Below are 55,593 nucleotides of genomic sequence, written 5' to 3'. Positions count from 1 at the left end.
CTCAGCTGGTAGAGCGCCACGTTTACACCGTGGATGTCATCGGTTCGATCCCGGTAGGACCCACCACCGAAACCCCGCCCTTTCAAGCACTATCGCTTGGGACGGCGGGGTTTTTTGTTCACTGGGACCGTTATCCGCTTCCGCCTAGTAGTGACTATTTCGCGTTCTGCCGTGATCCACAACACAGAAACTTCAGAGCCTATATCTCCGTTAGCGTGCTGCGGCGGACCTGTCCGGCGGCCACCCCAGTCGTAGCGAGGAAGGCTGTGTTCCACCCTCTGGATGCGGACCGCCTCCCGGGTCCACGCCCGGGCGAAAGCCTTCGCCCTCGACGAGCGGCCGTCAGGGAACGCGAGCTCAGCCCAGAGTGGGACGAGTCCTCGGCGGTGTGCACGACGGCGGGATCCATTTCCTCGATCTGCAGCGGTGGGGTCCGATTGCGGGCGCCGGGTGGGAGGCCCCAACTGTCGCCGTGGAACTTGTGCACCATGCGGCCGAGATTACTCCTGACAACTGAGAAAAGAAGTGTTTCACCCTTCGGTAGTCCGCTGACCGCCTGGGTGGTTACCGGCTTTTACTCCATGTTTCAGCTGAGGCGAGATGTTCCATGAAGGTAGCACGGGGTGGCGGCACATGGGCGGAAGCTCCGGCATATTCGGCGAATCGGACCCGATCGACGTTTCTTCCCGTTTCGATCGCCCTTCTAATTGGCAGGTAGTGGTCGTAGTAGTGGTGGGCGTCATTGGTGTTCTGGACGATGATCGCGCGGTTTGGGACCGGGGTGGTGTAGGTGCGTATTGCGGAGAGTCTGTTTCCGAAGGCTAGCGTCCAGTCGGTGGTGCGGCTATTGAATACTTCCAGGTTGGTGTCGGCAGCATAGGGGGCAAGGATGTCGATGAACACTCGCTGCGCGCCAGTCTTACCATCCACATGGTAGGAAGATATCTCGGTTTGTCCGTTGAGCGACACCGCAATGCTGTCAGGCAGACGAGCGGCAAGTTGAAGCGCCGCAAAACCGCCTCCTGATGCACCGACAACTAGGATGTGCTTTGACCCAAGTTGGGCTGCGGCCGAACGTACGACCTCAGCCATGATTGCGTTCAGATCAATTTCTGGCCAACCTGCATACCACGCGAGCTGGAAGTAGGAAGCGTCTTTCATTTTAAGGGTGGGGTCCGAAAAATAGAGCGAGCTGTACCCGTTTCCGGCGACGGTATTCAGCCATTCAAACCGAGGCAATTTGTATTTGGCCCTGTCTGTGGCGCCATGTAGTGCGACAACCAAGACATCCGACTTTTCATTCACAACCAGGAAGTCCAGAGGAATGTTCTTTCCCAATGGGGCCTGGAACGTTTGAGCCTGTCCGGGAACGGGCACCGTGAACTGGTCTAGTTCGACCTGAATGGGCGCGAGGTTCATGGCACCCGGGGCGAGGTCTTCGATTCTCATCTACAGCAAACCCTATTTTCGTCGGAAAGTACTGCTCAATGCTATCTGTTCGTATTTGCCCTCATGACGCTGGGTTGCCTTGGGTGAACGCGGTCAAAACCGGCGGGCGGAGGAGCGCGCCGGCGACGATCGCCGCCAACATGGTGCGAGGGGGTGCAAACAAGCGAGGTTCCTGCTGGGTGACTTCAATTTCTGACGCTCCTCACTGCGCGGGTCGGTTTCAGCTGGAAGCTCGGTACGCTTCAGCTCAAGCTCGTAGGCGCCGAAAGTGTTGCCGATAGACTTGTCGAGCATTTCCTGGATTTGTTCGGCGTATAGCTCGTTGTCATCCGCTACGAGCCCCACTAAGGCGTCATGCTGGGCGCGCAGCTTCGCATTGTCGCGGTGCAGCCGTGCCGTGCGGTCTGGAGCCCACTGCCAGGTCTCCCGTTCCCGCGGGTAATAAAGGCTGAATCCCTCCCACTCGCAGGCCCAGTGATAGCAGCCGAACTCGGCGCGGATCCTCACAAGTCTGCGAGCGCCGAAGGTTAGGTGAGCCGCTTGCCAACGCAAGGGTTCCTCGCACCCACATTGATACAACCCACTCGGTGAGGATTGAAGAGATAAATGACAGTGGGTGTGGTGAGAGGTAGCTGAATGCCCTGGTCAATGCCATCGCTGCGAGGAATAGGAATGCCAGCCCGCGCGGGTGATAAGAGTTTTGGTCAAGTCAAGGTTTCCCCAGGTTGATTTGGTGCTGCGGGGCCAGGATCCTCGCGACGGTCTTCAGGAGATTCCCCCACCGCAATGCCGGGTAAGCGCCGTTGAAAAGGTTGGGTAAGGTGGTGCTGATGGATTACTTTCAACACATGCAAGAGCGGATGGACGGCGCAGAGCCGCACGTCCCAGCAGGACTAGGCGAGAAGGGCAAGACCCGAGATTTCGCAGCGGTTGTCGGCGTGAGAACCCCCGCCATCCATTTCCGGGGAACGCTCGCCGCCCTAGCCGACACCTCATTGCCGGGTGAGTTCGTGCTGAAACCTGCCTACGCTTCAACGTCGATCGGCATCTACCTGTTGAAGAAGGTCGATGACAAGTTTGAGAACCTGTTGAGTAAAGAGATCTTGGGGTTCGCTGACATAGCAGAAAAGTACCGGACAATCTCTACCCGGTACTATGACGACGCCGAGCGCGGGGAATACATCGTTGAGCAGCTGCTCCGCGACCACGAAGGCAACACCCCGCCCCAGGACATTCGCGTCTACGCATTCCAGGGGGAGATTGGGATGATTCTGAAAGAGGATCACCTGACCGGCAGCGCGGCCGAGGCAATGTATTTCGACGGCTCGTTCCAGCCGATGCTGGATGGTGCGTACAGTGTGGCCGAGAAAGCTCAGCACTTGGAGAAGATCGTTCCAGCCGTGGTCCCGGAGAATTGGGAAGCCATTCTCGCGGTTGCGAAGCGTGTCTCGGTTGCTGCCCCCACCGCGTTCTGCCGGGTCGATCTGTACGACACTCCGGAAGGCGTCTACCTTGGCGAAATCACCTTCTTCCCCGGTACTTTTTATTACCGGGATCGCAAGCTCATGTCCCAGTCAGAGGCGGATCGATTAGGCCGACTATGGTCTGACGCTTCGAATCGGCTCCTAGGCTCCCTATGAGATGAAGCCCATGAGCCGGCCAACAGCACGAATCGACCACGTAACCCTTACCGATGCGGAAGTCACGGACATGGGTATGTGCTGCCACCCTTGCGGCGGTGCCGTCAGAGGGTCTGTGGGCGCATGACCTTCGGTTTGGTGCGGCGCCCTGGCCGGTGCAGTCAGGGGCCTGAAGAGCGTTCAGCATACGCTGAGCCATGTGACCGCGGCGAAGAAGCTGGACGTTTACGTAGAATTGTTCGATCAGGATTTGGGCGATGTCGCGGAGCGTCTCGACGTGCTTCTTAGTAGTACCAAAAAGTCGTTCCGCTCCAAATCGGGAACGGCATTACCGGTCTAAACCGGGTTGCACGAAGAGAAGGGACCTGTAGTCGCAATGCTCAGACGTGAAACTTCACGCCGCACCACCGGCGCAGCGATGCTGTGTCTGGCGATTGGCTTGGTCGGGTGCGGAACGGTCGACGTCGGGAGCGTGGCCGCCCAGGAGCGTTTCCTCACTGAGCTCCGAGAGCAGGCACCTGACTCGGTCTACTCCGGGGACGAACAGTTGATTGCCACCGGTGAGCAGGTGTGCGCCGATCTGGAGGCCGGTGCGGACCTCGAGGAGCTGGGCGCCCGCAACCCTGCCGAGAACCTGACTGACGAGACCGTTGAACGCATCCGGATCACCCAGGCACTCGCCGCCGAGCATCTCTGCCCCGGCGCGGCCTGAGCCGACGAACCGTGACAGGTTCTACGCTGCCGGAAACCCGACGCTGCCGGAAACCCGACGCTGCCGGAAACCCGACACTGCCGAAACCCGACACTGCCGAAACCCGACACTGCCGAAACCCGACACTGCTGGAACCCGACCCTGCTGGAACCCGACGCTACTGGACCTTGTCGAGTTCGTCACCGAGGGGGCCTGCCAGCGCCCTGCTGAACGCGGTGGTCATGTGGTGCTCATCCCGGTAGACCAGCAGATCCCCGATGATCGACGGACAAATGTCGGTGCAGAGGTAGCTGCTCAGATCAACGAACGACGCGTTGCCATCCTGCACTGTCCCACCCTGCACCGTCCCGTCCCGCACTGCCCGCTCCTCTGCGGCAAGGACCTCGCCGTCGAGTGCTTCCGCCCTGGGCAGGTCACAAGCCGCTGCCTCCTCAATGTTTCGGGACAGGCAGTCCAGCGGGGACGTACTGTGACTCGGTGTATCCGCGAGGACCAGCGCATGCGATGACCCAGGCAGAGCGGCCAGAGTGGCACCTAGGCCAGCCTCCCACTGCTCCACGAGTCCGGTCGAGGTATCGACGGGGGACACCTCCCCGTAGTTGCTGAGCACCACCACCGCCGGATCGAGTGCATCGATGTAATCAACGGCGCTTTGGCGCCATTGTTCGCATTGGGAATACGGGCGCTGCTCGTGGAGGATCTCGATGTCCACGGAGGGGCAACTGGATTTCGTCAGATTGTGCAGGCGGTAGGAGCCGTCGGTAGCGTAGGCCTCCAGCGCCGGGAACCACTGTGCGGCATGGGAGTCACCAAAAAGCACAATGTCCACGGTGCCGTCAGGGTCTCCGTAGACACAGTCGGTGTTCACCTCGGTGGCAGGGAAATCGGCGTGACAGCCGTCGTCGTACGTCCCGGGAATGCTGTCCGGCGCGTCGCGCAGTGTCGGGTTCAGGTTGGCCGGAACAAAGGTGGAGCCGTTAGGAGCGACCTGCAGTGGTTGCGACGCCGCTTCACGGGTGGAGGCGATCGGGGCGGTGCTTTGCACAGCGCCCGCGCCCGCCGCGACCGCCACGAACCCCAGCGACGCCAGTGCGGCTGTTGCGATGACCCGGCGGGCGCGCAGCGGGCTGCCCGCTGCCGGATGGCGGAAACGATTCTCCACGTACCTGTAAAGCAGGACTGCCAACGGCACGCTGAGGGCCCCCAGAGCCAGGGTGAGGACCAGCGGCAGCGGATTCTCGTAGCCCACCGCCGCCTGCGGGATGACCAGCAGCGGCCAGTGCACCAGATAGATCGAGTACGACCAGGCGCCGACCTTCTGCATCGGGGCCCGGCTCAGCAGCATCCCGGCCCCACGCGACGGAAGGCTGCTGCCACACACGATGACCGCGGCGGTGGACAGCACTGGAAGCAGCGCGGCCCACCCCGGGAAGACGGTGCTCTCGTTGAGGGCTCCCAGGCTGACCGCGACTCCGGCCATCCCCAGCCAGGTACCGAGCGCCGCGGCCCGGCCGTTCAGGCGCACCAGCCCGGAGTGCAGGGCGAAGGCTGCCAGGGCGCCGATCCCCAGTTCCCAGGCGCGGGTTGGGAGCAGGAAGAACGCTGCAGGCTGGGAGGTCCCGGTCAGGACGATGCACAGGGCAAAGGAGAGGACGACGATCGACAGGACCACCCAGAATAGCCTCCGGGTGGATCTGCGGACCAGCAGGAACCCCAGCAGCAGGAGCAGCGGCCAGAACAGGTAAAACTGCTCCTCGACGCCGAGCGACCAGTAGTGCTGGAACGGTGAGGGAGCGGTTTCTGCAAGGTAATCGGCGCCCTGCGCAGCGAACAGGACGTTGGGGACATACAAGGCGGTGGCGATGGCGTCCTGCAACGCCCCGGGACGGGTGGCTGGGGGAAGGAACACCAGCGACGCCACGGTGGTGAGAGCAAGCACAACAAACGAGGCGGGGATGATGCGCCGGATGCGCTTGGCGTAGAACTCGCCAAACGGGATCCGGCCGCGGGCCTCCAGCATGGAGATCAGTTGGCCGGTGATCAGGAAACCGGAGATGACGAAGAAGATATCGACGCCGACGTAGCCCCCGGGCACCGCTGACAGGCCGGCGTGGTAGAGGACTACCGCCCCCACCGCTACCGCCCGCAAGCCCTGGATATCAGGCCGGAACGGAGCCGGCTGCCGGACGGTTGGTCGCGAAATGACAAGCCCCTTCCCTGATGGATGCCTTCAGTTAATCTATATCAATCGTGCAAAGAACGTCCTGCGGAGGTTGACGTCGGTGCCGAGACGTGGCTCACTGCCGCTTCACGATCGGTCGCCGTGTGGTCAGTGGGCGTCCAGCGGTAATAAGGTGAAAGTACTGTTTCGTGGCGTGGAGCTTTTCCGGCTGTCCGCGCATCGGCCCCCACAGCCGGGGGCAAACCCAGTATTGGAGACTTTATGAGTGCACAGATTGGTGTCACAGGCCTAGCGGTCATGGGCGCAAACTTGGCCCGCAACCTCGCCCGCAACGGTTACACCGTCGCGCTCCACAACCGGTCGATCGAGAAGACCGACGCCCTGCTGGCGAAGCACGCCGACGACGGCGACTTTGTCCGCACCGAGACCCTTGAGGAACTGGTCGAGTCCCTGGAGAAGCCCCGCCGGGTCCTGATCATGGTTAAGGCGGGCGGACCGGTGGATTCGGTCATCGGTCAGCTGGAACCGCTGCTTGAGCCCGGCGACATTGTGATCGACGGCGGCAACTCCCACTACGAGGACACCCGCCGACGGGAAGCCGCCCTGGCGACCAAGGGCCTGCACTTTGTAGGCGTTGGCGTCTCCGGCGGCGAAGAGGGAGCCCTGCTGGGACCGTCCATCATGCCCGGCGGCTCCCGCGAGTCCTACGATTCCCTGGGCCCGATGCTGGAGAAAATCTCAGCCAAGTACAACGGTGAGCCCTGCTGCCGCTGGATCGGCACCGACGGTGCCGGGCACTTCGTGAAAATGGTCCACAACGGCATCGAATACGCCGACATGCAGGTGATCGGCGAGGCCTACGACCTGCTGCGCTCCGGCGCCGGCATCGAGCCGGCCGAACAGGCCAAGATCTTCACCGACTGGAATACCGGCACTCTTTCCTCGTTCCTGATTGAGATCACTGCCGAAGTGCTCGGCCACACCGACGCCAAAACAGGGAAACCCTTCGTGGACGTCGTCGTTGACTCGGCGGGACAGAAGGGCACCGGCCGCTGGACAGTGGTGTCGGCGCTCGAACTGGGCAGCCCGACGTCGGGCATCGCTGAGTCCGTGTTCGCCCGGGGCCTGTCCTCGCAGCGGGACCAGCGGGCCGAGGCACAGGACATCCTGGCCGGCCACGAGGGCTCCGTGGAGCTGCCCGAGTCGTTCGTCGAGGACGTTCGCCTGGCCCTGTACGCATCGAAACTGGTCAGCTACGCCCAGGGCATCGACATGCTCACTGCCGCGGCCAAGGAGTACGGCTGGGAGCTGAAGCTTGATGAGATTGCGTCGCTGTGGCGAGCCGGCTGCATCATCCGGGCCGAACTGCTGGACGACATCATGAAGGCCTACGCCACCGCTGACGGTCAGCCGGTAAACCTGCTGCTGGCCCCGGCGTTCGCCGAGTCGATTGCCGGGGCGCTTCCCGCTTGGCGTCGCGTGGTGTCGACAGCCGTCCAGCTGGGTATCCCGGTGCCGGTGTTCTCGGCCTCGCTGGCCTACTACGACGGGCTGCGCCGTCGTCGGCTACCCGCCGCACTGACTCAGGGCCTCCGGGACCTGTTCGGGGCGCACACCTACAACCGGGTCGACATGGACGGCACGTTCCACACCCTGTGGGGCGAGGACAAGTCCGAGATCGAAGCGGTGGACACCCACTAGCATCCTTAACTGCTGATGGCCCGGGCATTGTGCCCGGGCCATCAGTAGTTAAAGGCCAACTGCGGTTGACCGCGACGACGCTAGATGTAGAGCGCCGGATCGATGTACTCGGCCGGATCCACCGCGGGAAGGGTCTCCCGCGCGGAGTCCCGATGCCTGAAGGTCGCGGGGATGCCCGTGGCGATCGAATCGGGCGGAGTGTCCTTCACGACGACGGCATTGGCCCCGATCGCGCTGCCGGCACCGATGGTGATCGGCCCGAGCACCTTCGCCCCGGCGCCGATTGTCACCCGGTCGCCGATCGTCGGATGCCGCTTGACCTTCTCGAGGGACCGTCCGCCCAGCGTGACGCCCTGGTAGAGCATCACGTCGTCACCGATTTCGGCGGTACCACCAATGACCACACCCATTCCGTGGTCAATGAAGAACCGCCGGCCGATGGTCGCGCCGGGGTGGATCTCGATTCCGGTGGCGGCCCGGGCCAGCTGTGCGAGCAGCCGGGCCGGGAACCGGAGTCCGGGGCGGGCCCACATCCGGTGGGTCAGCCGGTGCACCCAGATGGCGTGGAGACCGGAGTAGACCAGTCCATTCTCGATGGAGCCACGGGCGGCCGGATCATGCTCGCGTGCCGTCTGCAGATCCTCGTGCAGTCGCGTTAAAAAACTCACAGACTACTTTCTGTTGGGTGGGGGTTAGCCCCGAATGTCGTCGAAAAGAACGGTGGAGATGTACCGCTCACCGAAGTCGCAGACTATCGCCACAATGAGCTTACCCGCGTTCTCCGGCCGCTTGGCGAGCTGCAGTGCGGCCCAGACGATCGCTCCGGAGGAGATGCCGCCCAGGATGCCTTCCTGGGTTCCGAGGGCACGCGCCACCCGCACCGAGTCCTCGACGGAGGCGTCGATCACCTCGTCGTAGGCTTCCCGGTCAAGGATTTCGGGGATGAAGTTGGCGCCCAGACCCTGAATCTTGTGCGGGCCGGGCGCGCCGCCGTTGAGGATCGGCGAATCCGCGGGTTCCACGGCGACGATCTGCACTCCGGGTTTGCGTTCTTTCAGGACCTGCCCGACGCCGGTGATGGTTCCGCCGGTCCCCACGCCTGCCACAAAGATGTCGACGGCCCCGTCGGTGTCCTCCCAGACCTCCTCGGCAGTTGTTGCGCGGTGGATGGCAGGATTGGCTTCGTTGGCGAACTGCTGCGCCCAGATGGCGTTCTCAGTCGTCGCCACGATGTCCTTGGCCTTGTCGACGGCGCCACGCATGCCCTCGGACCCCGGGGTCAACACAATCTCAGCGCCGTAGGCACGGAGCATCACGCGACGCTCGGTGGACATCGTCTCGGGCATGGTCAGGAGCACCCGGTAGCCGCGCGCCGCGCCGACCATGGCGAGCGAGATACCGGTGTTCCCGGATGTACCCTCCACGATGGTGCCGCCGGGCTTGAGCGCCCCGGCCTTCTCCGCTGCGTCGATGATGGCGACGCCGATCCGGTCCTTGACGCTGTTCGCGGGGTTGTAGAACTCAAGCTTCACGGCAACCTGGGCGTCGAGGCCCTCGGTGAGACGGTTGAGCCGGACCAGGGGGGTCCGCCCCACCAGCTGGGTGACGTCGTCGTAAATCTTGGCCATGGGTACCTGCCTAGGGTCGGGGTTTGGGGGAGTGCTCGCCGGATACTGCGCTGCGCGCTTGGATTCAGCCTAGCGGCGCGGCGTCCCGCCGCGCGTAAAAGTTAGTCGATCAGCCATTGAGCGTAATACTTGCGCGCCTTGGCCAGCTTCGGGTTGATGATCACGCGGCAGTACCCCTGTTCAGGGTGCTTGGCATAGAAGTTGTTGTGCCACTCCTCGGCCGGGTGGAACCGCGGCAACCGGATGACTTCGGTGACGATCGGGTCGGACCAGCTTTCCTGGTTCCGCTCGATAGCGCGCTCAAACAGTTCCTTCTGCTCGGTGTTCTGATAGAACATCGAGGACCGGTACTGCGTGCCGACGTCGTACCCCTGACGGTTCAGGGTGGTGGGGTCATGGGATACGAAGAACATGTCGAGGATTGTCTCGGCGGGGATGACCGTTTCGTCGAAGGTCACCGCCACTACCTCGGCATGACCGGTGGTGCCGGAGCAGACCGCGTCATAGTCGGGGTCGGGTGTGTGGCCACCGGTGTAGCCGGAGATCACGTCGGTGACGCCGCGGGTTTTTTGGTAAAGGGCGTCGAGGCACCAGAAGCAGCCTCCGCCGAGCACGAATGTCATCATGCCTATATCAATGCGTTGCCGGGCCAGAAGATTCCCGACGCTCTCCGCCAAGGACGTCGGAAGGGTAAGGACAATTGGGCTGTTCCCACTGGAGCAGGTACAACTAGAGCCATGGAAGCTGATCCGTTGATGACTGGCCAACGCTCCGACCACGGTGCCGGGAGCACCCCACCGCCCAGCGTGGGCGACGTGCTGCTAGCGGTTGAGGAGCTCTGGCCTGAAACCCTCGCGGAGAGCTGGGACGCGGTTGGCCTGGTGGTGGGGAAGCCCAGCAACCCGGCTTCGAAGATCCTGTTTGCTGTCGATCCGACCCACGAGGTCATCAGCGAGGCGCTTCAGTGGGGTGCCGATCTCATCATCACGCATCATCCGCTGATGATGAAGCCGGTCAATTCGGTGGCGGCGACCCACTTCAAGGGCAACGCGGTGCACCGGCTGATCGAGGGTGGATGCGCCCTCACCACGGTGCACACCAATGGCGACAGCGCCGTCGGCGGAGTATCCGATGTGCTGGCTGACGCGTTCGGTCTGGTGGATGTCCAGCCCCTCACGTCCTCGGCCGGTGGGTTGCCGGAGGAAGGGTTGGGGCGGGTAGGGAACCTGAGTGCCACCACCACCCTGGGAGACTTCGCGGGAGTGGTGTTCTCGATCCTTCCGGCAGTGGCCGGTGGTGTCCGGGTTGCGGGGGACCGTGACGGGCTGGTGCGCAGGGTGGCCGTCTGCGGCGGTGCCGGAGACAGCCTGTTAGATCAGGTACGGGCCAGCGGGGCGGACGTCTACGTCACCGCTGACCTGCGTCACCACCCCGTCTCGGAGGCGCGCGAGGCAGCCTCAAACGACCGGCCGTACCTGATCGATGTGTCGCACTTTGGCAGTGAGTGGCTGTGGCTGACCCCCGCTGCGGCGGCGCTGGCCCATGTGCTGGCGGACCACGGGTTCGACGCCGATATCCGGGTAAGCAGCGTCAATACCGACCCGTGGGACTTCGTGCTCACCCCGGGGATGCATTAGGGCCAGCGCAGCCGACGGCGTCCTGAGCTGCGGTGACCGTGGGAGGCGCCGTGCAATAGGGTAGATGGACGGGTAATCGGCAACCGCGGAGGTTTTACTGTGGCAAAAGCAGCACCGGCAGAACAGCTTAGGCTGTTGGAACTTCAGGCACTGGATTCGCGGTTGAACCAGCTGCAGCGGCAGGCCGCCACCGCACGGGCCAATCCGGCCCTTGCCGAGCTGGCAAGGCAGCTGGAAGGGACCGACAGCGAGCTGGTAGCCACCGCGACGGTCCTCAGCGACCAGGAACGGGACCTCACCCGCGCCGAGGATGACGTGCAATCGGTGGTGAACCGCCTGGAGCGCGACCAGAAGCGCCTCGACAGCGGGACCGGGAGCCCCAAGGACCTCACCGCCCTCCAGAGTGAGATCGCGTCGCTGACCAAACGGCGCTCTGACCTGGAGGACGTGGAACTGGACATCATGGAAAAGGTTGACGCCGCACGTGCCGCCAAGCAGGCAGCGCAGCAGCGCAAGGAAGAAGCGCTGGAGCGCCTCACCGCCATCGAAGCCACCCGCGACGTCGAACTGGCCACCATTGAGGCGGAAGCAGGTTCCGTCAGTACCCAGCGCAGTGAACTGGCGGCAACGTTCGACGCCGGGCTCCTGGCGTTGTACGAGAAGACCCTCGCCCGCCGCGGTGTCGGCGCGGCACGGTTGTTCCACGGCACATCAGAGGGCTCGGGAATGCAGTTGAGCCCCGGAGACCTGGCCGAGCTCAGGAAAGCCGCCGAGGACGACATCGTGTTCTGCCCCGACTCCGGTGCCATTCTGGTCCGCTTCGCCGAGTGGGGCAACTAGGCCAGTGCCCGCTGAACAGACCCTCTTTGACCATTCCAGCGACACCACCGAACCGGCCGCCGCTCCCTGCTTCCTGATCGTGGAGGCCGACGGCGGCTCCCGGGGAAATCCCGGACACGCCGGTTACGGTGCCCTTGTCCGGGACCCCGAGACAGGCGCCATCCTGGTCGAGAAGGCCGCCTATCTCGGGAAGGTGTCCAACAACGTCGCCGAGTATTCGGGGCTGGTGGCTGGTCTGGAACTGGCGAACGAGCTGGATCCCACGTGCCGAATCCTGGTCAAGATGGACTCCAAATTGGTGGTCGAGCAGATGGAGGGCCGCTGGAAGATCAAGCACGCCGACATGCGCGCACTGGCCACCAAGGCCCGCGCGGTGCTCGACCCCGCCCGGGTCAAGTACCAGTGGATCCCCCGCGAAATCAATAAGGATGCGGACCGGCTGTCCAACGAGGCCATGGATGCCGGGATGGCTGGCATCCCCTGGGTGCCGCGCGCTGCCTCACCCTCGGCTGCCTCACCCTCGGCTGCCGCTTCAGCACCGGGACCGGACACGTCCGACGCCGGACCGGAGCCAGTCAGGCAGCCCAGGGGCCGGCTGCACCACGTGGAGCTCTGGGTGAGGGACCTGCAGGAGGCAACCGACTCGATGGGCTGGCTGCTTCGGCAACTCGGGTTCACCGTCATGGAAACCTGGGCGGAGGGCATCAGTTTTCTCGGCGCCGACGGACTGTATCTGGTGATCGAATCGGGAACCGCCGTCGCCGACGAACCCCACCAGCGGTTGCACCCTGGGCTGAACCACCTGGCTTTCCGGGCGGGGACCCCTGCAGAGGTTGACCTGCTGGCCCGCAGGGCCACCAGCCACGGCTGGACCCCCATGTTTGCTGCCGCCTACCCGCATGCCGGTGGCAAGGACAGCTACGCGGCGTACCTGGAGAACCAGGCCGGCTTCGAAGTGGAACTGGTCGCCGATTGGGACGGCCCCGCGTAAGCCCAGCAAGGCTCAGCCGGGCAGGATAATGCTCAGCTGTGCCGGTTTACGAGGTGTTGCGGGGATCAGCTCGGCGCTCCAGCGCTCCCGGGTAGCCTTCAGCAGCTCCGCCGGCGTGTCCGGCTGCCGCGACCGCCGGGTCAGCAGATGCCGGGCCAATAGCCCACGGGTATGCTTCGCGGCGTGCGAGACCACTGTGCGCTTGCCATCCCGCTCGAGCAGGACGTTCACCGCGACGGTCCGCTCAGGGTGGCCGGCCCACGCGGTGGCGTAGGTGCTGGATCGGCAGTCGACCACCAGGGCGTCCCCGGACCGGTCCCCCAAGGGGCCCGCCAGCCGTGACTTCCAGAACGAGGAGAGCGTCCCCGTGGCGGGGAGCGTGACCGAGATGGATAACCGATAGGCCGGAATGGCATCAGCGAAACCCAGTGCACCCCAGAGGGCCGAAACCACTACCACCGATTCCTGGGCTTTGCGACGTTGCACCGGGGTCAGGGTGGGGTAGCCCAGCGCGTCATACAGCACACCGGAATAGATCCGGTAGGCGGGGGCCGCCGGCTGGTCGCGGAGTGTGACGTTCCGCAGCACCTCGGCTCCGAGGGACTGGCCCATTCCCAGAATGCTGTGGGCGGCGGGATCGGTGCTGGCGGCGGCGAGGGCATCCAGTACGGTCTCGCGGGCCTGCGTCAGTTCGGGGAACCGGAGCGTCCCCAGATTCACTGCCGGGCCCTTCACAGCGGGTGACTTACCTTCGGACGGTGGCAGCAGTATCAGCACCGCACCACTTTACCCATGATCATCGGGGGCCACAGAACCGAGCCACAGAACCATGCCACTGAACCGATCCACAGGTCGAAGCTGTTCTGCGTGCGCCGCGGAACTCCGCCAGCCCGTAGAATCAACTGAGGATGGGTTGACCAGGCGGTCGCGTTGGACCGGTCGCAGTGCCTTGTGCACTGGCTCCGGTTCACCGAGGAACGTCCGGGCTCCGCAGAGCAGGGTGGTGGGTAACGCCCACTCGGGGTAACCCGCAGGAAAGTGCCACAGAAAATAGACCGCTGTACCAGGCAGCAATGCCTGATGCAGTAAGGGTGAAAAGGTGGTGTAAGAGACCACCAGCGTGCCGGGTGACCGGTGCGGCTCGGTAAACCCCACCCGGAGCAAGGCCAGACAGGGCGCGCTTGAAGGCTGCTCGCCTGAGTGTCCGGGTAGGCCGCTGGAGGGCGTCGGCAACGGCGTTCGTAGATGGATGGCCGCCACTTCTTCGCTGGTGACGGCAGGAAGCACAGAACCCGGCGTATCGGTCAACCCATCCCTTTACCCCGGTGCCCGGTTCACTAACTCACGCACCGTCAGGTCCGGAGCCGAAATGCCCGGACCTGCCGCTCCGAAGGGAATCGGCCACAAGCCCGCAATGCAAACGTCCGGTACCGAATATTCCAGACCGGGGGAGTGAGGATTCTCCCCATCCTTTCCCTCTCCGAAATTGGCAGCGCCCGAATCGTCGTGGCGGACGATTGAATGAATGACGCTGCCTATTGCGTAAAGATTGATGTGCCGGACTGTAATAGGTGCACCAAGTGTCTTCGCCGTAAACTCGCCCCTGCGATGCTGAATCCGGCCGGTATCGTCCTGGTTGAGGAATGTCTGTTCAGCAAATCCACCGTGAAACTCGTTGCGCTACCGCCCTCTATTCCGGGGACAAGTTTGTCCACGACGCCGGGTCAACAAAGCGGCCCACCTGGGTCAATGGTCACTGACCTGATTGACGCGCACGGCCCGCTGGCCTTCCACGGCGCGTATTCCCCCGATGCAGTGGAGCACCTCGGGTATCCGGCTCCTGCGCAGAATGACCGAAAAGGGAATGGCAGCGCGAACATTCCGCGTTTCGAAGGCGCGATGCGAAATGAATTCGAAACATATTCCCAGACCTGGCCTGCGTGATAAACGAGGTTGAGACCAGGGGATTATCAGGGCGCGATAGCCGTGGGTCAATAGCCCCGAATGAAGTTTTTCCCGAATAGTGAAAGTGGCATCCGAGCGGTGTTTGCTCGGATACGCTATCCCAATGACAGACACCGTAGCGCCCCAGAAGTCGCTGCTGGTCCGTAATCCCAACTTCCGTGCACTGTGGCTTTCCGGCACCGTGGGCGTCCTGGGAACCGCTGTCACCTCCATCGCGCTGCCCGTCATCGCAGTGGTCGAACTGCAGGCCAGCGACTTCGCCGTCGCCGCCCTCGCTGGAATGACTTTCCTCCCCTGGTTGATCCTCGGCCTGCCGGTGGGTGTCTGGGTGGATCGGTGGCCCAGGAAGCCGGTCATCGTCTGGTCCCTCGTTGGCCGGATAGCAACCCTGGCAACCATCCCCGTTACCTTCTGGCTGGGGATCATGTCAGTGGCGCAGCTGTTCGTTGTCGCGTTCCTTGTCGGTCTCTCAGCTGTCTTTTTCACCCTGTCAGACCAGGCACTCATCCCGCAGGCTGTGTCCAAGGATGAGCTGGTCGAGGGCAACGGCCTGATGACCGCATCGTCGGCGTCGGCGGATGCGGCTGGCCGTGGCATCGCCGGCTGGTTGACGGTGGCGGTGGGTGCCTCCAACTCGCTGCTGGTGCAGATCATCACTTCCTTCGCATCCCTCTTCGCCATCTCCTCCCTCAGGCTCAAGGAAGCCGAGCCATATCAGGGGGAGCGGCGCATTTTCCGCGAGATGAAGGACGGTCTGCGCTACACCTTCAGCACCGGGCCGCTGCGCGCCATCCTCTTCAACGCTGCGCTCTGGAACCTTGGCGGCAGCATGGTGGCATCGCTTCTGGTGCTTTTGGTGCTGCGGACCCTGAACGAGTCGGAAATCTGGCTAGGGGTACTCCTGGCCGCAGCATCAGTCGGCGGAGCGCTGGGCGGCATTACCGTCAAACGGGCCACCGAACGGTTCGGATCAGGTCCGGTCTGGCGGTACGCCATGGTCCCCGGCGTCCTGGGGTACGCGTCGCTCCTGATCATGACCCCCGGCTACGGAATGCTCTGGGGTGTCGTGGGAATGTTCGTGATGGGCGTGTGCATCGCCTGGAACATCGTCGTTGGGTCAGCGTTCCGGCAACGGGTGTGTCCCCCCGCCATGATGGGCAGGCTCGGCGCCGCGTCCCGGATGGTCAGCTGGGGCATGCTCGGCGTGGCCAGTATCCTTGGAGGAATCCTCGCGGAACTGGTCGGCATCTGGAACGCCGTACTGATCGGCGTCCTACTGGCGGTGGCAGCGCCCCTGGTGGCCATCTTCGGACCGCTCCGCCACGTAGAGCGTCTTGAGGACCTGGAACCTGGGCAGGAACCCCGGGCCTGAAACCCTTGGCGGCCCTCTCTAGTGGCCGAACGGGTCCGGATCCACGCCCGGCATCCACGTCAGGCCGGGTACTCCCCAGTCGTTCTTCTTGATGGCCTTGCGGGCGGACCGGGAATACGGCTCGATGAGCCGGTCCACGAAGAGCCTGCCCTCCAAATGGTCATACTCATGCTGCATGCAGCGTGCAAACCATCCGGTGGCCACGAACTCCAGCCGCTCCCCGAAGCCGTCAAAACCGGTCACCTTGACCCAGTCGGCTCGCTTCAGCGGGAAGGACTCGCCCGGCACTGAAAGGCAACCCTCGGACTCCTCCTCCGGGTCGGGGTCCGCCCCCGAAATTTTGGTCGTCACCAGGGAGGGGTTCACCAGCACCCCGCGTGGCGCGACGTCGTCGTCGTTCTCCATGCCGTACACGAAGATCCGCTGGCCCACACCGATCTGGGGGGCCGCGAGCCCCACGCCGTTCGCCTCGTCCATGGTTTCGAACATATCGGCGATCAGGGCGCGCAGCTCGTCGTCAAACTCGGTGACGACGGCGGCCCGGCGGTGCAGCACTGGCTCACCGGTGATGGTGACGGGGCGAACAGTCATGGTGGTGTTTCCTGTGGATTGGGGTGGAAGTTCGGCTAGCGGCAGGTGTGTCAGCCGGCGATGTGGCGGCCGACGACGTCGCGCATGATCTCGCTGGTGCCGCCGAAGATGGTGAGCAACCGGGTGGCCAGGAACGCCTGGGCAACCGGGTATTCCAGGATGTAGCCATAGCCGCCGTGCAGCTGGAGGCAGCGGTCGGTGATCGAGGTGGCGCGTTCGCTGGCCCACAGCTTGACCCGTGCGGCGGCAGCGGCATCAAGGGTGCCCGCGTTGAAAGCGAGCATCGCCTGGTCGACGTAGGTTTCGGTGACCTCCACCTCGGTGAGGATGTCAGCGAGCTGGAAACGGGTGTTCTGGAAGTCGATGATCCGTTCCCCGAACGCGTTGCGCTCCTTGGTGTACGTGACGGTGGCCTCATAGATGGCGCGGGAGACAGCCGACGCGGCAACGGCGATCGCGAGCCGACCCTGCGGCAGTTGTTCGTGGGCATAGCGGAGTCCGTGACCGAGCTCGCCCACCAGGTTGTCGCCGCTCACCCGGACACTGTCGAAGAACAGTTCGGCAGTGTCAGAGGCTTTGAGGCCCATCTTGTCGAGCTGCTTGCCGGTGTTGTACCCATCACCCTTTTCGACCATGAAGAGTGAGAAGGAGTCGGCGCCGCCCCTGCCCGTGCTGCCGTCGGTGCGGGCCATCACCAGTGAGGCGTCACCGCTGATGCCGTTGCCGATGAAGGTCTTCTGCCCGGAGATCAGCCAGTCATCGCCGTCGCGCACGGCCTTGGTCCTGATCCCGCGGAGGTCGCTGCCCGCTCCCGGTTCGGTCCAGGCCACGCTGGTCACCCGTTCGCCGCTCACCATTCCGGGAAGCCAGCGCGACTTAAGATCATCGCTGCCGTAGGCGAGCAGGTGGGGGAGCACCATGTCGTCGTGGAGGTGGAAAGCCAGACCGACGGCCAGGTGGTTGGTCTTCGCGAACTCCTCGTCCATGACGGCGCGGAACCGGTAGTCGGGCATACCCGCACCGCCGAACTCCTCGGGCACAGCCAGGCCCAGCAGGCCCTGCTCACCGGCTGCGGTCCACAGGGTGCGGGGCATGAGGTGGTCCTGATCCCACTGGGCGTAGTGCGGCGATACCTCCCGGGAGGTGAACTCGGCCGCGACTTCACGGAACAGCAGATGGTCTTCTTCGAACACTGTGCGTTCCATGCGGTTCAACCTCCACGGTGATTCAACGCCGGCTGTCCCCGGCCTGGGTCTTACAGGTAAGGCCGCCCCCGAAGTTATTCAGGGGCGGCCTTCCGAGGTCATCTTTCGACCTACTTGGGGTGAGTAACGGGGCTTGAACCCGCGACCTCCTGGACCACAACCAGGCGCTCTGCCAACTGAGCTATACCCACCATGTGCCTTACGAAATGTCAGTCCTGCAGTTCATTCCTGCGGCAGAGTCACCTACAAAAGGCAGCGCAGACAAGTCTACACAATTTTTGCCGGGCCTTCGCCACCGGGGCTTCGCGGCGGCGTCGCGACCGCTGGGTCAGTCGGCCAGGGACCCGGCGATCGCCTTGCTGGTCGCTGAATCCGGGCCGGGGCTGGGCACGAAAACGGACTCCCGGTAGTAACGCAACTCACGGATGGAATCGCGAATATCCCCGAGCGCCCGGTGCCCGCCGCTCTTGGCGGGGGACTGGAAGTACGCGCGGGTGAACCATCGCCGGGCGAGTTCCTTGATGGTCGATACGTCGATGACCCGGTAGTGCAGGTGCTCAATCACGGCCGGCATGTCGCGGGCGAGGAACGAGCGGTCAGTCCCGACCGAGTTGCCGCCCAACTGGGCCTTCCGGGGGTCGGGGACCCATTTCATGATGTAGCTGAGCACCTCTGCTTCGGCTTCCTTCATGCTGATGCCCTGGGGGAGTTCGGTCAGCAGGCCCGACGTGGTGTGCATGTCGCGCACAAAGTCGCCCATCTGCGCCAGGGCCGCGTCATCGGGCTTGATAACGACGTCGACACCGTCACCCAGGATATTCAGCTCGGAATCCGTCACGAGGACAGCTACTTCGATCAGTGCGTCAGCCTCGAGGTCAAGCCCCGTCATCTCGCAGTCGATCCAGACAATGTGTTCATTAGATATCGGCACCTCCCAAATGTACCGCGCCTCCCGGCTGGGCCGACGTCGTACCCCGCGGAGACCCCGCGTCCCGGTGCGCGGCGTTACCGGCCCCGGCACAGGGGGCGATGCTAATATCTAGCCAGTCTGCCCGGTCAGAAGTGCAGAAGTTTCGTGTTCCACCGAGGATTGGATAACAGCAGATGACCGCCCAGGTGCCAGCGGACGCCTCGCAGCCCCGGACGGACGCAGCTTTGGCTGGCCGACCAAACGTGGCAGTCATCCAGGGATTCACTGGGTCCCTGCTGATGATGATCGGGTCCTATGGGGTGGGCTGGCTGTCGCTGGCATCAGTGGAGTTGCGCAGGATTCCCATCATCATGTGGATGCGGTTCGAACCGGCCGGAGCTGTGGTGTCGGTCCTGATCCTGGCGCTCGGTGGGATGCTCTTGGTGAGGTCCTGGCTGCGGCTCGGTCAGCGGCTGTACGGGTGGGGCCCGGAATCCCGGCCAGTGATTCTTCGCGCCGTCATCGCCTGGGGCGCCCCGATGTGCCTGGCCTTGCCGTTGTTCAGCCGGGACGTGTTTGCCTATATCGCCCAGGGGCAGGTGGTCCTCTCCGGGCTGAACCCCTACGTCGACGGTTACTCGCAGATCTCCAACTACCTGCAAATCGGGGCAGACGACTTGTGGGCGCAGAGTCCCACCCCGTACGGACCGGTGTTCCTCTGGATTGAGGCCCTGGTGGTGGGCATCACCAACGGGCAACCCGACTTCTCGGTGCTCCTGTTCCGGCTCATCGCGATTGTCGGTGTGGTGATGTGCGTCTACTACGTGCCCAAGCTCGCGGAACTGCACGGTGTTAACCCCAACCGGGCGCTCTGGCTTACCGCCGCGAACCCGCTCTTCCTGATCAATTTCATTGCCAGCATCCACAACGATGCGCTGATGATCGGTCTCGCACTCTCCGGCCTGTACCTCGCCGCAACTCAAAAGCCCTGGCGGGCGGTGCTCCTGGTCACGCTGTCGGTTGCGATCAAACCCATCACCTTGATCTTCCTTCCGTTCATCGGTCTGATGTGGGCCGGCAAGGGAGCAAACTGGCGGCGGAAGTTCCTCTACTGGGCGCTCACAGCGGGGATCTCCTTCGGCATCCTGTGGGTGATGGGACTGATCAACGGCTTCGCTTTCGGGTGGGTCGGTGCGCTGAGCACCCCCGGCAGCGTCTGGATCTGGTACGCGCCGATCGGTTTCCTGGGCATGATCGTCATGATCCTCGGGGACGCCGTGGGACTCGACGGCCAGGCCTTCGCCGAGGTGGTGTATTTAATCGGCCGGCTGGTGGCGCTGGCGATTATCGGCTGGCTGATGTTCACCGGGGAGCACAGCAGGCTGGTCCGCCGACTGGCTCTGGCCTTCGCCGCGATCGTCTTCCTCGCCCCCATGATTCAGTCCTGGTACGTGGTCTGGCTGATCCCGTTGTTCGCAGTCACCGGCATTCGCAACGACTGGCAGGTCAAAACCCTCTACTTCCTCGTGTCGTTCTTTATGATCTATGCCATTTCGGATCAGCTGGATATTTTTCCCTACTTCGAGCTGAGTCTGACGGTGGCACGGCAGGTGGCAGCGGTCGTCGCGCTGGGCTTTGCCCTGTACCTGGTTTTTGTTGATCCGAAAACCAAAATCCTGTTCCGGAAACGGTACGAGGAGCCGGTGGCGGGCGGGCTACGCTAGCGGTCGCTGGCCGGTCCAACATGCTTTCTGGGCCCGAACCGGCGATACTTGGACGATGACCGACTCCACAGAACACATCTTCAGCGGCGAATTCGAGATCTCTGTCTGGAGTCCGGAACCCTACTCAGCGCCAGGCTCCTCGAGTGAACTGACCAAGGTGAGCGCCACGAAAGTCTTCAGCGGCGGCCTTGTTGGAACCAGCTCAGCAGAGCTGCTGATGGCGGGCAACGACTACGGTGCCGGCTATGTCGCCTCCGAGGTATTCACCGGTTCGGTGGATGGCAGGGAAGGCACCATGATCGTGCAGCACTGGGGGATCGCTGAGGGTACCGCCGCCGCCAGTTCGGGCCACATCATTCCGGGATCGGGGACCGAGGGCCTGAAGGGAATCTCCGGGAAGGCCGTTTACTCCCAGGACGCCGCTGGCCAGCACCACCTTGAGCTCAAGGTCACCTTCGGAGACTAGAGTCCGCACGACTCCTGGCTGTCATCCACCGGCATGATTCTGGTGCCCCCGGCGCGACTCGAACGCGCAACCTACGGATTAGAAGGCCGTTGCTCTATCCATTGAGCTACGGGGGCCGACGGCGGAGATCTCCACGCCACCGCAAGTTTATCGTCAAGTTGGACGAACGCCAGTCGGCGACTCTCCCTCCACGCCGGGTTCCTCCCCTCAGGTTGTCCACATAGGGCTGTCGCGGCTCCCTCTGAAACCCCGGTACCGGTGAAATAGTGTCTGCTGGCATACCCGCCAGCGCACACCTTTGCTGAAGGGGAATTCGATGAGCGACAACATCACCGTCCGCGGCTATGTGGCCACCGACGTTAAATCGGGAGTCGCCGTGAGCGGCCTCGCCTACGCGAGTTTTCGAATGTGCTCGACCGAGCGCCGCTTCGACCGCCAAACCAATTCGTGGACGGATGGCCAAACCAACTGGTACACCGTGTCAATGTTCCGCCAGCTTGCCACCAATGCCGGGGTGAGCATCAAGAAAGGGGACAAGGTGATGGTCACCGGGCGGCTGCGGGTCCGGCCCTGGATCCGTGAGGACGGACGAACCGGCACCTCCGTGGACATCGATGCGGACACTGCAGGACATGACCTGATGTGGGGCACGGCGCACTTTCGCCGGACCAGCGCGGACCGCGCGGGCACCGAGGCTTCAACCGCTGGTGACCCACCGGATGTCCACGACTCGGATGTCGACTACCCGGATGTTGATCGGGACACCGGCGAGATCTTCGGCGACCCGGGTGATGCGGCGGCTCCTGAGGGGAATGACTCCTCCGGTGCTGAGCCCCCCGGCGATTCCGACCATACCGGGGGTGAACAATCAGCCCGACAGCTCACCGACGCACCGTTTTAGTCCCGCGGCGGCTGCTGCACACAAATGGGAGATAGGTGGGTGCAGCGACTAGCCTTGAGGTATGGCGGAATTTATCTACACAATGACCAAGGCACGCAAGGCTGTCGGCGACAAAGTAATCCTCGACGACGTCAGCATGTCCTTCTACCCCGGCGCGAAGATCGGCGTCGTGGGTCCCAACGGCTCGGGCAAGTCGACCATCCTGAAAATCATGGCTGGCCTGGATACCCCTTCCAACGGCGAAGCAAAGCTCAGCGCCGGCTACTCGGTAGGGATCCTGCTGCAGGAACCACCACTGAATGAGGAAAAAACCGTCCTGGGCAATGTGCAGGAAGGCGTCGGGGAAATCTACGGCAAGATCCAGCGGTTCAACGAGATCTCCGAAGAAATGGCCAACCCCGACGCAGATTTCGACACGCTGCTCGAGGAAATGGGCAAGCTCCAGGAAGCCATTGACTCCGCAGACGCGTGGGACCTCGATTCGCAGCTGGAACAGGCAATGGACGCCCTGCGCTGCCCACCGCCCGAAACCGATGTCACTATCCTGTCCGGTGGTGAACGGCGCCGCGTTGCGCTCTGCAAGCTTCTCCTGCAGAAGCCCGACCTGTTGCTCCTTGATGAGCCCACCAACCACCTCGATGCCGAAAGCGTGCTCTGGCTGGAGCAGCACCTGAAGAGTTACTCTGGCGCTGTCCTGGCAGTGACCCACGACCGGTACTTCCTGGACCACGTCGCCCAATGGATCGCCGAAGTGGACCGCGGCCACCTCTACCCCTACGAAGGCAACTACTCCACCTACCTGGAGAAGAAGCGCGCCCGTCTTGAGGTGCAGGGCAAGAAGGACGCGAAGCAGTCCAAGCGCCTCACCGAGGAACTCGAATGGGTTCGATCCAACGCCAAGGGCCGCCAGACCAAGTCCAAGGCTCGGCTCGCCCGGTACGAGGAGATGGCTTCCGAAGCCGAGCGCACCAAGAAGCTCGATTTTGAAGACATCCAGATCCCGCCCGGCCCACGACTGGGCAACCAGGTCATCGAAGCCACCGACCTGCGGAAGGGCTACGACGACCGGATCCTGATCGACGGGCTGTCCTTCTCACTGCCGCGCAACGGCATCGTCGGCGTTATTGGCCCCAACGGTGTCGGCAAGACCACTCTGTTCAAAACCATCGTGGGGCTCGAGCCGATCGACGGCGGCAAACTGACCATCGGTGATTCGGTCAAGATCTCCTACGTTGACCAGTCGCGTGGCGGCATCGATCCCGACAAGACCCTGTGGGAGGTCGTCTCCAACGGACACGACTTCATCCAGGTCGGCCAGGTGGAGATGCCCTCGCGTGCCTACGTGTCAGCGTTCGGGTTCAAGGGTCCTGACCAGCAGAAGCGTGCCGGAGTGCTCTCCGGTGGTGAGCGCAACCGGCTGAACCTGGCGCTGACCCTCAAACAGGGCGGAAACCTGCTGCTGCTCGACGAACCGACCAACGACCTCGACGTCGAAACTCTCTCGAGCCTGGAGAACGCTCTTCTCGAGTTCCCCGGCTGCGCCGTGGTGGTCTCGCACGACCGCTGGTTCCTCGACCGGGTGGTGACCCACATCCTCGCCTATGAAGGCACCGAGGAAAATCCGGACAAGTGGTACTGGTTCGAGGGTAACTTCGAATCCTATGAGGAGAACAAGGTGGAGCGCCTCGGCGCTGATGCCGCGAAGCCTCACCGCGTCACCCACCGCCGCCTGACCCGCGACTAAAACCAACACGGCCGTACGTCAGGACAGCCAGGCAAACGAAAAGGGCGCGTCCCGCGGTGACCACAGACTGGTCACCGCGGGACGGGCCCTTTGGCCTACCCGGACGATCAGTCGGGTACCCGGACCATTCCCTCCTGGGCGACGGTCGCCACCAATTCCCCGGCACGGTTGAAGATCTGTCCCGTGGACAGGCCACGGGCTCCCGACGCGCTGGGGGAGCGCTGCACGTAGAGCAGCCACTCGTCCACCCGGACCGGACGGTGCCACCACATGGCATGATCCAGGCTCGCGACACTCATCCCCGGGGTGATCCAGCTCAACCCGTGCTGACGCAGGATCGATTCCAGCAGTGTGTAGTCGCTGGCATAGGCGAGAGCCGCCCGGTGCAGTCCCTGGTCGGAGGGCATGGGGGCGAACGTCTTCATCCACACGGCGTTGTGAGCCACCCGATCGCCGTCGTGCTGCACGTAGAGCGCGCCGTCCACATGCCGGATGTCGAAGGGGCGGTCGAAGGACCAGGCCTTGGCCAGCGGATGGTCCATCTCACCCAACAGGTCGGCCGTGCTCGGCAGCGTCTCGGGATCCGGCATGCCCTCGGGCATCCGCTCCTGGTGGCTGAGCCCGTCGTCGGGCTCCTGGAACGAGGCGATCATCGACAGGATCGGCACACCATTCTGGTAGGCATGGGTTCGGCGCGCCGAGAAGGAGCGCCCGTCGCGCAGCCGCTGCACGCCGAACGTGATCGGTTGCAGCGCATCTCCGGCCCGGAGGAAGTAGCCGTGCATTGAGTGGACCTCACGGGTCGGCTCGACCGTCCGGATCGCAGCGATCAAAGCCTGCCCGAGTACCTGGCCCCCGAAGATCCGCCGACCTGCCTGCTGCACAGAGGTTCCGACAAAAATTTCCTCGTCGGTTTGCGCTCCGTCAGCGCTGCTCAGATCAAGCAGATCGACCAGGGTTTGGGTGGGATCGACCGTGGACTCGACTGCCATGGATCTGGTTCTCCTTGTGATGCGGGGGAAGGGAAGGCTGCCGCGCCGCGTGAACGGCGCGGAAAGTACCTCTGACCTTAGACGCACCGGAGTCCACCCCTCAACACGGCTGGCGATTATGGCTGTGGTTAGCCGGAGCAGCAACCGTTTGAGAGGATTGCAGCATGCCCCGGATTCAACGCTTCCCCATTCAGCTCCGCTTCGGCGACGAAGATTCCTACGGACACGTCAACAATGTCCGGTTCCTCCAGTATCTTGAGGATGCCAGGGTGCAGTTCATCCACCACCCGCTGTCGGACTCGGCTCCCGACGGTGCTGCGGAGCAGGACACGCTGCTAAATCTGATCGGTCCCGACCACTTCACCCTGGTGGCACGGCACGAGATCGAGTACTCGGCACCCCTGAATTACCGCCCAGCCCCCCTGGAGATCAGCATCTGGGTGACAGGCGTCGGCGGTTCCAGCTTCGACCTCGGCTACCAGATTGCCGAGCCGGACGGATCGGCGAGCTACGCCCTCGCGGCCTCCACCATGATCCTGGTCAACCGGGCCACCGGCCGGCCAGCGAAACTCAACGACGTGCAGCGCGCCGCGCTCGAGCACTGGCTCGGCGAACCAGTGTCTTTCCGACGCCGGTCGAACGGCTAACCGGTGGAACCACACTCACCGTCATCGGAGCTGGTCTTCGCCGATCAGTGGAATGTCGCCGATCTGCGCACTTTCGTTGCCCGCGCGCGGGCCGCCGAGGATGGCGCCGTCAGGTTGCAGGCTGCCGGCAGCGTCCTCGCCGCCTACATCTGTATCCTTCGCCCACGGATCCTGGGCGAAGCCACTCCGACGGTCCTGGGACTGCGGACCATGCCGCTGAACACCCCCGCCCAGGTGGACGTAACGGTGGCACTGGCATCGGTGTCGGACCGGCTTGCCCGCATGGCTGAGGATGACGTGGTGCTGCAGGTGCCGCCGACCACCGTCACCGAAAGCTGGACGGGAGTCCTTCCGCCGCGCGCCGGATGGGAGTCCCACGGGGACCTGGACGCCGGCGTGGTTGAAACCGCAGCCCGAACCGGAATCCGGGAAGTTGCGGAAACTGTGCCCAACAACCCGGGTGCCCTGATCGTGAACAGCGCGAGGGGAGCAATCTGGGGCCGCAGCATCGAGGGCCTGCCGGTGGAGGTGCCCGCGGGAGCAGCCTTCGGCGCCTTCGCCCTGGGGTTCCTCGCGAAGGGTGAACGCCCAGCCATTTTCACCAACGGACGATGGACCAGGATCAGCACCTCGCGGGGACACGTGCTATCGCGGATCCCGACCGTCCTCTGACCGGCCGGTTCACAAGGTTCGGGTCCTAGCGCTTGTCGGCAGAGTTGACCATCGAATGGGCGGCCCGCTCCAGGTAATCCCACAGGGTCGCCTCGTGCAGGGGCGCCAGGTCAAGTGAGTCGACCGCCGCGCGCATGTGCGTGAGCCAGTGGTCGCGTGCCCGCGGCGACACGGTGAACGGCATGTGCCGCATCCGCAGCCGGGGATGGCCGCGCTGGTCACCGTAGGTCTTGGGTCCGCCCCAATACTGCTCCAGGAACATCAGCAGCCGCTCCTTCGCTGGCCCCAGGTCTTCCTCCGGGTACATCGGACGCAGCAGCTCATCCCCGGCGATGCCGTCGTAGAAGACGTCTACCAGCTGCACGAAGGTCGGGTGACCTCCCACCGCCTCATAAAAGTTGTCGGTGTAGGCGGGCTGGTCGAAACGTGGCCCCACCGGGGTCAGTTTGGCCAGCGGCTCACCGAACCGGGACGGGATGGGGATGCCTTCGGGGCTTCCAGGGGTGGTCATTATTTCTCTCCTGTCGGTTCGTCGGCCGCTACCGGGGGCACATAATTGCCCTGTGAACGGTTGCCCACTTTCATGATGTCCCCGTTACGGATGTACCAGATGGACCCGTTCTCGTCGATCAGCCGGGTGATCCGCAGGCCGACCGACTGCACCACTCCCACGGTGTCCCCGACCTCGATGATGTCGCCAATTCCGTACTGGTCCTCGAGGGTGATGAAAAACCCGAGGAACGCGTCCCTGATGATCTCGCGGGCGCCGAAGCCGATCGCAATACCCACAATGCCCACGCTGGCGAGAATCGGACCGATATCCACGCCGAGCGCCTGCAGCGCCATCATGATGGCGATGATGGCAATGGTCAGTCCCGACACGCTGCGCAGCAACGCGCCGATGGTTTCAGTGCGTTGGACCCGCCGCTTGTGGTCGAGCGTGCGCAGGACCGGCTGCGCCCACTTGAAGTGGGGCTTCTTGAACAGGTCGGAACCGCTGCGCACCCGGCGCACCATGCGATTAATGACAAACCGGACCACCAGCCACAACACCAGCCCTGCCACGATGATGATGGCGGCGTTCAGTAGCTGGTCTCCTAGACCGATCTCGGTGGGGGACTGCATGGGGGAGTGACCGATTCCTTCACTGGCTCAGGTGGGCTCTCCGCGCGGCGGAAAGGGTGTCTGCTCCTAGGCTAGCGCCGTAGGCTGGGCTGATGCGCATCCTGATCCTCGGTGGAACCGTATTTCTCTCCCGGCGAATCGCCGAGATCGCGCTCGATCTCGGCCACGAGGTCACCTGTCTGGCCCGCGGCACATCGTCCATGCCGCCGCAGGGTGCCGCGTTCGTCCGGGCTGACCGTGACGGGCCCACGCCCTACGCCGCAGTGGATCAGGACTGGGACGTGGTGGTTGAGGTGTCGTGGCAGCCCCGCCAGGTCGAGGAGGCGCTGCGGTCACTGGGCGGCAGGGCAGGTCTCTGGATCTATGTCTCCAGCTGTTCCGTTTACGCCGACAATTCGGTGCCCGGCGCCGACGAGGGCGCCGCGCTCCTTCCTTCGTACAACGGTGACATCCCCGCACCTGGCGAGTCATACGGCGAGGCGAAGGTGGCCTGCGAAGAGCTATGTCACAGGTATCGCGGTGCCGGTGTCCTGATTGCCCGTCCCGGGCTGATCTCCGGCCCGGGAGACCTCAGTGACCGGTTCGGCTACTGGCCGGCCCGGCTCGCCCGCGGCGGAACGGTGATCGTCCCGGCGATGCGTGAGCGTTCGACCCAGACCATCGACGTGGACGACCTCGCCGGATGGCTCCTCACCGCGGCCGCCCGGAACCTGACCGGTGTATTCAACACGGTTGGCCCGTCCACCGGGTTCGGTGACCTCATGGACCGGACAGCGTCCCAGGTCGGCTTCGAGGGCGTGATCCGATGGGTGGATCCAGACTGGCTGACGGAGCACGGCGTCGCCTACTGGGCTGGCCCGGATTCCCTGCCCCACTGGTTGCCGGAAGGCTATGCAGGGTTCGCCTCCCGATCGGCTGCGGCTGCCCTGGCCGAGGGGCTGTCCCAGCGACCCGTCGACGAGACGATCCAGCGGGTGCTGGAGGATGAACGACGGCGGGGGCTTGGCCGGGAGCGGAAGTCGGGGCTGATCCCAGACACTGAGGATAAGCTGCTCGCGCAGCTACCGGATAATTGACTCCCGGACCAGCAACGCCCTAGGCGTGCTCCTGGGCGTCCTCGGCAACCATCACCACTGGCTCGTGGTTGACCGGAAAATTGACCGACCGCGCGATGAAACAGGACGCAGCGGCCTCACGGTGGATGGACTGTGCCGTGTATTTCATCAACTGGTCGGTGATTGTCACCCGGGGTTTGAGGGTGACACTGAGGAACTCCCCGCTGCCGTCAGCGTTCAGTCGCATGGTTCCGACAGCGGTATCCTCGTACGCCGTCACCACCACGCCGTGTTTCACCGCCATGTGAAGGTACGCGAGCAGATGGCACTGGGAGAGCGCGGCGAGCAGCAGTTGCTCCGGGTTCCAGCGGTCCTCGTCCCCATGAAACGTGGGGTCCGCCGTGCCCAGAAGTAACGGCGGACCCTTGGCCGAGACCTCATTTTCCCGACCGTAACCGCGGTAGGAGCGAGTGCCTTCGCCGCGGTTACCCGTCCAGGTGGTGTTGACCCGATAGTGGTGCTCGGAGAGGTTCATGGCTCAAAGCTACACCCGAATCCACCGGTTTTTACCGGTCGACGGCCTGCGCTTTCAAGGCCCGGACAATCCCGTCCTGGCTCTCCACCACCAGCCGTCGAAGCGAGGTGCTGTCGGCGTCGAGCGTGGACAGAAAAGCCATCGATTTAGCCAGGGTGTCCTGGGTGTTCAGCCTCGACGGGTACAGGCCCACAATGATCTGCTGGGCGATCTCATGGGTGCGGCTGGCCCAGACCTCCGGGGCTGCAGCGAAGAACTTGTCCACGTAGGGTGCCAGGAGCGCAGGGTCGTGGACCCTCATGAAACCGGTGATTGCCGAGCGCTGCGCAGCGTTGGGCAGATCGGACTGTTCAACGATACTGCGCCAGGCATCCGCCTTGGCCTCAGCTGTCGGGATGGCCGCCTTCGCCTGTGCCGCCGCGAGCTGGCCGGTCGCCGTCGCGTCGCGCTCAAGCTCCGCGTCGATGTCGGACTGCCCGAACCGGCCGCCCGCCACCAGCGAGGTGACAAGTTCCCATCGGAGATCAGCATCGATTTCCAACCCCTCCGGGACCAGCGAACCGGAGAAGATGGCCTCCACGGTGTCCAGGTGGGCGTCGGTCTGCGCATGGCCCGCAAATGCCTTGATGAACTGCAACTGCGAATCCGATCCGGCGTCAGCTCCGCGTGCCAGCTCCCAGAGGCTCTCCGCTGCCGTGACGGTCATCGCGGAGCGGTCTGCGGGATTGACGTAGAACGCGAGTGTGGTCGCCAGCTGGCGCAACAGCACCAACACCACCGACGAGTCGGACTCGGAGGCGATGTTCTGAAGGATCAACTCGACATAGTTCCGTGCGGGGGTCTCCCCATCCCGCGCCGCGTCCCAGGCCGACGCCCAGACCAGGGTGCGGGGGAGCGAGTCGTTGAAATCCTTCAGATGACGGGTCGCGGTCAGCAGTGACACCTCGTCCAGGCGGATCTTCGCGTAGGCAAGATCGTCGTCGTTCAGCAGCACCAGGTCCGGACGGGACCGGCCCACCAGCTCCGCCACGTCGGTGCGTTCGCCGTCGACGTCGAGCTCCACCCGGTCGGTGCGCTGCAGCTTCCCTGCGCCATCCAGGGTGTAGAACCCGATCGCCAGGCGGTGCGGCCGGATAGTGGGGTAGTCGGCCACGGCGGACTGAAGCACAGCGAAGCTGGTGATTACGCCGCCGTCGTCGGTCTCGATGTCGGGGCGGAGAGTGTTCACTCCCGCAGTCTCCAGCCACAGCGACGACCATTCCTTCAGATCACGGCCGCTGGCTGCCTCCAGTTCGGACAGCAGGTCCACCAGTTCCGTGTTCTTCCAGGAATGCTTCCCGAAGTACTCCCTCACCCCCTCCATGAACTTGTCCTGGCCCACCCAGGCCACCAGCTGCTTGAGCACCGAGGCACCCTTCGCGTAGGTGATGCCGTCGAAGTTGACCTGAACGTCTTCCAGGTCATTGATCTCGGCGACGATCGGGTGGGTGGACGGGAGCTGATCCTGGCGGTAAGCCCAGGCCTTTTCCAGCGACGCGAAGGTGGTCCAGGACTGCTTGAACTCGGTCGCCTCGGAGGCGGCAAGCGTGGACATGAACTCGGCGAAGGACTCGTTCAACCAGAGGTCGTTCCACCACCGCATGGTCACCAGGTCGCCAAACCACATGTGCGCCAGCTCGTGCAGGATGGTGATCGCCCGGCGCTCGACGGTGGCGTCGGTAACCCGGGACCTGAAGACGTAGCTTTCAACAAGCGTGACCGCTCCGGCGTTTTCCATCGCCCCGGCGTTGAACTCGGGGACAAAGAGCTGGTCGTATTTGGGGAAGGGGTAGGGCGTGCCGAACTGCTCCTCGAAAAAGGTGAAACCCTGCCGCGTCAGGTCGAAGACGTTCTCCGCGTCGAGGTGCTGCATCAGTGATTTCCGTGCGAAAACACCCAGCGGGATGACGCGGCCGTCCGAGCTGGTGAGCTCACTGCGGACGGACTGGTACGGGCCCGCGATCAGGGCCGTGACATAGGAGGACAGGACGCCGGTTGGATCGAAGGACCAGGTGGACGTCGCTCCGCCGTCATCGACCGAACCGGCAGCCACGGGCTCGGGGGTGGGCGAATTGGAGATGACATCCCAGTGCGACGGGGCCGTGACGGTGAAACGGAACGTTGCCTTCAGATCGGGCTGCTCGAAGACAGGGAATACCCGCCGTGAATCGGGTACCTCGAACTGGGTATAGAGGTAAACCTCGTTGTCCACCGGGTCGACGAAGCGGTGCAGACCCTCTCCGGTATTCATGTAGAGCATCTCGGCGACGACGACCAGCTCGTTCGTCGCAGCGAGGGTGGGTAGCTGGATGCGAACGCCGTCGGAAACCTCTGCGGGATCGAGGTCGACGCCGTTCAGCGTCACCTGCGAGACGGCGTTGGTTACCGCGTCGATGAAGGTCGAGGCTCCCTGGGTACCCGTGAACCGCACAACGGTCCGGGATTCGAAAACGGTGTCCCCGCGGGTGAGGTCCAGATTGATGTCATAGGAGGTGACGCTGAGCAGTTCGGCGCGGGCTCGTGCCTCGTCGCGGGTCAGATTCATGCCTGGCAAGGTGGAGCCTTTCGGGAAACATGGGGAATGCCCTGTGGGTGGCGGGCGCGTTCTGTGATGCAGCTTACGCAGCACTGTCATTGTTTCACCAGCCACGACCATCGCGCACACCCACCGAACAAGTACCCTTGAGGGCAACCACACACCACACTCGAAACGGAATTTTCATGCGCGTTCATATCGCCACTGACCACGCTGGCATGGAGCTCAGCGCCCACCTGATCGACCACCTGCGCCGCTCCGGCTACGAGGTCATCGACCACGGGCCGCAAATGTACGACGCCGAGGACGACTACCCCGGATTCTGCATTAACGCCGCACAGGCAGTGGTCATGGACCAGCAGGCGGGGCGCGATGCGTTGGGGATAGTGCTGGGCGGATCCGGCAACGGGGAACAGATGGCGGCCAACAAGGTGCGCGGCGTGCGTGCCGCACTGGCCTGGAACCTGGATACCGCGAAGCTGGCCCGGCAACACAACGACGCCAACGTGGTGGCCGTGGGGGGACGGCAGCACTCGGTTGAGGAGGCAACCAGCATCATCGAGGCCTTCCTCGCCGAGCCGTTCAGCGAGGCGGAACGTCATGTTCGCCGGATCGGGCAGATCGCTGCCTACGAGACCACCGGCAGCGTCGGGGGGTAGCGGGTATGCCCGAAGGCCATTCGATTCACCGGCTGGCGTCACAGCTTTCGTCGGTGTTCGGCGGTCAGCGGCTGGCCGCCTCAAGCCCGCAGGGCCGGTTCGCTGCCGGCGCGGCCGGGCTGAACGGCCGCGTGCTGATGGGCGCGGCTGCTCACGGCAAGCAACTGTTCGTCGAGTTCGCCGACGCCCCGCACGACAGTCACACGCCGCCGATTTTCCTGCGGGTGCATCTGGGCCTGTACGGGGCATGGAGCTTCGGTGGGGACCGGACTTTCATGGGCGCCTCAAGCATCGGCGCGCCGCGCAGGGTGGGGGAGCGGGAAGTCGATGGGACCCCCGATGCCGCCTACACCGGGCCCCCGGACCCCGTGGGAGCGGTCCGGCTGCGCCTTGCCAGCGACTCCGGCTGGGCGGATCTGCGTGGTCCCACAGCGTGCGAGGTCATCACCGGCCCGGAACGCGACGCCGTCATCGACCGGCTGGGGCCCGATCCGTTGCACGATGATACGACCGGAGACGACGCCGCGCGCTTCACCGCCGGGGTGCGCAAGAGCACAAGCCCGGTGGGATTGCTGTTGATGAACCAGGCGGTGATCGCCGGGGTGGGAAACATTTATCGCGCCGAAGCCCTGTTCAGGCGGAAGCTCAACCCCAGGCTCCCCGGGAAGTCAGTCAGTGCTGCGGAGGCGTCAGCGCTGTGGCAGGACATTGGGCAGATCATGCGTGACGGGGTGCGGGACGGAAGGATCATCACCACCCTGCCTGTCGACCGTGGTTCGAAAGCAACACGGGTGAAGCGTGAGGACGCTCACTATGTCTACGGACGGGCCGGGCTGCCCTGCCGGCGCTGCGGCACCGCCGTGGCGCTGGCGGACCTGGCCGCGCGCAAGCTCTACTGGTGCCCGGACTGTCAGGCCCAGTAGGTGTAGCCAGCACATCAGCTAACGAGTTAACCCAGTTAACGAGAAAAGCACCGCCGTGAGGCTGGTGCTTTTCGTTTGTCTCTGGAGGGGATGACGGGAATCGAACCCGCATCATCAGTTTGGAAGACTGAGGCTTTACCACTAAGCTACATCCCCAAGAATCCGAGCTAATCCTTCACTGCTTCAGCGGCTCAGACCGTCGGAACGCCTATAACTACACCACAGGCAAGGCCATTTAGCCAAATGTGCAACTGGGGCAAAAGTTACGTAGACTAATGGCTGCACTTACGGGGTGTAGCTCAGCTTGGTAGAGCGCCTGCTTTGGGAGCAGGAAGTCGCAGGTTCAACTCCTGTCACCCCGACTCTGCATTATCGCCGCGGATGCCGTTCCGGTAATTCCACGGACGCCGTGTGGTCAAACATCTTCAATCATTCAGGAGTACTACGCCGTGAAGAGCGCTGTCGAAAACCTCACTCCCACGCGAGTGAAGCTCAATGTTGAAGTTCCTTTCGAGGAGCTGAAGCCGAACATTGATGCGGCTTACAAGACCATCTCCGCGCAGGTCCAGGTTCCGGGCTTCCGTAAGGGTCGTGTTCCCAACCAGCTGATTGACCAGCGTGTGGGCCGCGGCTACGTCATCGAGACTGCCATCAACGACGGTCTGAATGACTTCTACCAGAGCGCTGTTCAGGAAACCGGAATCCGGCCCCTGACCCGCCCTGAGGTTGAGATCACCGAAGTGCCGGACCCCGCCGCCAAGGATGGACAGCTCCTGTTCACCGTCGAGCTGGATGTCCGCCCGGAGATCACCCTTCCCGAGTACTCGGGTCTTGAAGTAACTGTTGAAGCAGCTGAGGCTTCCGACGCCGACGTCGACAAGGCTCTGGACGAGCTGCGCGGCCGGTTCGGCACCCTCACCGCGGTGGACCGCCCAGCAGCCGACGGCGACTTCCTTACCCTGAACCTGGTGGCAACCGTCGACGGCGAGCAGGTCGACGCCGCCCAGGACGTTTCCTACCAGATCGGTTCCGGAACCATGCTTGAAGGCATGGACGAGGCCGTCACCGGACTGAGCGCCAACGAAGACGCCATCTTCGAGACCACCCTGGCCCGCGGCGACAACGCTGGTGCCAAGGCGCAGGTCAAGGTAGAGGTCACGGCAGTCAAGGAACGCGAACTCCCTGAGGCGAACGACGATTTCGCCCAGTTGGCCAGCGAATTCGACACCATCGCTGAACTCCGCGAAGACCTGACCTCGCGGGCAGCCGAGGAGAAGGTGACCGAGCAGGGCGTTGAAGCACGCGACCTGGTCCTGGAAAAGCTCATCGAGCTGATCGAGGTCCCCGTTCCTGCCGCGTTCATCGAAGACCAGCTGGAGCAGCACTTCACCGGTGAAAACGCCCACGCCAACGCTGAGGGTCACGACACCGAAGCGCACCGCACCGAGATCCGCGAAAACACCGAGCAGGCGTTCCGCAACGAAATGATCCTCGACGCGATTGCCGAGAAGGAAGAAATCGGTGTCAGCCAGCCCGAGCTGATCGACTACATCGTGTCGACCGCGGGCCAGTACGGCATGGAGCCGAACCAGTTCGCGCAGATGCTGGACCAGAGCGGCCAGGTTCCGATGATTGTCGGAGAAGTACGTCGCCGCAAGGCACTCGCCAAGGTCCTCGAACTCGCAGTGGTCAAAGACAGCTCCGGCTCAGTCGTCGACCTGAGCGACTTCGTTCGCCCCGGCGACGAAGCAGACGAGGCACCGTCCGACGCTCCCGCCGACGACGAGGCTCCCGCCGAGAAGAAGCCTGCGGCCAAGAAGCCTGCAGCGAAGAAGCCAGCAGCAGAAAAGAAGCCAGCGGCCAAGAAGCCAGCAGCAGAAAAGAAGGCTGCCGCCGAGAAGAAGCCGGCAGCGAAGACGGCTGCCGCCAAGGCGCCTGCAGCCAAGAAGGCAGCACCCAAGAAGGCCGCCGCGAAGGCCAAGCCAGCAGCCGACGAAGAGTCCGCCAAGGCCTAGTCAATGATGCGTGTCTGAGGGCCGTTTCCCTGCCGGGAAGCGGCCCTCAGCCGTTAAAGCCCGTTGTCCGCCGCAATCGTGCGCCGTCAGCGAACAGCCTCCGCGCCGGGATCAAACGGGCCCCGAAACAAGTTACTGTCCAATGAGAGACAAACGGTCGGCTGCCGACACTCGGCAGACCAACCAGAGTGAGAGGCTAACTTCCAATGGCAATCGAACCCACCACGCCGACCATGGCAACCGTAGACCCCGCGGGCCGGGACGACTACATCTATAACCGGCTCCTGAAGGAGCGCATCATCTGGCTCGGCTCCGAGGTCCGGGATGACAACGCCAATGCCATCTGCTCGCAGTTGCTGCTTCTGTCCGCTGAAGACCCGGACAAGGACATCTTCCTGTACATCAACTCGCCGGGCGGATCCGTCACCGCGGGGATGGCGATCTACGACACGATGCAGTTCATCCCCAACGACGTCGTCACCGTTGCCACCGGGCTTGCCGCATCGATGGGACAGTTCCTCCTCTCCTCGGGCACCAAGGGCAAGCGGTACGCGACCCCTCACGCCCGCGTGCTGATGCACCAGCCGTCAGGTGGAATCGGTGGCACCGCCTCCGACATCCGGATCCAGGCCGAACTGATTCTTCACATGAAGCGTGTGATGGCTGAGCTGACCGCCGAGCAGACCGGCCAGACCGTCGAGAAGATCCTCAAGGACAACGACCGCGACAAGTGGTTCACCGCCCAGGAGGGTCTCGAGTACGGCTTCTTCGACAAGATCGCTGCACACGCCAACACGGTATCCGGCGGCGGCGGCACGCAGCGCGACTAACCGCTGCGGCCTGCCCCTACCGACCACAGCAGAGACCACCCCAGGAGACACCATGAACCACAATTTTGGAGCCGCAGCAGGCGGCGCCGCACCCCAGATGCCGTCCAACCGCTACGTCCTTCCGCAGTTCGAGGAGCGCACCCCCTACGGTTTCAAGCGCCAGGATCCGTACACCAAGCTGTTCGAGGACCGCATCATCTTCCTCGGCGTCCAGGTCGACGACGCTTCAGCTGATGACGTCATGGCCCAGTTGCTGGTGCTCGAGTCCACCGATCCGGAGCGGGACATCACGCTCTACATCAACTCCCCAGGTGGATCGTTCACCGCCATGACGGCGATCTACGACACCATGCAGTTCATCCGGCCCGAAATCCAGACTGTCTGCCTCGGTCAGGCAGCCAGCGCGGCAGCCGTATTGCTGGCAGCAGGAGCCCCGGGCAAGCGGCTCGCACTGCCCAACGCCCGCGTCCTGATCCACCAGCCGGCACTCGGCGGAGGACAGGGCGGACAGGCATCGGACCTGGAAATCCAGGCCAACGAGGTCATGCGCATGCGCACGTGGCTCGAGGACACCCTGGCACTGCACAGTGGCAAGAGCTCGGAGCAGGTGAACATCGACATCGAGCGGGACAAGATCCTCACCGCTGCCGACGCGAAGGCGTACGGTCTGGTGGACGAGGTCCTTACCTCCCGCAAAATGACACCTCCGAAGATCAACAAACCGTAACGTCCTTTCCCGGGACCGGGCCCGTGATGCGACACAATCGCACCACGGGCCTTTTTGTGCTGATTACCCGTCCCGATTGTCCTAGACTCGAAGGTAGCGTGATCGGGCCTGCCCGGAGAATACGCTGTCTATTCAACAGATCCACGTAAGGGGACTGACACATGGCTCGCATTGGTGAGAGCACAGATCTGCTTAAGTGCTCTTTCTGTGGGAAAAGCCAGAAGCAGGTCCGGAAACTCATTGCCGGACCCGGCGTTTACATCTGCGATGAATGCATCGACCTCTGCAACGAAATCATCGAGGAAGAACTGTCCGAGGTTGCAGACCTCGGCACCTTCGAACTCCCCAAACCCCGTGAGATCTTCGACTTCCTGCAGGAATACGTCATCGGCCAGGAACCAGCGAAACGCTCCCTCGCCGTCGCCGTCTATAACCACTACAAGCGAATCCAGTCCGGTCACACCCCCAGGAGCACCGGAAACCTCTCGGACGCGGTGCCCACCGAGGACGTGGAGATCGCCAAGTCGAACATCCTGCTGATCGGGCCCACAGGTTGTGGGAAGACCTATCTGGCGCAGACGCTCGCCCGGCGGCTGAACGTGCCCTTTGCGGTCGCCGACGCAACAGCCCTGACCGAGGCCGGTTATGTGGGCGAGGATGTCGAGAACATCCTCCTGAAGCTCATCCAGGCGGCTGACTATGACGTCAAGAAGGCCGAACAGGGCATCATCTACATCGATGAGATCGACAAGATCTCCCGCAAGAGCGAGAACCCTTCCATCACGCGCGACGTCTCTGGTGAGGGCGTGCAGCAGGCGCTCCTGAAGATCCTTGAGGGCACCGTCGCGTCAGTACCCCCGCAGGGCGGCCGCAAGCACCCGCACCAAGAGTTCATCCAGATCGACACCACCAACGTGCTGTTCATCGTTGCCGGGGCCTTCGCGGGCCTGGAGGAGATCATCGGTTCCCGGGCAGGACGCAAAGGCATCGGGTTCGGTGCCCCGCTCAGTTCCCTGAAGAGTGAAGAAGTCAGCTACGGCGACGTCATGCCCGAGGATCTGCTGAAGTTCGGCCTGATCCCCGAGTTCATCGGACGCCTGCCGGTGATTACCACGGTCACCAGTCTGGACCAGAAGTCGCTGATGCAGATCCTCACTGAACCCAAGAACGCGCTGATCAAGCAGTTCCAGAAGATGTTCCTGCTCGACGGCGTCGAGCTCACGTTCGAGCCAAAGGCCCTGGAGGCAATAGCCAACCAGGCTCTTGAACGGGGTACTGGCGCACGCGGGCTGCGGGCCATCATGGAGGAAGTCCTCCAGCCGGTGATGTTTGACCTGCCAAGCCGGGACGACATCGCCACGGTCGTCATCACCGAGGATGTGGTCGGCAAGAAAGCCGAGCCAACCCTGATCTCGCACGACGTCGTCGCGAAGCGCCGCAACAAGTCAGCCTAGCGCCGGATTTTTCCTGCGGACGACCGGAATACGTCGGCTGCAGCCCGGGTTGTACGGAATATGACTGAAACGATTACTTCAACAGACAGTGTCCAAAAAGCCGACTTCTGGTTCGACCCCGCCTGCCCGTTCGCTTGGATCACCTCCCGGTGGATTGAGGAAGTGGAGAAGGTCCGCAGCATCACGGTGGACTGGCATGTGATGAGCCTCGCTGTTCTCAACGACGGCCGGGACCTGCCGGAGGACTACCAGGAGTTCATGAAGAAGGCCTACGGCCCCGTGCGCGTCATCATTGCCGCCGCCGAACGTCACGGCAGCGAAAACATCAAGAAGCTCTACGACGCCATGGGCACCCGGATCCACGAGGGGCAGAGCAAGGATTTCGACGCGGTGATCAGCGAGTCCCTCGAAGAGGTCGGGCTTCCAGCCGAGCTGGCCGCCTATGCCACGAGCGACGAGTACGACACCCAGCTTCGTGCCTCGCACCAGGACGGGATTGACCGGGTCGGCGACGAGGTCGGAACGCCCGTGGTAGCGTTCAACGGCACCGCGTTCTTCGGCCCGGTCCTGACCCGCATCCCGCGCGGCGAGGACGCCGGACGGATTTTCGACGGAGCCGTCATGCTGGCCGGGTTCCCCGAATTCTTCGAGCTCAAGCGCTCACGCACCGAGAGCCCTTCCTTCGACTGAACCACAGTTGGGCACCTGGTCGTTTATCCCCGGGTGTCCAACTGTTTCTGCAGGCCTTCAAGGATGAGAAGAATCCCCTGGTCGAGCTCGGCTTCTCCGTCGTAACTGAGCAGCATGGGTGCCAGCCGACGCAGGTGCGGGAATTCTGCCCTGGCAGGAATCGCCCGGGGATCGGATTATCAGGGCTTCACTGGAAGTCGCAGTTCGGACGAACGTGGCATTGAAGTCCATATCGGGAATCTTCGCCGGAAATTACCACGCCGTCAGGGGGAAGCAGAACTCATCACCACGGTCCGGGGAATCGGATACAGGATCGTTTCCGCGACTGTGAGAGATGACTCTTCCCGGACCACCGGACCGCACTGTTTGCCGAAGGTGGACCTGGCGACCGCATAAAAGTCGTAACGAGAGGCCCCGCAGACCAACCGGTCTGCGGGGCCTCCGTAATTCCGCGGGCCTTCCTGCGTACGAGGTGACCTGGCTAGACCGCGTCGACGGGTGCCAACTCCACCTCGAAGACCGAGAGCTCGCCCTCGGCCTCCGCAAGGCGCAACTCGCGGACATTGCCCGCAGCCAACAGGTCATTCAGACCGGCGTTGAGCTGGCGCAACTGCGCCGCTGAGCCGTTCACGACGGCGCTGAGCACCTCGGTGCGCTGTTTCACTTTCGCCTCGGACTTCGACCGGCGGATACCGCCGAGCGCCAGTGCCACGGTGCCGAGAACACCGGTGTCAGCGGTGCGAATGGTCCCGGCGAGCTGATCAGACGTTGGCCATTCGGTCCGGTGCACCGACCCGCTGCGCCACCAGCTCCATACCTCTTCGGTGGCGAAGGGCAGGAAGGGCGCGAACATCCGCAGCAGCGCGTCAAGCGTCGTCGCCAGCGTGGCAAGCACCGAAGCCTGTTCGGCCTCACCGGCCGCACCGTAGGCGCGGTCTTTGATCAGCTCCACATAGTCGTCGGTGAACGACCAGAAGAACGTCTCACTCAGTTGCAGCGCCCGCGCGTAGTCGTACTTCTCGAACGCAGCCGTCGACGCATCGATCACCTGTGCCAGCTGGGCCAGGAGGGACAGATCCAGTTGGTTCGTGACCACCGAGGTGTCATCGGTGAGGACCGTGTGCTCGGTGGCACCGAGGTTCAGCACAAACTTCGACGCGTTCAGCAGCTTGATGGCCAGGCGGCGCCCGATCTTCATCTGCGCGATCTCGTAGGCCGTATCCGCACCCAGTTTGGCTGAGGCAGCCCAGTACCTGACGGCGTCGGCCCCGAACTCCTCGAGCACGTCGGTGGGTACCACCACGTTGCCCTTGGACTTCGACATCTTCTTGCGGTCCGGATCGAGGATCCAGCCGGACAGCGCCGCGTGGCGCCACGGCGCCGAATCCTGCAGCGAGTCGGCGCGGACGGCACTCGAGAAGAGCCAGGTCCTGATGATGTCGTGGCCCTGCGGTCGGAGGTCGAACGGGAAGACCTTGGCAAACAGGTCAGGGTTCTTCGGCCAGCCGCCCACAATCTGCGGCGTCAGTGACGAGGTGGCCCAGGTGTCCAGGACGTCATTCTCTCCGACGAAACCACCCGGCTGGTTGCGGGCGCTCTCCTCAAAGCCGGGCGCAGGCTCGGCCGCCGGGTCCACGGGGAGTGCCTCGTGGGAAGGAACGATCGGTGCCTCGTAGTCGGGCTCGCCGTCGGCATCCAGGCGGTACCAGACGGGAATCGGCACCCCGAAGAAGCGCTGCCGGGAGACCAGCCAGTCGCCGTTGAGCCCTTCGATCCAGTTCTCGTACCGGGACCGCATGAACGCGGGGTGGAAGTCGATTTCCCGGCCGCGCTGGATGAGCTTCTCCCGCTTGGCCTCGTCCCGGCCGCCATTGCGGAGATACCACTGCCGGCTGGTGACGACTTCGAGGGGCTTGTCGCCCTTTTCGTAGAAGTTGACCGGGTGGAGAACCTTTTTCGGCTCACCCTCCAGCTCACCGCTGGCACGCAGCAGCGCGACGACGCCCTCCTTGGCGCTGAACACGGTCTTGCCGGCGATCGTCGAATAGTTTTCCTGTGCCTTGGCGGTGCTGATCCACTCGGGGGTCTCCGACCGGATTCGCCCGTCACGTCCCACAATCGCCCGGGTTGGCAGCTGCAGTTCCCGCCACCAGATGACGTCGGTCAGGTCACCGAACGTACAGATCATGGCGATGCCGGTGCCCTTGTCGGGCTTCGCGAGGGGGTGCGCCTTGATTTCCACCTCGACGTCGAACAGCGGCGAGGTGACGGTGGTGCCAAACAGGTGCTGGTACCGCTCGTCGTCGGGATTCGCCACCAGCGCCACGCAGGCGGGAAGCAACTCGGGACGGGTCGATTCGATGAAGATCTTCTCCCCGCCGGGTGTGTGGAAGGCGATCCGGTGGTAGGCACCAGGCTGCTCCCGGTCTTCCAGTTCCGCCTGCGCCACCGCGGTGCGGAAGGTGACGTCCCAGAGGGTGGGTGCCTCGGCAAGGTACGCGTCCCCGGCCGCCAGGTTGTCCAGGAAGGCCCGCTGGCTGACGGCCCGTGAGGTGTCGTCGATGGTGCGGTAGGTCAGGTTCCAGTCGACCGACAGGCCAAGGGTGCTGAACAGGTTCTCGAAGACCAGCTCATCCTGGACGGCCAGTTGCTCGCACAGCTCGATGAAGTTTCGGCGGGAGACGGCGTCGAAGTCGCGCTGGTTCTTGGGCGGCTCGGCCGGAGGGGTGTAGCCGGCGTCGTAGGGGACCGACGGGTCGCAGCGGACACCGTAGTAGTTCTGGACGCGGCGTTCGGTGGGCAGACCGTTGTCGTCCCAGCCCATGGGGTAGAAAACGTTCTTGCCGCGCATCCGCTGGTACCGGGCGACGACGTCGGTCTGGGTGTAGGAGAACATGTGTCCCACGTGCAGGGAACCGGATGCGGTCGGCGGGGGAGTGTCAATCGAATACACCTCCGCCCGGGACGTTTCGGGGTCGAAGGTGTAGGTGCCGTCCGCCCGCCACTGTGCAGCGAGCCGGGATTCAAGACCCTCGAGAACCGGTTTGTCTGGGACATTTACTGTTGCGGGCGTGTCTGTGCCCGGAGTGTGTTCAGCCATACGGTCAATTGTTTCACGATAAGTTGGATCCATGACTTCCACACCAACGACGTCCACGCAGCGCACAGCAGTTGTCACCGGCGCGAGCACCGGCATTGGCGAGGCCACTGTCCGTCTCCTCGCAGCCCAGGGATGGCGGGTCTTCGCTGTTGCCCGGCGTGCGGACCGGTTGGCGGACCTCGCCGCCGAGACCGGTGCCATCGCTGTCCCCACCGATATCACCGCGGACGACGACGTCGAGCACCTCATCGAGGCTGTCACCGACGCCGGTGGCGCTGACACGCTCATCAACATTGCCGGGGGCGCGCGCGGGGCGGACCGGATGATCGACGCGAAGACCGCCGACTGGGAGTGGATGTACCAGGCGAACGTCGTGGGCACCATGAAAATGACCCGCGCGTTCCTTCCCCTGCTCCGCGCGCAGGCCCAGGGTGGCACGGTCCTGAACCTCACGTCCACCGCCGGCATGGTCTCCTACGAGGGCGGCGCCGGCTACAACGCGGCGAAGGCTGCCCAACGCGCGATGACCCATGCGCTCCGGCTGGAGGAGGCCGAGCACGGTGTCCGCGTCATCGAGGTGCTCCCGGGCATGGTGCACACCGAGGAGTTCTCCCTGAACCGGCTGGGCAGCGCCGACGCTGCCTCGAAGGTGTACGACGGCGTCGAGAAGCCGCTGACCAGCGAGGACGTCGCCGACATCGTCGCCTACGCCGTCACCGTGCCCCACCATGTCAACCTCGACGAGATTGTGGTCCGGCCGCTGGCGCAGGCCGCAGCCCACAAGGTGATCCGGAAGCAGTAGCCGGGCAGGCAGTCCGGCCAAGGGAGCCGATATCGGCTAGACTGGGGGCAACAGCTTTGACCCGGCGATCACCGGTGAGCTTCCGGAAGAACCCCCGCCGCGCCTAACCTGCAACAGGTCAGATATCCGGCAGGTCAGTAGAACCGGACGGGTAAGCCCGTCACAGCGGTCACGAAGTGGCAGCCGCGAGGATATTTCTCGCCGGCGGCAAGTGAGGTGGTACCGCGGGTTCGGCGCGGGGGTTGCAGACTGACCCCAGCGGATGGACGCGTCCTCGCAGGTAACTGAACCACACCTTGCCTACAGGATGAACAACATGCCACAGATCTACCCGAAGGCCACCAGCCTGGACAGCGCCGCCGACGCCTCTTCTTCCTCGGCGTCTCCGCGCTTCCCGGAAATCGAGGAGCGAATCCTCAAGTACTGGGACGCCGATGGCACTTTCCAGGCCTCAATCGACGCTCGCGACGCAGACCTCCGCGATGGCGAAAATGGCTCCAACGAGTTCGTCTTCTATGACGGGCCGCCCTTCGCCAATGGCCTGCCCCACTACGGGCACCTGCTGACCGGCTACGCCAAGGACCTAGTGGGCCGGTACCAGACCCAGCGCGGGCACCGTGTCGAGCGCCGGTTCGGCTGGGACACCCACGGGCTGCCCGCCGAGCTCGAGGCCATGAAGCAGCTCGGCATGAGCGACAAGGCCCAGATCGAAGCCATGGGCATCGACAAGTTCAACGACGCCTGCCGGTCATCGGTCATGAAGTATGCCGGGGAGTGGCAGGACTACGTGACCCGCCAGGCGCGCTGGGTGGACTTCGACAATGACTACAAGACCCTGAACGTCGACTACATGGAGTCGGTGATCTGGGCGTTCAAGAATTTGTATGACAAGGGCCTCACCTACAACGGCTACCGCGTCCTGCCGTACTGCTGGAACGACGAAACGCCGCTGTCCAACCACGAGCTGCGGATGGACGACGACGTCTACCAGGACCGCCAGGACCAGACCGTCACGGTGACCTTCCCCATCCTCGCCGGTTCCACCGCGCTGTCCCAGGATCTCGCCGGCGTGCAGGCCCTCGCCTGGACCACCACGCCCTGGACCCTGCCCACCAACGCTGCCCTCGCCGTCGGGCCGGACATCACCTACGCAGTGGTGCCCGCTGGAGCGTCACTGGCCGACGACGACCGCCGCTTCCTCATCGCCGCTGATCTTTTGGGCAACTATGCCAAGGACCTCGGCTACGCCTCCGCGAAGGAGGCGACCGCCGCCGTCGAACGTTCCCTGCAGGGCGCCGAGCTGGCCGATCTGGCCTACGAACCACTGTGGGATTACCTGACTGACCCCGAACAGGGCGGCTATCGGAACGCCTTCCGCTTCCTGGTGGCCGATTATGTGACCACCACCGACGGCACCGGCATCGTGCACCAGTCGCCCGCCTACGGCGAGGAGGATCAGAAGATCTGCGAGGAGGCCGGGATCCAGGTCATCCTGTCAGTGGATGAAGGGGCGCGCTTCCTGCCGATGTACGGGCACGGGCCCCTCGCCGACATTGTGGGACTGCAGGTTTTCGACGCCAACAAGCCGATCACCCGGGTGCTGAAGGACAGCGGCAGGCTGGTCCGCCAGGCGAGCTACGTCCACAGCTACCCGCACTGCTGGCGGTGCCGCAACCCGCTGATCTACCGTGCGGTGTCCTCCTGGTTTGTCGAGGTCACGAAAATCAAGGACCGGATGGTGGACCTGAACCAGGGCATCAACTGGATCCCTGAGAACGTGAAGGACGGACAGTTCGGCAAATGGCTGCAGAACGCCCGGGACTGGTCGATCAGCCGAAACCGGTACTGGGGGAGCCCTATCCCGGTCTGGCAGTCCGACGACCCCGCGTACCCCCGCACCGACGTCTACGGCTCTCTCGCCGAGATCCAGGCCGACTTCGGGCGGCTGCCGCTGAACAAGGCCGGCGAGCCCGACCTGCACCGCCCGTTCATTGACGAGCTGACCCGGCCGAACCCCGACGACCCCCGCTCCCCGGCGGAGGGTCAGTCCACCATGCGCCGGGTCGAGGACGTCCTGGACGTCTGGTTCGACTCCGGCTCCATGCCGTTCGCTCAGGTGCACTACCCGATGGAGAACCAGGAATGGTTCGAGTCGCACAACCCCGCCGACTTCATTGTGGAGTACATCGGTCAGACCCGCGGCTGGTTCTATATGCTGCACGTCCTCTCCACGGCGCTGTTCGACCGGCCTGCGTTCCGGAACGTCATCAGCCACGGCATCGTGCTGGGCGACGACGGCCAGAAGGCGTCGAAGAGCCTGGGCAACTACCCGGACGTCACCGAGGTCCTCGACCGTGACGGCGCCGACGCGATGCGCTGGTTCCTCATGTCCTCCCCGGTCCTGCGCGGTGGCAACCTGATCGTCACCGAGCAGGGCATCCGCGACGGCGTCCGGCAGGTCATCCTCCCGCTCTGGAACGTGTGGCACTTCTTCAGCCTGTACACGAATGCCGCCGCTGGCGGTACCGGATACGAAGCGAAAACGGTGGGCTCGGAGCAGGCCGACCGCCTCGCGGAGCCCGTCGACCGCTACATCCTCGCCTACACCGGAAATCTGGTGCGGGACATGACGGCGTCCCTGGATGCCTTCAACATCAGCGACGCCTGCGAGACCCTGCGCCGCTACCTGGATACGTTGACCAACTGGTACGTCCGCCGGAGCCGGCAGCGGTTTTTCGACGAAGACACCGACGCCTTCGACGTGCTCTACACCTGCCTCGAGGCTGTCTGCCGGGCGGCAGCGCCGCTGCTGCCCCTCGTCACCGAGGAAATCTGGCGTGGACTGACCGGCGGGCGTTCGGTGCACCTCACCGACTGGCCCGAGGCATCGGCGTTCCCCGAGGCTCCCGACCTCGTCGAGCGGATGGAACGCACCCGCCAGATCTGCTCCACCGGCTCCAGCCTGCGGAAGGCGGCCAACCTGCGGGTGAGGTTGCCGCTCGCCAACCTCACGGTGGTAGCGCCGTCCGCTGGGAACCTTGACGGTCAGTATCAGGGGATCATCGCTGATGAGCTGAACATCAAGAAGGTCCGGCTGATCGACGCGGCCGACGCCTCACCCGAGGAATTCGGGATTGTGAGCAAGCTCGTGGTGAACGCCCGTGCCGCCGGCCCGCGGCTGGGCAAAAACGTCCAGGCCGCCATCAAGGCAGCCAAGTCCGGTGACTGGTCGGTAACCGCCGACGGTGCGGTGACCGCCGGTGAACTGGCGCTCGAGCCCCACGAGTACACCCTGGAGACGGTCGTGTCCGACGACGGCGACAACTCCGGGAAGGCTGTCACAGTCCTGCCCGGGGGTGGGTTCCTGGTCCTCGACACGGAGGTCACCGACGAACTCGCCGCCGAAGGAGCGGCCAGGGACGCCATCCGTGCCATCCAACAGGCCCGCCGCGACGCTGACCTGCACATCAGCGACCGGATCACGACCACGCTCCGCGCGGCACCCGAACTGGTGGACGCGCTGACAGCCAACGCACCGCTGATCAAGGCGGAAACGCTGACCACCGACCTGCACTTCGTCGCCGCATCGCCGGCTGACGGCGCGCTGACCGTCGGCGAGTACACAGTCACAGTAGAGAGGCACCCATGAGCCAGCAGACCCCGGAACCAATGGACGCCGAAGGCCCGGCCCCGGTAGGGAGCTTTGACCGGTTCTCGGTCGAGAGCGTCTACGCTGAACTACTCAGCCGGGCGCCCGAGAACAAAATGGAACCCCGGATGGCGCCGATGCTCAGGGCGATGGAGATCCTTGGCGAACCCAACAAGGCGTACCCGATCATCCACCTGACCGGGACCAACGGGAAGACCTCGACCGCACGCATGGTCGAGGGCATCCTGCGGGCCCACGAGCTGCGGACCGGACGCTACACCAGCCCCCACCTGAGCAGCGTCACCGAACGGATCAGTATCGACGGCGAACCGGTCTCGGATGAGACCTTCGTCCGGATCTGGGATGAGATCCGGCCGTTCCTGGAAATCATCGACGGTGAACTGGAAGCGGCGGGGGACCCCCGGCTGACCTACTTCGAAAGCATCACCATTCTCGCGTTCGCGGTCTTCGCCGACGAGCCCGTCGACGTCGCCATCATCGAGGTAGGGCTCGGCGGCATCACCGACGCAACCAACGTGGGCGACGGCCAGGTAGCAGTTGTCACGCCGATTTCCCTCGATCACACCGAGCTGCTCGGTGACACCGAATACGATATTGCCTTGGAAAAGTCGGGGATCATCAAACCGGGCGGCTTCCTGATCAGCGCGGCCCAGCCCCACGAGGCCGCCCAGGTGCTCCTCGAGAAGGCTCGCGAAGTCGGCGTTGAGTTCCGGTTCGAGGGAGTTGAGTTCGGGGTCGAAACCAGGACCATCGGCGTCGGCGGTCAGGTGCTGTCCATCAACGGGATAGCCGGCCGGTACGAGGAACTGCTGCTGCCCCTGCACGGGGCGCATCAGGCGCAGAACGCCGCCGTCGCCGTCGCCGCCGTCGAGGCATTCATCGGTGGCGGGACCCGTGAACTCGACGCCGCGGTGGTCCGCGAAGGGTTGCGAACCGTCACCTCGCCGGGGCGGATCGAAGTGGTGCGCACGGCACCGAGCATCATCGTCGACGCGGCGCACAACGCGGCCGGCGCCAAGGCAACCGCGGCAGCCGTCAAGGAAGCCTTCGACTTCAGCCGGTTGATCCTGGTGGTCGGCGTGCTCCAGGACAAGGATGCGGGAGCCATCCTGGCCGAGCTGCATGAGGAACTGGGTGGCATCCTCGAGGACGTCTGCCTGACCCAGTCGAATTCACCGCGCGCCATCCCTGCTGCTGATCTGCTGCAGGACGCGCTAGCGGCCGGGTTCGCCGAGGAACACGTCCACATCGCCGAACGGCTCGACGACGCGCTTGAATGGGCCGTCATGAAGGCCGAGGAAAACAACGACCTCGCAGGGGGCATCCTCATCACCGGTTCGATCACGGTGGTGGGGGAGGCCCGCACCCTGCTGGGTAAGTAGGGGAGTGCACATGGAGCAAAACCGGAAACGCCGTATGACCAAGGCGCAGCGGGAGTGGCGACCCGGAATGCCGAAGAAACGGCGTTCCATCAAAGTCACCTTTGCCTCAGTGGTCCTCACCCTCGAAGCGCTGGTGGTTTTGTTTGCGACCCTCGCCGCATTCGGCTTGTTGCGCGACACCATCTCACCAGTGTTGATCCTAACCGTGGGGATTGCGTTGGCCATCGCACTGGTCGGGGCGTGCGCGTTCCTGACCAAGCCGTACGGCATTGCCATCGGCTGGGTGCTGCAACTGGTCATCATCGCTACCGGGTTCATCGAACCCACCATGTTCCTGATCGGGGTGCTGTTCGCCCTGACCTGGCTGTACGGAATCCGTACCGGGATCCGCCTTGACGCCGAAAACGAGGAGCGTGACCGTCAGCAGGCCGAATGGGAACGGGCGAACCCCGAGGGCGGGTCAGAGCCCGGCACTAATGTTTAGTAGAGTTCCACTGGCCATACCCAACACTTTGGAGGACTTCTGTGAGCGCTGAACGCACTCTTGTACTGATCAAGCCCGACGGCGTTTCCCGCGCTCTGTCCGGGACTATTCTGGCCCGGGTTGAAGCCAAGGGGTACACCCTGGTGGACCTGAAAATGGTGTCGGCCACCCGTGCAATGCTCGAAGAGCACTACGAGGAGCACGTCGGCAAGCCCTTCTTCGAACCGCTCGTCGAGTTCATGCTCAGTGGGCCCATCGTCGCCGCGATCTTTGAGGGCGAGCGGGTCATCGAAGGATTCCGGTCCCTCGCCGGTGCCACCGAGCCAACAGCCGCCGCACCCGGCACCATCCGGGGAGATCTGGGCCGGGACTGGGGTTTGAAGGTGCAGCAGAACCTGGTCCACGGTTCGGACTCGGCAGAATCGGCGCAGCGGGAAATGGGTATCTGGTTCGCCTGAACCCGAACATGAGAGATTTTACCCGGGGCACCAGAAGGTGCCCCGGGTAACCGATGTTGTAGCGTAGTCCCATGACTGAATATCGCAGACTTGGCAACTCCGGACTGAACGTTTCAGTGGTGGGGCTCGGTTGCAACAACCTGGGCCGCTCCGGAACGCCCACCGAGACGCAGCGTGGCACCAACGCCGTCATCGGAGCCGCCATCGATGCGGGAATCAACTTTTTCGACGTGGCCGATTCCTACGGCAAAACCCCCGGCCTGAGCGAGGAAATGCTGGGCAAGGCACTCGTCAAGAACCGCGACGACGTGCTCATCGCCACCAAATTCGGCCTGGACCTGAAAGGCGCCAACGGTCCGGACTGGGGTGCGCGCGGATCGCGCCGGTACATCATGAAGGCTGTCGACGCATCGCTGCGACGCCTGGGCACCGACTGGATCGACCTGTACCAGTTCCACGCGCCAGACCCGCTGACGCCCATCGAGGAGACCCTTTCTGCGCTGGACGCCCTGGTCACCAGCGGCAAGGTCAGGTACATCGGCCATTCCAACCGGGCCGGCTGGCAGCTCGCCGAGGCCGAGTTCGTAGCCCAGCTCGGCGGATACACGCCCTTCATCTCGGCCCAAAACCACTGGAATCTTCTCGAACGCGGGATCGAAGCCGAGGTTGTCCCCGCAGCCGAAGCGTACGGGATCGGCGTGCTCCCCTTCTTTCCCCTCGCCAACGGACTGCTGACCGGCAAGTACAGTGCATCGAAGGTTCCGGCGGGCAGCAGGCTCACCCACTCCCGCACCAACCTGCTGGACGGCGCCGACTGGGACCAGCTCGCCGACTTTGGAGCCTTCGCAAGGGCCCGTGACCTGACCGAACTGCAGGTTGCCTTCTCCTGGCTGGCGGCCCAGCCGTCCGTCGCCTCGGTCATTGCGGGCGCCACCAAGCCGGAACAGATCGAGCAGAACGCCGAAGCGGTGTGCTGGGTACCCTCAGAAACGGAACTGCAGGAGCTCGACCGCATTTTCCCGCGGGCCGCCTAGACCAGTCGAAGCTCCTTGGCCGCCTGGGAGCCGGGACTGATCAAGGCATTGATCAGTCCATCACCAACCCGCCATCAACCACCAGGTTCTGCCCAGTTACGGACCGGGCCCAGGGCGAGGCGAAGAAGAGGACAGCGTCGGCGAACTCCTGCGGAGTGGTCACCCGCCCCAGCGGGGTTGATGCGGCGATGTAATCGAAGACGTCGTCGGGGGTCCCGGCGCTGGCGTCAGTGGTGCGCAGGAGCCCCCCGGAGACCATGTTGACAGTGATGTTCTGCGGGCCAAGGTCTTTCGCCAGGGTCCGGGTCAGCGCAAGCAGCGCTGCTTTCGCCGCGATGTAGTCGTGATAAGGCACCACAGGGTTCTGGAACAGGTTCGTGCCGATGTTGATGATGCGCCCGAAGTTGTGCCCACGCATTCCCGGAAGTGCTGCCTGCGTGGTGTTCAGGCTGGCTTTGACGCTGCCGGCGAACTGGGCGCTGAAATCAGTCCAACTGATCTCCGCTGCGGTGGAGCGGGCATCCCCATTGAAAGTGAATGATGCCAGCGCGTTGTTCACCACCGTGGTGACAGGAGCTCCGAAGTGCACCCGCGCTCGTTCGAGGAGATCGCCGACCTGCAAAGGGTCCGTTACATCCGCTGCTGCAGCCAATGCCCGTTCCGGACCGATCTGGGCGGCGAGCTCGTGAGCCTGGGCTGAGCTGGCCCGGTAGTTAATGACTACGCGGGTGCCTTCAGCCGAGAACGCCTCGACGATGCTCCGGCCCAAGCCCCGACCGCCTCCGGTAACCAGGACAATCTGTTCGGTGAGTTGCATGCAGTACCCCGTCTGAAGTCGTGTGATAAGCGGGGCGAAAAGACGCATGAACCGACCGAAAAGACCGGATGGACATCCCTTCGCCAGTCCGAACTGGATCAGGTTCGACGGGTATGATCTCAGCCAGCAAGAACCGGCACCCCGTGTCGCTCCTGACACAGTAACCGGCGGGGAGACCGTCCCGCTACCCGGCAGGGCTGGCGCGGGGATTTGGGTAGGTCTGGGGCGTAGCGGTTAGGGTGGTGACCATGGCACGGGGTGCTGCTCACCAGAAGCAGCTGAGAATTGACACCCGTTGAACCTGATCTAGTTCGAACTAGCGAAGGGATGTCGTGGATGACTGTTCGTCATGCATCATCTGATTGTGCTCGACTGCTCGAAGAATTACGGTCCACCACCCCCTTGGTCCAATGTATTACCAACGCGGTGGTGACCAACTTCACCGCCAATGTCCTCCTCGCGGTCGGGGCGGCGCCGGCCATGGTGGATATTCCCTCGGAAGCCAAGCAGTTCGCCTCCGTCGCGTCGGGGATCCTTATCAATTTGGGAACTCCCCAGCGGGATCAGCAGACGGCGATGACCGAAGCCGTGGTTGCGGCGAATGCCGCCGGGACGCCGTGGGTGCTGGACCCCGTGGCCGTCGGATTCCTCTCTGTCCGCACGGAGCTGGCCGGTCAGCTGGCGGGGCGGAGCCCGAGGATCATTCGGGGGAATGCCTCCGAGATCCTCGCTTTGGCGGGTGCGGGCTCTGGTGGTCGCGGAGTCGATTCCACCGACGATCCTCTGGATGCTCTGCACGCGGCCCGGTCACTCTCACGGTCGACGTCGTCGGCTGTGGCCATATCAGGCGCCCACGATCTCATGGTTGGTCCGGATGGAGATGCCGTAGTCGTAGCGAACGGGCATGCCCTGCTTACGAAGGTGACGGGTGGGGGCTGCGCGCTGGGGGCCGTCATGGCTGCCTTCGCCGCTCTAACCGACGATGCCGTTCTCGCGGCCACTGCGGCCACGGGTGTGTACACCCTCGCAGCGGAGCAGGCGGCGGCGCGAGCAAACGGACCCGGGAGCTTCGCCATCGAATTCCTCGACCGGCTGGCTGCCGTGACACCCGACGACGTCGCCTCCGGTCTGAATCTCCTTGCGGTGAGCCCATCGGACGGCGCGCGATGAAGCGATGGAACGAGGCGGTGACCCTTCGGGACCAGCTGTCTCTGTACCTTGTGACTGACACTGGCCTGTGCCAACCTACTCCGGTAGCCGACGTCGTTGCAGCGGCGGTGGCCGGCAGCGCGACCATGGTTCAGGTGCGCGACAAGAACGCGTCAACCAGGGGTCTGCTCCAGTTACTTCTCGCGGTTGCCGAATCGGTTGGATCGATTGTCCCCGTGTTGGTCGACGACCGGGTTGACGTCTTCCTGGCTGCTCGGGCCCGCGGAGCACAGGTCGCCGGAGTGCACGTTGGTCAATCCGACCTGCCCGTCCATTTGGTGCGGTCAATCGTCGGTCCGGGTGCGATCGTAGGCCTCAGCGCTGCCACCGGCAGCGAAATCGGGACCGCTCACAACCTGCCGGCTTCGACCGTGGACTATTTGGGGATTGGTGCCATCCATGCGACAGCCACCAAAGCTGATCATCCCGATCCGTTGGGAACCGAAGGATTCGGTGCTCTGGCTTCGGGAAGCTCTTTGCCGTGTGTGGCAATTGGCGGGATCGGGGTATCCGATGTACGCCCCCTCCGCGACGCCGGGGCTGCAGGGGTCGCGGTCGTCTCAGCCGTCTGTGCGTCGACCGATCCGGAGGCAGCAGCGCGAGAGTTGGCCGGCCAATGGCGATCCTAGGGCCGCTTGCCCTCCGCCGGGTCCCCCGCGTTCTCAGCATCGCCGGAACGGATCCCACGGGCGGGGCGGGCATCCAGGCCGATCTGAAGAGTATTGCCGCGATGGGCGGTTACGGGATGGCTGTCGTGACAGCGCTCGTCGCGCAGAACACGAGAGGCGTCCGCTCGGTGCACACTCCACCGACCCCGTTTCTGCGTGAACAGTTGGATGCAGTGAGCGACGACGTGACCATCGACGCCGTGAAGGTCGGGATGCTCGGTGACGTGGCGACCATCGAGGTTGTCCACGAGTGGCTCCTCCGCGTTCAACCACAGCTGGTGGTGCTTGATCCCGTCATGATTGCCACCAGCGGCGACAGACTGCTGGCTGACTCGGCGGAAGCATCCATGCGGGGCCTGGTCGGAACGGTAAGCCTGGTAACGCCTAATCTGCCCGAGCTCGCGGTTCTGGTCGGCGCTCCGGTTGCCACGCACTGGCCGGAGGCCCTGGACCAGGCGCAGCGGCTCTCTGCCAGCACCGGAACGGCTGTCCTCGTCAAGGGTGGGCACCTGCTCACGGATTCGAGCCCGGATGCCCTGGTGGATGCGGCAGGAATGGCCGGGGAGACCCTTCGCGAGTTCCTCGCTCCCCGAGTCCCGACCGACAACACCCATGGAACAGGGTGTTCATTGTCCGCTGCCGTTGCGACCGTCATGGCGCGCACGGGGGACTGGGGTATCGCCGTCAGTGAGGTGAAGAAGTGGCTGCAGGAGGCCTTGACTTACGCCGACGAATTGCAGGTTGGTGACGGTAGCGGACCGATCAACCACTTCCACCACTTATGGCCAGCAGCATTGCCGGGCAAGTGAATACCTGGGAACGGTCCGACACGCCGAAATCGACTGACATCCGGCCCCCGTGACATACCGTAGACCCAACCCCCGAGAGGATCCCCATGGCATGTGACGGCTGCAGAACTTCGTCAAAGTTGGACTTTGACTTCAGCATGGCCTTCCAGCCGATCTATGACGCCGTCGCCGGGCGGGTCTGGGGCTATGAGGCACTGGTCAGGGGCTTCGCCGGCGAAGGTGCCTACGACGTCCTCTCGCGGGTGACACCGGAGCAGAAGTACCGGTTCGACCAGGATTGCCGGGTCAAGGCGATCGAACTGGCCTCGCGGCTGTTCCCTGCGGATCAGGAACTGAAGCTTTCCATCAACTTCATGCCAAACGCTGTCTACGAGCCGGCTGCCTGCCTTCGCGCCACGCTGCAGGCCGCCGCCCGCTATAGCTTCCCGACGTCCGCAATCATGTTCGAGTTCACCGAGAACGAGGAGGTGTCCGACACCGGCCACCTCACGAACATCATCACCGAATACCGCAGGCACGGCTTCACCACCGCCATCGACGACTTTGGGGCCGGGCACGCGGGGCTGGGGTTGCTCGTCGAGTTTCAGCCCGATCTGATCAAGATCGACATGCTGCTCATCCGTGGGATCGACGCGAGCCCGGCCCGGCAGATCGTCGTCGCCAGCGTCGTCGATATGGCGCACAAGCTTGGCATCACCGTCCTCGCCGAGGGTATCGAAACCGAAGGGGAGTACCTCGCGCTCAAGGCGGTCGGAATCAGCCTGTTCCAGGGGTACTGGTTCGCGAGGCCAGCGTTCGAGGAGCTTCCGCCGTTGCGTCACGTGTTGGTTGGTAGCTAGCGGCTGTCGCGCTTTGCCTGGCGTCTGGCAGCCTTCCCCCGGCCACCGGATTCGACCACTTCTCCCGCCGCTTTCCGGCGATAACTCGTCGTGTACTTATTGCGTGCACGCCGGATACGTTGGTGCAACGCCAGTAGCCCGTCCTCATCGAGAACAGCCAGGCGGTCTGCTAACGCATCCGACCGAGTGCTTCGGCGGCGAGCTTGCGCAGGCCGGGATCTGGTGCACCTTCAGAGACCTCGGCCACCTTGTCGCGCACCTCGGCGGAGAGTCCGGTAGACACCGACCGCAGCGAGAGCTTCTGCACCCCCTGATCATCATCGAGCATGAGACTGCCCAGCACCCTGCTGGCCGACTCCGGAGGCAGCATCGCCGCGGCCTCGGCCGCGGCCACCCGAACCCGGGCGTCGTCGTTCGCCGCCGCCGCCGCAACGACCTCCTCCGACTGTGCGCTGTCGATCGCACCGGCAAGGTAGGCGGCCTTGGCAGCAAGTCCGGGTTCCGCCTCACGGACCAGGGTCAGCAGATGAGGAAGGGCCTCTGGGCCGAGCCTCGAGGCTTCGGGGTAGTCGACCTCATCCGGGTCAAGGGCTGCCCGGACTTCCTCCATGGTTACTGACATGGCGCTCTCCTAAACGTTCACTGTTAGTGCGCTGTTGACCAGCGTAGTGGTTTCCGCACCGTCGAGATCGGGTGGCGGATTAGTGACATTCCAGGTGCCCCCACCCGTCATCAACCGGTCGGTCGGCGTGACATGGGGTAGGCCCAGCACGTGGCCTACCTCGTGGCCGAGGGTCCAGCTGCTGGCCGTGGAGGACACCGCGCAGCTGGGGCGGCCGGCTGGGAAGGCTGCACATCCGTTCGACGGCGGATTGGTACTTCTCACGAAATAGACCGCCACATGGTCGTTGCCGACATTGGCCCGGTTTCCATACAGCTGGTTCTGTTCGGTGGTGGTCGATCCCATGGTGCACCCGCCCACATCGAGGTCCGTGAGCAAGGGGAGGTTGAGGTTCTCGGTGGAACCGAGAGCAACATTGATGCCCCGGCTGGCGTAGACGGTCCGCATGGCCTGCACCATCTGGTCCACGGTGAAGCTCGTGGGAGCGGTCAGGATCTTCAGATGCAGGACAACGGTCGGGACCAGGCTCCACGCCTTCGACCAGGCGCTGCCGTCGGTGCCGCGGACAAAGACGTGCTCATGCTCCTGCCCCATGGTGTCGGCGACCGGTTCGGAGGCGAGAACACCGCCGTCGTTGTGGCGGCCCCAGTCGTGCCAGGCGCCGTTCCAGAAGGCTTTTTGCCAGAGGGCGTTGTCTGCGCCGCGGACGTAGATGTTGCAGACCGTGTTGTTGCGGGACACGATCGACGGTCCGCCGGTGAAACCGCCGGCGGGGGCGCCGTGGTTGAACCAGCCGGACCAGCCGCCGCTTCCAGTCCAGGCTTTGGACCAGACGTTGCCGTCGGTGCCGCGGACAAAGACGTGTTCGTGGTTGTCGCCCATGGAGCCGGGGGCGGGTTCGGAGGCGAGAACACCGCCGTCGTTGTGGCGGCCCCAGTCGTGCCAGGCGCCGTTCCAGAAGGCTTTCTGCCAGAGGGCGTTGTCTGCGCCGCGGACGTAGATGTTGCAGACCCTGTTGTTGCGGGACACGATCGACGGTCCGCCGGCGAAACCGCCGGCGGGGGCGCCGTGGTTGAACCAGCCGGACCAGCCGCCGCTTCCAGTCCAGGCTTTGGACCAGACGTTGCCGTCGGTGCCGCGGA

Annotated in this window: 51 protein-coding genes, 5 tRNA genes, 1 other RNA gene, 1 pseudogene and 2 riboswitches (1 of these 60 only partly in view); of the genes and pseudogenes, 36 read left to right on the top strand and 22 right to left on the bottom strand. The window is 63.9% G+C overall.

Annotated features, from left to right (window positions below; all coding sequences use genetic code 11):
• Positions 1-66: transfer RNA gene (locus tag IWX64_RS07545), tRNA-Val, on the top strand; it begins 10 nt to the left of the window's first position.
• Between the two features lie 498 nt (positions 67-564).
• On the opposite strand, the gene IWX64_RS07540 is transcribed toward IWX64_RS07545, so the two are convergent.
• Positions 565-1,449: an alpha/beta hydrolase gene (locus IWX64_RS07540; RefSeq protein ID WP_196866528.1), complete on the bottom strand. Its 885-nt coding sequence runs from the start codon at positions 1,447-1,449 to the stop codon at positions 565-567.
• A 93-nt stretch (positions 1,450-1,542) separates the two neighbouring features.
• Complete coding sequence (locus tag IWX64_RS07535) at positions 1,543-2,001, bottom strand: hypothetical protein (RefSeq protein ID WP_196866527.1); 459 nt, start codon at positions 1,999-2,001, stop codon at positions 1,543-1,545.
• Positions 2,002-2,279: 278 nt separating this feature from the next.
• On the opposite strand from IWX64_RS07535, the gene IWX64_RS07530 reads away from it, so the two are divergent.
• Positions 2,280-3,089 (top strand): ATP-grasp fold amidoligase family protein, encoded by an 810-nt coding sequence (locus IWX64_RS07530; protein ID WP_334683208.1) that lies wholly within the window; start codon positions 2,280-2,282, stop codon positions 3,087-3,089.
• 376 nt (positions 3,090-3,465) lie between these two features.
• A complete protein-coding gene (locus tag IWX64_RS07525; protein ID WP_196866525.1) occupies positions 3,466-3,801 on the top strand; it encodes a DUF732 domain-containing protein in 336 nt (111 codons plus the stop codon).
• A 157-nt stretch (positions 3,802-3,958) separates the two neighbouring features.
• Here the strand turns inward: IWX64_RS07525 and IWX64_RS07520 are convergent, their stop codons facing one another.
• Positions 3,959-5,950 carry an acyltransferase family protein gene (locus IWX64_RS07520; RefSeq protein ID WP_334683200.1) on the bottom strand — a complete coding sequence of 664 codons (1,992 nt, stop codon included), beginning with the start codon at positions 5,948-5,950 and terminating at the stop codon, positions 3,959-3,961.
• 294 nt (positions 5,951-6,244) lie between these two features.
• On the opposite strand from IWX64_RS07520, the gene gndA reads away from it, so the two are divergent.
• Positions 6,245-7,684, top strand: a complete 1,440-nt coding sequence (gene gndA, locus IWX64_RS07515) for an NADP-dependent phosphogluconate dehydrogenase (protein ID WP_196866524.1) — start codon at positions 6,245-6,247, stop codon at positions 7,682-7,684.
• 80 nt (positions 7,685-7,764) lie between these two features.
• Here the strand turns inward: gndA and epsC are convergent, their stop codons facing one another.
• The 3 genes from epsC to msrA form a co-directional block, all read right to left on the bottom strand.
• Complete coding sequence (gene epsC, locus IWX64_RS07510) at positions 7,765-8,352, bottom strand: serine O-acetyltransferase EpsC (protein WP_196866523.1); 588 nt, start codon at positions 8,350-8,352, stop codon at positions 7,765-7,767.
• A 24-nt stretch (positions 8,353-8,376) separates the two neighbouring features.
• Positions 8,377-9,312, bottom strand: coding sequence for a cysteine synthase A (cysK, locus tag IWX64_RS07505; protein WP_196866522.1), 936 nt, complete (start codon positions 9,310-9,312; stop codon positions 8,377-8,379).
• Positions 9,313-9,413: 101 nt separating this feature from the next.
• Entirely contained in the window at positions 9,414-9,938 is a 525-nt protein-coding gene (gene msrA / locus IWX64_RS07500; RefSeq protein WP_196866521.1) for a peptide-methionine (S)-S-oxide reductase MsrA, read from the bottom strand.
• A 129-nt stretch (positions 9,939-10,067) separates the two neighbouring features.
• On the opposite strand from msrA, the gene IWX64_RS07495 reads away from it, so the two are divergent.
• The 3 genes from IWX64_RS07495 (at position 10,068) to IWX64_RS07485 (ending at position 12,780) form a co-directional block, all read left to right on the top strand.
• The gene (locus tag IWX64_RS07495; protein ID WP_442859042.1) at positions 10,068-10,949 is read left to right on the top strand and encodes a Nif3-like dinuclear metal center hexameric protein; all 882 of its coding nucleotides are present in this window, start codon (positions 10,068-10,070) and stop codon (positions 10,947-10,949) included.
• A 99-nt stretch (positions 10,950-11,048) separates the two neighbouring features.
• Positions 11,049-11,789 carry a zinc ribbon domain-containing protein gene (locus IWX64_RS07490; RefSeq protein ID WP_196866519.1) on the top strand — a complete coding sequence of 247 codons (741 nt, stop codon included), beginning with the start codon at positions 11,049-11,051 and terminating at the stop codon, positions 11,787-11,789.
• Between the two features lie 4 nt (positions 11,790-11,793).
• Entirely contained in the window at positions 11,794-12,780 is a 987-nt protein-coding gene (locus tag IWX64_RS07485; protein ID WP_196866518.1) for a reverse transcriptase-like protein, read from the top strand.
• 12 nt (positions 12,781-12,792) lie between these two features.
• Here the strand turns inward: IWX64_RS07485 and IWX64_RS07480 are convergent, their stop codons facing one another.
• Positions 12,793-13,557, bottom strand: coding sequence for a YaaA family protein (locus IWX64_RS07480; protein ID WP_196866517.1), 765 nt, complete (start codon positions 13,555-13,557; stop codon positions 12,793-12,795).
• 132 nt (positions 13,558-13,689) lie between these two features.
• On the opposite strand from IWX64_RS07480, the gene rnpB reads away from it, so the two are divergent.
• The 3 genes from rnpB (at position 13,690) to IWX64_RS07465 (ending at position 16,117) form a co-directional block, all read left to right on the top strand.
• An RNA gene (rnpB, locus tag IWX64_RS07475) (RNase P RNA component class A) lies at positions 13,690-14,096 on the top strand.
• A gap of 292 nt (positions 14,097-14,388) precedes the next feature.
• Positions 14,389-14,724 (top strand): hypothetical protein, encoded by a 336-nt coding sequence (locus tag IWX64_RS07470; protein WP_196866516.1) that lies wholly within the window; start codon positions 14,389-14,391, stop codon positions 14,722-14,724.
• A 124-nt stretch (positions 14,725-14,848) separates the two neighbouring features.
• The gene (locus IWX64_RS07465; RefSeq protein ID WP_196866515.1) at positions 14,849-16,117 is read left to right on the top strand and encodes an MFS transporter; all 1,269 of its coding nucleotides are present in this window, start codon (positions 14,849-14,851) and stop codon (positions 16,115-16,117) included.
• Between the two features lie 18 nt (positions 16,118-16,135).
• On the opposite strand, the gene def is transcribed toward IWX64_RS07465, so the two are convergent.
• The 4 genes from def to orn form a co-directional block, all read right to left on the bottom strand.
• The gene (gene def, locus IWX64_RS07460) at positions 16,136-16,708 is read right to left on the bottom strand and encodes a peptide deformylase (RefSeq protein WP_196866514.1); all 573 of its coding nucleotides are present in this window, start codon (positions 16,706-16,708) and stop codon (positions 16,136-16,138) included.
• A gap of 50 nt (positions 16,709-16,758) precedes the next feature.
• Positions 16,759-17,913, bottom strand: a complete 1,155-nt coding sequence (locus IWX64_RS07455) for an acyl-CoA dehydrogenase family protein (protein WP_196866513.1) — start codon at positions 17,911-17,913, stop codon at positions 16,759-16,761.
• Between the two features lie 115 nt (positions 17,914-18,028).
• Positions 18,029-18,104 (bottom strand) — tRNA-His (locus tag IWX64_RS07450).
• 137 nt (positions 18,105-18,241) lie between these two features.
• Positions 18,242-18,844, bottom strand: a complete 603-nt coding sequence (gene orn / locus IWX64_RS07445; RefSeq protein WP_196866512.1) for an oligoribonuclease — start codon at positions 18,842-18,844, stop codon at positions 18,242-18,244.
• Positions 18,845-19,017: 173 nt separating this feature from the next.
• Here orn and mptB point away from each other — a divergent pair, with 173 nt between their 5' ends.
• Both mptB and IWX64_RS07435 read left to right on the top strand, forming a co-directional pair.
• Positions 19,018-20,547, top strand: a complete 1,530-nt coding sequence (mptB, locus tag IWX64_RS07440; protein WP_196866511.1) for a polyprenol phosphomannose-dependent alpha 1,6 mannosyltransferase MptB — start codon at positions 19,018-19,020, stop codon at positions 20,545-20,547.
• A 55-nt stretch (positions 20,548-20,602) separates the two neighbouring features.
• Positions 20,603-21,013, top strand: coding sequence for a DUF3224 domain-containing protein (locus IWX64_RS07435; protein ID WP_196866510.1), 411 nt, complete (start codon positions 20,603-20,605; stop codon positions 21,011-21,013).
• 40 nt (positions 21,014-21,053) lie between these two features.
• On the opposite strand, the gene IWX64_RS07430 is transcribed toward IWX64_RS07435, so the two are convergent.
• Positions 21,054-21,129 (bottom strand) — tRNA-Arg (locus IWX64_RS07430).
• 200 nt (positions 21,130-21,329) lie between these two features.
• Between IWX64_RS07430 and IWX64_RS07425 the strand changes: the two genes are divergently transcribed.
• Positions 21,330-21,914: a single-stranded DNA-binding protein gene (locus IWX64_RS07425; protein ID WP_196866509.1), complete on the top strand. Its 585-nt coding sequence runs from the start codon at positions 21,330-21,332 to the stop codon at positions 21,912-21,914.
• Between the two features lie 61 nt (positions 21,915-21,975).
• Positions 21,976-23,658, top strand: coding sequence for an energy-dependent translational throttle protein EttA (gene ettA / locus IWX64_RS07420; RefSeq protein ID WP_196866508.1), 1,683 nt, complete (start codon positions 21,976-21,978; stop codon positions 23,656-23,658).
• 107 nt (positions 23,659-23,765) lie between these two features.
• Here ettA and IWX64_RS07415 read toward each other — a convergent pair whose 3' ends face one another.
• The gene (locus IWX64_RS07415; RefSeq protein WP_196866507.1) at positions 23,766-24,650 is read right to left on the bottom strand and encodes an acyl-CoA thioesterase; all 885 of its coding nucleotides are present in this window, start codon (positions 24,648-24,650) and stop codon (positions 23,766-23,768) included.
• 164 nt (positions 24,651-24,814) lie between these two features.
• Between IWX64_RS07415 and IWX64_RS07410 the strand changes: the two genes are divergently transcribed.
• Both IWX64_RS07410 and IWX64_RS07405 read left to right on the top strand, forming a co-directional pair.
• Positions 24,815-25,297, top strand: coding sequence for an acyl-CoA thioesterase (locus IWX64_RS07410; RefSeq protein WP_196866506.1), 483 nt, complete (start codon positions 24,815-24,817; stop codon positions 25,295-25,297).
• 3 nt (positions 25,298-25,300) lie between these two features.
• Positions 25,301-25,969: a hypothetical protein gene (locus IWX64_RS07405; protein ID WP_196866505.1), complete on the top strand. Its 669-nt coding sequence runs from the start codon at positions 25,301-25,303 to the stop codon at positions 25,967-25,969.
• 25 nt (positions 25,970-25,994) lie between these two features.
• Here IWX64_RS07405 and IWX64_RS07400 read toward each other — a convergent pair whose 3' ends face one another.
• A complete protein-coding gene (locus IWX64_RS07400) occupies positions 25,995-26,480 on the bottom strand; it encodes a globin (protein WP_334683199.1) in 486 nt (161 codons plus the stop codon).
• Positions 26,480-27,094 (bottom strand): mechanosensitive ion channel family protein, encoded by a 615-nt coding sequence (locus tag IWX64_RS07395; RefSeq protein ID WP_196866504.1) that lies wholly within the window; start codon positions 27,092-27,094, stop codon positions 26,480-26,482. The genes IWX64_RS07400 and IWX64_RS07395 overlap by 1 nt, the downstream gene beginning before the upstream one ends.
• A 92-nt stretch (positions 27,095-27,186) precedes the next feature.
• On the opposite strand from IWX64_RS07395, the gene IWX64_RS07390 reads away from it, so the two are divergent.
• A complete protein-coding gene (locus IWX64_RS07390) occupies positions 27,187-28,170 on the top strand; it encodes an NAD-dependent epimerase/dehydratase family protein (protein WP_196866503.1) in 984 nt (327 codons plus the stop codon).
• A gap of 19 nt (positions 28,171-28,189) precedes the next feature.
• Here the strand turns inward: IWX64_RS07390 and IWX64_RS07385 are convergent, their stop codons facing one another.
• The gene (locus IWX64_RS07385) at positions 28,190-28,684 is read right to left on the bottom strand and encodes an OsmC family protein (protein WP_196866502.1); all 495 of its coding nucleotides are present in this window, start codon (positions 28,682-28,684) and stop codon (positions 28,190-28,192) included.
• Between the two features lie 31 nt (positions 28,685-28,715).
• Positions 28,716-31,268, bottom strand: a complete 2,553-nt coding sequence (pepN, locus tag IWX64_RS07380) for an aminopeptidase N (protein ID WP_196866501.1) — start codon at positions 31,266-31,268, stop codon at positions 28,716-28,718.
• Between the two features lie 176 nt (positions 31,269-31,444).
• Here pepN and IWX64_RS07375 point away from each other — a divergent pair, with 176 nt between their 5' ends.
• Positions 31,445-31,918 (top strand): ribose-5-phosphate isomerase, encoded by a 474-nt coding sequence (locus IWX64_RS07375; RefSeq protein WP_196866500.1) that lies wholly within the window; start codon positions 31,445-31,447, stop codon positions 31,916-31,918.
• 5 nt (positions 31,919-31,923) lie between these two features.
• Entirely contained in the window at positions 31,924-32,841 is a 918-nt protein-coding gene (locus tag IWX64_RS07370) for an Fpg/Nei family DNA glycosylase (protein ID WP_196866499.1), read from the top strand.
• An 82-nt stretch (positions 32,842-32,923) separates the two neighbouring features.
• Here the strand turns inward: IWX64_RS07370 and IWX64_RS07365 are convergent.
• Positions 32,924-32,997: transfer RNA gene (locus IWX64_RS07365), tRNA-Gly, on the bottom strand.
• A gap of 132 nt (positions 32,998-33,129) precedes the next feature.
• Here IWX64_RS07365 and IWX64_RS07360 point away from each other — a divergent pair.
• From IWX64_RS07360 to IWX64_RS17265, 7 genes are all read left to right on the top strand, one after another.
• A tRNA-Pro gene (locus IWX64_RS07360) sits at positions 33,130-33,203 on the top strand.
• Between the two features lie 87 nt (positions 33,204-33,290).
• Entirely contained in the window at positions 33,291-34,856 is a 1,566-nt protein-coding gene (tig, locus tag IWX64_RS07355) for a trigger factor (RefSeq protein WP_196866498.1), read from the top strand.
• 233 nt (positions 34,857-35,089) lie between these two features.
• The gene (locus tag IWX64_RS07350; protein WP_024475965.1) at positions 35,090-35,686 is read left to right on the top strand and encodes an ATP-dependent Clp protease proteolytic subunit; all 597 of its coding nucleotides are present in this window, start codon (positions 35,090-35,092) and stop codon (positions 35,684-35,686) included.
• Positions 35,687-35,738: 52 nt separating this feature from the next.
• Positions 35,739-36,413, top strand: a complete 675-nt coding sequence (locus IWX64_RS07345) for an ATP-dependent Clp protease proteolytic subunit (RefSeq protein WP_171587068.1) — start codon at positions 35,739-35,741, stop codon at positions 36,411-36,413.
• Positions 36,414-36,574: 161 nt separating this feature from the next.
• Positions 36,575-37,867, top strand: coding sequence for an ATP-dependent Clp protease ATP-binding subunit ClpX (gene clpX / locus IWX64_RS07340; RefSeq protein WP_196866497.1), 1,293 nt, complete (start codon positions 36,575-36,577; stop codon positions 37,865-37,867).
• A 60-nt stretch (positions 37,868-37,927) separates the two neighbouring features.
• Positions 37,928-38,557: a mycothiol-dependent nitroreductase Rv2466c family protein gene (locus IWX64_RS07335; RefSeq protein WP_196866496.1), complete on the top strand. Its 630-nt coding sequence runs from the start codon at positions 37,928-37,930 to the stop codon at positions 38,555-38,557.
• A gap of 114 nt (positions 38,558-38,671) precedes the next feature.
• Complete coding sequence (locus IWX64_RS17265; RefSeq protein ID WP_196866495.1) at positions 38,672-38,953, top strand: winged helix-turn-helix domain-containing protein; 282 nt, start codon at positions 38,672-38,674, stop codon at positions 38,951-38,953.
• Between the two features lie 85 nt (positions 38,954-39,038).
• Here the strand turns inward: IWX64_RS17265 and valS are convergent, their stop codons facing one another.
• Positions 39,039-41,657 carry a valine--tRNA ligase gene (gene valS / locus IWX64_RS07325; RefSeq protein ID WP_196866494.1) on the bottom strand — a complete coding sequence of 873 codons (2,619 nt, stop codon included), beginning with the start codon at positions 41,655-41,657 and terminating at the stop codon, positions 39,039-39,041.
• 31 nt (positions 41,658-41,688) lie between these two features.
• Here valS and IWX64_RS07320 point away from each other — a divergent pair, with 31 nt between their 5' ends.
• The 6 genes from IWX64_RS07320 (at position 41,689) to IWX64_RS07295 (ending at position 49,487) form a co-directional block, all read left to right on the top strand.
• Entirely contained in the window at positions 41,689-42,459 is a 771-nt protein-coding gene (locus IWX64_RS07320) for an SDR family oxidoreductase (protein ID WP_196866493.1), read from the top strand.
• Between the two features lie 307 nt (positions 42,460-42,766).
• Positions 42,767-46,108: an isoleucine--tRNA ligase gene (gene ileS, locus IWX64_RS07315; protein ID WP_196866492.1), complete on the top strand. Its 3,342-nt coding sequence runs from the start codon at positions 42,767-42,769 to the stop codon at positions 46,106-46,108.
• A complete protein-coding gene (locus IWX64_RS07310) occupies positions 46,105-47,511 on the top strand; it encodes a bifunctional folylpolyglutamate synthase/dihydrofolate synthase (RefSeq protein WP_395939828.1) in 1,407 nt (468 codons plus the stop codon). Before ileS ends, IWX64_RS07310 begins: the two co-directional genes overlap by 4 nt.
• Before the next feature lie 10 nt (positions 47,512-47,521).
• The gene (locus tag IWX64_RS07305; RefSeq protein WP_334683198.1) at positions 47,522-47,995 is read left to right on the top strand and encodes a DUF4233 domain-containing protein; all 474 of its coding nucleotides are present in this window, start codon (positions 47,522-47,524) and stop codon (positions 47,993-47,995) included.
• A gap of 41 nt (positions 47,996-48,036) precedes the next feature.
• Positions 48,037-48,453: a nucleoside-diphosphate kinase gene (ndk, locus tag IWX64_RS07300; RefSeq protein WP_196866491.1), complete on the top strand. Its 417-nt coding sequence runs from the start codon at positions 48,037-48,039 to the stop codon at positions 48,451-48,453.
• Positions 48,454-48,524: 71 nt separating this feature from the next.
• Positions 48,525-49,487, top strand: coding sequence for an aldo/keto reductase (locus IWX64_RS07295; protein ID WP_196866490.1), 963 nt, complete (start codon positions 48,525-48,527; stop codon positions 49,485-49,487).
• A 52-nt stretch (positions 49,488-49,539) separates the two neighbouring features.
• On the opposite strand, the gene IWX64_RS07290 is transcribed toward IWX64_RS07295, so the two are convergent.
• A complete protein-coding gene (locus tag IWX64_RS07290) occupies positions 49,540-50,304 on the bottom strand; it encodes a 3-oxoacyl-ACP reductase (RefSeq protein ID WP_196866489.1) in 765 nt (254 codons plus the stop codon).
• Between the two features lie 58 nt (positions 50,305-50,362).
• Positions 50,363-50,458, bottom strand: a riboswitch (TPP riboswitch).
• 90 nt (positions 50,459-50,548) lie between these two features.
• Positions 50,549-50,649, top strand: a riboswitch (TPP riboswitch).
• Here IWX64_RS07290 and thiM point away from each other — a divergent pair.
• From thiM to IWX64_RS07270, 4 genes are all read left to right on the top strand, one after another.
• A complete protein-coding gene (gene thiM, locus IWX64_RS07285; RefSeq protein WP_395939829.1) occupies positions 50,641-51,474 on the top strand; it encodes a hydroxyethylthiazole kinase in 834 nt (277 codons plus the stop codon). It overlaps the preceding riboswitch by 9 nt.
• Positions 51,471-52,142, top strand: a complete 672-nt coding sequence (thiE, locus tag IWX64_RS07280) for a thiamine phosphate synthase (protein WP_196866487.1) — start codon at positions 51,471-51,473, stop codon at positions 52,140-52,142. The genes thiM and thiE overlap by 4 nt, the downstream gene beginning before the upstream one ends.
• A complete protein-coding gene (gene thiD, locus IWX64_RS07275; protein WP_196866486.1) occupies positions 52,130-52,990 on the top strand; it encodes a bifunctional hydroxymethylpyrimidine kinase/phosphomethylpyrimidine kinase in 861 nt (286 codons plus the stop codon). Before thiE ends, thiD begins: the two co-directional genes overlap by 13 nt.
• A 137-nt stretch (positions 52,991-53,127) precedes the next feature.
• Positions 53,128-53,829 (top strand): EAL domain-containing protein, encoded by a 702-nt coding sequence (locus tag IWX64_RS07270; RefSeq protein WP_334683197.1) that lies wholly within the window; start codon positions 53,128-53,130, stop codon positions 53,827-53,829.
• A gap of 169 nt (positions 53,830-53,998) precedes the next feature.
• Here the strand turns inward: IWX64_RS07270 and IWX64_RS07265 are convergent, their stop codons facing one another.
• Both IWX64_RS07265 and IWX64_RS07260 read right to left on the bottom strand, forming a co-directional pair.
• On the bottom strand, positions 53,999-54,451 hold the full coding sequence (locus tag IWX64_RS07265) for a HEAT repeat domain-containing protein (protein ID WP_196866484.1): 453 nt from the start codon (positions 54,449-54,451) through the stop codon (positions 53,999-54,001).
• A gap of 9 nt (positions 54,452-54,460) precedes the next feature.
• Positions 54,461-55,593, bottom strand: a pseudogene (locus IWX64_RS07260) (hypothetical protein); the annotation flags it as partial.

It is taken from the genome of Arthrobacter sp. CAN_A212, assembly GCF_015752345.1.
Classification (GTDB): Bacteria; Actinomycetota; Actinomycetes; order Actinomycetales; family Micrococcaceae; genus Arthrobacter_D.
The sequence above is the reverse complement of the archived record's forward strand: the minus strand, read 5'-3'. Positions and strand labels throughout refer to the sequence as shown.

What these genes read in the sequence shown, in the direction of transcription:
- IWX64_RS07390 (WP_196866503.1), top strand. Translation starts at nt 27,187, where the DNA reads ATGCGCATCCTGATCCTCGGTGGAACCGTATTTCTCTCCCGGCGAATC.
- thiE (WP_196866487.1), top strand. Translation starts at nt 51,471, where the DNA reads ATGAAGCGATGGAACGAGGCGGTGACCCTTCGGGACCAGCTGTCTCTG.
- thiM (WP_395939829.1), top strand. Translation starts at nt 50,641, where the DNA reads ATGACTGTTCGTCATGCATCATCTGATTGTGCTCGACTGCTCGAAGAA.
- IWX64_RS07305 (WP_334683198.1), top strand. Translation starts at nt 47,522, where the DNA reads ATGGAGCAAAACCGGAAACGCCGTATGACCAAGGCGCAGCGGGAGTGG.
- IWX64_RS07295 (WP_196866490.1), top strand. Translation starts at nt 48,525, where the DNA reads ATGACTGAATATCGCAGACTTGGCAACTCCGGACTGAACGTTTCAGTG.
- gndA (WP_196866524.1), top strand. Translation starts at nt 6,245, where the DNA reads ATGAGTGCACAGATTGGTGTCACAGGCCTAGCGGTCATGGGCGCAAAC.
- ettA (WP_196866508.1), top strand. Translation starts at nt 21,976, where the DNA reads ATGGCGGAATTTATCTACACAATGACCAAGGCACGCAAGGCTGTCGGC.
- valS (WP_196866494.1), bottom strand. Translation starts at nt 41,657, where the DNA reads ATGGCTGAACACACTCCGGGCACAGACACGCCCGCAACAGTAAATGTC.
- mptB (WP_196866511.1), top strand. Translation starts at nt 19,018, where the DNA reads ATGACCGCCCAGGTGCCAGCGGACGCCTCGCAGCCCCGGACGGACGCA.
- IWX64_RS07530 (WP_334683208.1), top strand. Translation starts at nt 2,280, where the DNA reads ATGGATTACTTTCAACACATGCAAGAGCGGATGGACGGCGCAGAGCCG.
- IWX64_RS07525 (WP_196866525.1), top strand. Translation starts at nt 3,466, where the DNA reads ATGCTCAGACGTGAAACTTCACGCCGCACCACCGGCGCAGCGATGCTG.
- IWX64_RS07370 (WP_196866499.1), top strand. Translation starts at nt 31,924, where the DNA reads ATGCCCGAAGGCCATTCGATTCACCGGCTGGCGTCACAGCTTTCGTCG.
- IWX64_RS07320 (WP_196866493.1), top strand. Translation starts at nt 41,689, where the DNA reads ATGACTTCCACACCAACGACGTCCACGCAGCGCACAGCAGTTGTCACC.
- IWX64_RS07470 (WP_196866516.1), top strand. Translation starts at nt 14,389, where the DNA reads ATGCTGAATCCGGCCGGTATCGTCCTGGTTGAGGAATGTCTGTTCAGC.
- IWX64_RS07385 (WP_196866502.1), bottom strand. Translation starts at nt 28,684, where the DNA reads ATGAACCTCTCCGAGCACCACTATCGGGTCAACACCACCTGGACGGGT.
- cysK (WP_196866522.1), bottom strand. Translation starts at nt 9,312, where the DNA reads ATGGCCAAGATTTACGACGACGTCACCCAGCTGGTGGGGCGGACCCCC.
- IWX64_RS07400 (WP_334683199.1), bottom strand. Translation starts at nt 26,480, where the DNA reads ATGACCACCCCTGGAAGCCCCGAAGGCATCCCCATCCCGTCCCGGTTC.
- IWX64_RS07290 (WP_196866489.1), bottom strand. Translation starts at nt 50,304, where the DNA reads ATGCAACTCACCGAACAGATTGTCCTGGTTACCGGAGGCGGTCGGGGC.
- msrA (WP_196866521.1), bottom strand. Translation starts at nt 9,938, where the DNA reads ATGATGACATTCGTGCTCGGCGGAGGCTGCTTCTGGTGCCTCGACGCC.
- IWX64_RS07465 (WP_196866515.1), top strand. Translation starts at nt 14,849, where the DNA reads ATGACAGACACCGTAGCGCCCCAGAAGTCGCTGCTGGTCCGTAATCCC.
- IWX64_RS07345 (WP_171587068.1), top strand. Translation starts at nt 35,739, where the DNA reads ATGAACCACAATTTTGGAGCCGCAGCAGGCGGCGCCGCACCCCAGATG.
- IWX64_RS07375 (WP_196866500.1), top strand. Translation starts at nt 31,445, where the DNA reads ATGCGCGTTCATATCGCCACTGACCACGCTGGCATGGAGCTCAGCGCC.
- IWX64_RS07310 (WP_395939828.1), top strand. Translation starts at nt 46,105, where the DNA reads ATGAGCCAGCAGACCCCGGAACCAATGGACGCCGAAGGCCCGGCCCCG.
- def (WP_196866514.1), bottom strand. Translation starts at nt 16,708, where the DNA reads ATGACTGTTCGCCCCGTCACCATCACCGGTGAGCCAGTGCTGCACCGC.
- IWX64_RS07435 (WP_196866510.1), top strand. Translation starts at nt 20,603, where the DNA reads ATGACCGACTCCACAGAACACATCTTCAGCGGCGAATTCGAGATCTCT.
- IWX64_RS07455 (WP_196866513.1), bottom strand. Translation starts at nt 17,913, where the DNA reads ATGGAACGCACAGTGTTCGAAGAAGACCATCTGCTGTTCCGTGAAGTC.
- clpX (WP_196866497.1), top strand. Translation starts at nt 36,575, where the DNA reads ATGGCTCGCATTGGTGAGAGCACAGATCTGCTTAAGTGCTCTTTCTGT.
- IWX64_RS07410 (WP_196866506.1), top strand. Translation starts at nt 24,815, where the DNA reads ATGCCCCGGATTCAACGCTTCCCCATTCAGCTCCGCTTCGGCGACGAA.
- IWX64_RS17265 (WP_196866495.1), top strand. Translation starts at nt 38,672, where the DNA reads ATGGGTGCCAGCCGACGCAGGTGCGGGAATTCTGCCCTGGCAGGAATC.
- IWX64_RS07350 (WP_024475965.1), top strand. Translation starts at nt 35,090, where the DNA reads ATGGCAACCGTAGACCCCGCGGGCCGGGACGACTACATCTATAACCGG.
- IWX64_RS07415 (WP_196866507.1), bottom strand. Translation starts at nt 24,650, where the DNA reads ATGGCAGTCGAGTCCACGGTCGATCCCACCCAAACCCTGGTCGATCTG.
- IWX64_RS07265 (WP_196866484.1), bottom strand. Translation starts at nt 54,451, where the DNA reads ATGTCAGTAACCATGGAGGAAGTCCGGGCAGCCCTTGACCCGGATGAG.
- IWX64_RS07270 (WP_334683197.1), top strand. Translation starts at nt 53,128, where the DNA reads ATGGCCTTCCAGCCGATCTATGACGCCGTCGCCGGGCGGGTCTGGGGC.
- IWX64_RS07395 (WP_196866504.1), bottom strand. Translation starts at nt 27,094, where the DNA reads ATGCAGTCCCCCACCGAGATCGGTCTAGGAGACCAGCTACTGAACGCC.
- pepN (WP_196866501.1), bottom strand. Translation starts at nt 31,268, where the DNA reads ATGAATCTGACCCGCGACGAGGCACGAGCCCGCGCCGAACTGCTCAGC.
- thiD (WP_196866486.1), top strand. Translation starts at nt 52,130, where the DNA reads ATGGCGATCCTAGGGCCGCTTGCCCTCCGCCGGGTCCCCCGCGTTCTC.
- IWX64_RS07540 (WP_196866528.1), bottom strand. Translation starts at nt 1,449, where the DNA reads ATGAGAATCGAAGACCTCGCCCCGGGTGCCATGAACCTCGCGCCCATT.
- IWX64_RS07425 (WP_196866509.1), top strand. Translation starts at nt 21,330, where the DNA reads ATGAGCGACAACATCACCGTCCGCGGCTATGTGGCCACCGACGTTAAA.
- ileS (WP_196866492.1), top strand. Translation starts at nt 42,767, where the DNA reads ATGAACAACATGCCACAGATCTACCCGAAGGCCACCAGCCTGGACAGC.
- IWX64_RS07495 (WP_442859042.1), top strand. Translation starts at nt 10,068, where the DNA reads ATGACTGGCCAACGCTCCGACCACGGTGCCGGGAGCACCCCACCGCCC.
- IWX64_RS07335 (WP_196866496.1), top strand. Translation starts at nt 37,928, where the DNA reads ATGACTGAAACGATTACTTCAACAGACAGTGTCCAAAAAGCCGACTTC.